Origin of the sequence: Vibrio sp. 10N.261.45.E2 (genome assembly GCF_002875705.1) — a bacterium.
In the GTDB taxonomy this organism is placed as follows: Bacteria; Pseudomonadota; Gammaproteobacteria; order Enterobacterales; family Vibrionaceae; genus Vibrio.
Genome location: NZ_MCZZ01000143.1, coordinates 1 through 57671, shown reverse-complemented (window position 1 = coordinate 57671; position 57671 = coordinate 1). Strand labels below are relative to the sequence as shown.

General features: G+C 43.7%; 53 protein-coding genes (1 of these 53 running past the window's edge). 25 read left to right on the top strand and 28 right to left on the bottom strand.

All coding sequences use genetic code 11. From position 1 onward, the window contains the following. Both BCT34_RS18030 and BCT34_RS18025 read right to left on the bottom strand, forming a co-directional pair. Window positions 1-107, bottom strand: the 5' portion of a protein-coding gene (locus tag BCT34_RS18030; protein WP_004733789.1) for a CPXCG motif-containing cysteine-rich protein. Its footprint begins 97 nt before the window's first position; the window shows 107 of its 204 coding nt (coding positions 1-107); it begins with the start codon at window positions 105-107; its stop codon lies beyond the left edge, outside the window. Window positions 108-224: 117 nt separating this feature from the next. Continuing rightward, window positions 225-1091 carry a fructosamine kinase family protein gene (locus BCT34_RS18025; RefSeq protein ID WP_076651620.1) on the bottom strand — a complete coding sequence of 289 codons (867 nt, stop codon included), beginning with the start codon at window positions 1089-1091 and terminating at the stop codon, window positions 225-227. A gap of 583 nt (window positions 1092-1674) precedes the next feature. Between BCT34_RS18025 and BCT34_RS18020 the strand changes: the two genes are divergently transcribed. Further along, window positions 1675-2019 carry a DUF3802 family protein gene (locus BCT34_RS18020; protein ID WP_010440912.1) on the top strand — a complete coding sequence of 115 codons (345 nt, stop codon included), beginning with the start codon at window positions 1675-1677 and terminating at the stop codon, window positions 2017-2019. 106 nt (window positions 2020-2125) lie between these two features. On the opposite strand, the gene BCT34_RS18015 is transcribed toward BCT34_RS18020, so the two are convergent. Continuing rightward, the gene (locus BCT34_RS18015; RefSeq protein ID WP_076651619.1) at window positions 2126-2611 is read right to left on the bottom strand and encodes an NlpC/P60 family protein; all 486 of its coding nucleotides are present in this window, start codon (window positions 2609-2611) and stop codon (window positions 2126-2128) included. 104 nt (window positions 2612-2715) lie between these two features. Between BCT34_RS18015 and BCT34_RS18010 the strand changes: the two genes are divergently transcribed. After that, window positions 2716-4761, top strand: a complete 2046-nt coding sequence (locus BCT34_RS18010) for a methyl-accepting chemotaxis protein (protein ID WP_076651618.1) — start codon at window positions 2716-2718, stop codon at window positions 4759-4761. A gap of 179 nt (window positions 4762-4940) precedes the next feature. On the opposite strand, the gene BCT34_RS18005 is transcribed toward BCT34_RS18010, so the two are convergent. Further along, on the bottom strand, window positions 4941-5744 hold the full coding sequence (locus BCT34_RS18005) for a sterol desaturase family protein (RefSeq protein ID WP_076651617.1): 804 nt from the start codon (window positions 5742-5744) through the stop codon (window positions 4941-4943). Between the two features lie 68 nt (window positions 5745-5812). Between BCT34_RS18005 and BCT34_RS18000 the strand changes: the two genes are divergently transcribed. Together BCT34_RS18000 and nagK are read left to right on the top strand one after the other, a co-directional pair. Further along, window positions 5813-6559 (top strand): tRNA-uridine aminocarboxypropyltransferase, encoded by a 747-nt coding sequence (locus BCT34_RS18000; protein WP_076651616.1) that lies wholly within the window; start codon window positions 5813-5815, stop codon window positions 6557-6559. Between the two features lie 163 nt (window positions 6560-6722). Further along, window positions 6723-7631, top strand: a complete 909-nt coding sequence (gene nagK, locus BCT34_RS17995) for an N-acetylglucosamine kinase (RefSeq protein WP_050621335.1) — start codon at window positions 6723-6725, stop codon at window positions 7629-7631. Between the two features lie 179 nt (window positions 7632-7810). Here the strand turns inward: nagK and BCT34_RS17990 are convergent, their stop codons facing one another. The 6 genes from BCT34_RS17990 to BCT34_RS17965 form a co-directional block, all read right to left on the bottom strand. Beyond that, window positions 7811-8077 carry a DUF2960 domain-containing protein gene (locus BCT34_RS17990; protein WP_076651615.1) on the bottom strand — a complete coding sequence of 89 codons (267 nt, stop codon included), beginning with the start codon at window positions 8075-8077 and terminating at the stop codon, window positions 7811-7813. A 276-nt stretch (window positions 8078-8353) separates the two neighbouring features. Further along, complete coding sequence (locus BCT34_RS17985; RefSeq protein WP_076651614.1) at window positions 8354-10171, bottom strand: bifunctional molybdopterin-guanine dinucleotide biosynthesis adaptor protein MobB/molybdopterin molybdotransferase MoeA; 1818 nt, start codon at window positions 10169-10171, stop codon at window positions 8354-8356. Further along, window positions 10171-10755, bottom strand: a complete 585-nt coding sequence (gene mobA / locus BCT34_RS17980) for a molybdenum cofactor guanylyltransferase MobA (RefSeq protein WP_004733776.1) — start codon at window positions 10753-10755, stop codon at window positions 10171-10173. Before mobA ends, BCT34_RS17985 begins: the two co-directional genes overlap by 1 nt. Further along, entirely contained in the window at window positions 10733-11452 is a 720-nt protein-coding gene (locus BCT34_RS17975) for an energy-coupling factor ABC transporter ATP-binding protein (RefSeq protein WP_076651613.1), read from the bottom strand. The genes mobA and BCT34_RS17975 overlap by 23 nt, the downstream gene beginning before the upstream one ends. 10 nt (window positions 11453-11462) lie before the next feature. Next, on the bottom strand, window positions 11463-12161 hold the full coding sequence (locus BCT34_RS17970; RefSeq protein ID WP_076651612.1) for an ABC transporter permease: 699 nt from the start codon (window positions 12159-12161) through the stop codon (window positions 11463-11465). A gap of 252 nt (window positions 12162-12413) precedes the next feature. Further along, window positions 12414-13220, bottom strand: a complete 807-nt coding sequence (locus BCT34_RS17965) for a substrate-binding domain-containing protein (RefSeq protein ID WP_076651611.1) — start codon at window positions 13218-13220, stop codon at window positions 12414-12416. A gap of 303 nt (window positions 13221-13523) precedes the next feature. Between BCT34_RS17965 and BCT34_RS17960 the strand changes: the two genes are divergently transcribed. Continuing rightward, the gene (locus BCT34_RS17960) at window positions 13524-14987 is read left to right on the top strand and encodes a sigma-54 dependent transcriptional regulator (RefSeq protein WP_076651610.1); all 1464 of its coding nucleotides are present in this window, start codon (window positions 13524-13526) and stop codon (window positions 14985-14987) included. Continuing rightward, window positions 14977-17004, top strand: a complete 2028-nt coding sequence (locus BCT34_RS17955) for a cache domain-containing protein (protein WP_076651609.1) — start codon at window positions 14977-14979, stop codon at window positions 17002-17004. The genes BCT34_RS17960 and BCT34_RS17955 overlap by 11 nt, the downstream gene beginning before the upstream one ends. Before the next feature lie 114 nt (window positions 17005-17118). On the opposite strand, the gene BCT34_RS17950 is transcribed toward BCT34_RS17955, so the two are convergent. Both BCT34_RS17950 and BCT34_RS17945 read right to left on the bottom strand, forming a co-directional pair. Then, entirely contained in the window at window positions 17119-18006 is an 888-nt protein-coding gene (locus BCT34_RS17950) for a mechanosensitive ion channel domain-containing protein (RefSeq protein WP_076651608.1), read from the bottom strand. A 1-nt stretch (window position 18007) separates the two neighbouring features. After that, window positions 18008-20353: an AAA family ATPase gene (locus BCT34_RS17945; protein WP_076651607.1), complete on the bottom strand. Its 2346-nt coding sequence runs from the start codon at window positions 20351-20353 to the stop codon at window positions 18008-18010. A gap of 452 nt (window positions 20354-20805) precedes the next feature. Between BCT34_RS17945 and BCT34_RS17940 the strand changes: the two genes are divergently transcribed. Then, window positions 20806-22389 (top strand): ABC-F family ATPase, encoded by a 1584-nt coding sequence (locus BCT34_RS17940; protein ID WP_076651606.1) that lies wholly within the window; start codon window positions 20806-20808, stop codon window positions 22387-22389. A 159-nt stretch (window positions 22390-22548) separates the two neighbouring features. Here BCT34_RS17940 and fdhD read toward each other — a convergent pair whose 3' ends face one another. Then, window positions 22549-23394 (bottom strand): formate dehydrogenase accessory sulfurtransferase FdhD, encoded by an 846-nt coding sequence (fdhD, locus tag BCT34_RS17935; RefSeq protein WP_102300562.1) that lies wholly within the window; start codon window positions 23392-23394, stop codon window positions 22549-22551. Between the two features lie 426 nt (window positions 23395-23820). On the opposite strand from fdhD, the gene BCT34_RS17930 reads away from it, so the two are divergent. From BCT34_RS17930 to cobB, 11 genes are all read left to right on the top strand, one after another. Then, window positions 23821-24285: a DUF3305 domain-containing protein gene (locus BCT34_RS17930; protein WP_076651052.1), complete on the top strand. Its 465-nt coding sequence runs from the start codon at window positions 23821-23823 to the stop codon at window positions 24283-24285. Next, window positions 24275-24973 carry a DUF3306 domain-containing protein gene (locus BCT34_RS17925; protein ID WP_076651053.1) on the top strand — a complete coding sequence of 233 codons (699 nt, stop codon included), beginning with the start codon at window positions 24275-24277 and terminating at the stop codon, window positions 24971-24973. The genes BCT34_RS17930 and BCT34_RS17925 overlap by 11 nt, the downstream gene beginning before the upstream one ends. Window positions 24974-25272: 299 nt before the next feature. Then, the gene (locus BCT34_RS17920) at window positions 25273-26934 is read left to right on the top strand and encodes a 4Fe-4S dicluster domain-containing protein (RefSeq protein ID WP_076651054.1); all 1662 of its coding nucleotides are present in this window, start codon (window positions 25273-25275) and stop codon (window positions 26932-26934) included. Between the two features lie 9 nt (window positions 26935-26943). Continuing rightward, on the top strand, window positions 26944-27582 hold the full coding sequence (locus BCT34_RS17915) for a molecular chaperone TorD family protein (protein ID WP_076651055.1): 639 nt from the start codon (window positions 26944-26946) through the stop codon (window positions 27580-27582). A gap of 78 nt (window positions 27583-27660) precedes the next feature. Further along, window positions 27661-27861 (top strand): twin-arginine translocation signal domain-containing protein, encoded by a 201-nt coding sequence (locus tag BCT34_RS17910; protein ID WP_008217926.1) that lies wholly within the window; start codon window positions 27661-27663, stop codon window positions 27859-27861. A gap of 10 nt (window positions 27862-27871) precedes the next feature. Next, window positions 27872-30727: a formate dehydrogenase subunit alpha gene (locus BCT34_RS17905; RefSeq protein WP_076651056.1), complete on the top strand. Its 2856-nt coding sequence runs from the start codon at window positions 27872-27874 to the stop codon at window positions 30725-30727. A gap of 11 nt (window positions 30728-30738) precedes the next feature. Then, window positions 30739-31347 (top strand): formate dehydrogenase FDH3 subunit beta, encoded by a 609-nt coding sequence (gene fdh3B, locus BCT34_RS17900; RefSeq protein ID WP_061017924.1) that lies wholly within the window; start codon window positions 30739-30741, stop codon window positions 31345-31347. Window positions 31348-31360: 13 nt separating this feature from the next. Then, window positions 31361-32434, top strand: coding sequence for a formate dehydrogenase subunit gamma (locus BCT34_RS17895; RefSeq protein WP_076651057.1), 1074 nt, complete (start codon window positions 31361-31363; stop codon window positions 32432-32434). Further along, window positions 32418-32834 carry a hypothetical protein gene (locus tag BCT34_RS17890; protein WP_050645109.1) on the top strand — a complete coding sequence of 139 codons (417 nt, stop codon included), beginning with the start codon at window positions 32418-32420 and terminating at the stop codon, window positions 32832-32834. The genes BCT34_RS17895 and BCT34_RS17890 overlap by 17 nt, the downstream gene beginning before the upstream one ends. A 412-nt stretch (window positions 32835-33246) precedes the next feature. Continuing rightward, the gene (locus tag BCT34_RS17885; RefSeq protein WP_076651058.1) at window positions 33247-34467 is read left to right on the top strand and encodes an ammonium transporter; all 1221 of its coding nucleotides are present in this window, start codon (window positions 33247-33249) and stop codon (window positions 34465-34467) included. 257 nt (window positions 34468-34724) lie between these two features. Beyond that, window positions 34725-35459 (top strand): Sir2 family NAD+-dependent deacetylase, encoded by a 735-nt coding sequence (gene cobB / locus BCT34_RS17880; RefSeq protein ID WP_076651059.1) that lies wholly within the window; start codon window positions 34725-34727, stop codon window positions 35457-35459. A gap of 107 nt (window positions 35460-35566) precedes the next feature. Here cobB and BCT34_RS17875 read toward each other — a convergent pair whose 3' ends face one another. The 5 genes from BCT34_RS17875 to potA all read right to left on the bottom strand — a co-directional run bounded on the left by BCT34_RS17875 (window position 35567) and on the right by potA (window position 40723). Next, window positions 35567-36604 (bottom strand): extracellular solute-binding protein, encoded by a 1038-nt coding sequence (locus tag BCT34_RS17875; RefSeq protein ID WP_076651060.1) that lies wholly within the window; start codon window positions 36602-36604, stop codon window positions 35567-35569. A gap of 210 nt (window positions 36605-36814) precedes the next feature. Then, window positions 36815-37849 carry an extracellular solute-binding protein gene (locus BCT34_RS17870; protein ID WP_076651061.1) on the bottom strand — a complete coding sequence of 345 codons (1035 nt, stop codon included), beginning with the start codon at window positions 37847-37849 and terminating at the stop codon, window positions 36815-36817. Between the two features lie 147 nt (window positions 37850-37996). Next, window positions 37997-38767, bottom strand: coding sequence for a spermidine/putrescine ABC transporter permease PotC (potC, locus tag BCT34_RS17865; protein ID WP_004733706.1), 771 nt, complete (start codon window positions 38765-38767; stop codon window positions 37997-37999). Beyond that, on the bottom strand, window positions 38767-39624 hold the full coding sequence (gene potB / locus BCT34_RS17860; RefSeq protein ID WP_076651062.1) for a spermidine/putrescine ABC transporter permease PotB: 858 nt from the start codon (window positions 39622-39624) through the stop codon (window positions 38767-38769). Before potB ends, potC begins: the two co-directional genes overlap by 1 nt. Beyond that, window positions 39608-40723, bottom strand: a complete 1116-nt coding sequence (gene potA, locus BCT34_RS17855) for a spermidine/putrescine ABC transporter ATP-binding protein PotA (RefSeq protein ID WP_076651063.1) — start codon at window positions 40721-40723, stop codon at window positions 39608-39610. The genes potB and potA overlap by 17 nt, the downstream gene beginning before the upstream one ends. A gap of 329 nt (window positions 40724-41052) precedes the next feature. Between potA and BCT34_RS17850 the strand changes: the two genes are divergently transcribed. The 4 genes from BCT34_RS17850 (at window position 41053) to ttcA (ending at window position 44694) form a co-directional block, all read left to right on the top strand. Beyond that, window positions 41053-41868 (top strand): hypothetical protein, encoded by an 816-nt coding sequence (locus BCT34_RS17850; RefSeq protein WP_076651064.1) that lies wholly within the window; start codon window positions 41053-41055, stop codon window positions 41866-41868. Continuing rightward, window positions 41861-42709, top strand: a complete 849-nt coding sequence (locus BCT34_RS17845; protein ID WP_076651065.1) for a glucosaminidase domain-containing protein — start codon at window positions 41861-41863, stop codon at window positions 42707-42709. The genes BCT34_RS17850 and BCT34_RS17845 overlap by 8 nt, the downstream gene beginning before the upstream one ends. A 122-nt stretch (window positions 42710-42831) precedes the next feature. After that, window positions 42832-43482, top strand: a complete 651-nt coding sequence (locus BCT34_RS17840) for a DUF2987 domain-containing protein (RefSeq protein WP_076651066.1) — start codon at window positions 42832-42834, stop codon at window positions 43480-43482. 318 nt (window positions 43483-43800) lie between these two features. Then, window positions 43801-44694: a tRNA 2-thiocytidine(32) synthetase TtcA gene (gene ttcA / locus BCT34_RS17835; protein WP_076651067.1), complete on the top strand. Its 894-nt coding sequence runs from the start codon at window positions 43801-43803 to the stop codon at window positions 44692-44694. Window positions 44695-44831: 137 nt separating this feature from the next. Here the strand turns inward: ttcA and uspE are convergent, their stop codons facing one another. From uspE to ccoN, 10 genes are all read right to left on the bottom strand, one after another. Further along, window positions 44832-45782 (bottom strand): universal stress protein UspE, encoded by a 951-nt coding sequence (gene uspE / locus BCT34_RS17830; protein WP_076651068.1) that lies wholly within the window; start codon window positions 45780-45782, stop codon window positions 44832-44834. Window positions 45783-45914: 132 nt separating this feature from the next. Continuing rightward, window positions 45915-46661, bottom strand: coding sequence for an FNR family transcription factor (locus BCT34_RS17825; protein WP_017632474.1), 747 nt, complete (start codon window positions 46659-46661; stop codon window positions 45915-45917). Between the two features lie 86 nt (window positions 46662-46747). Beyond that, a complete protein-coding gene (locus BCT34_RS17820) occupies window positions 46748-47422 on the bottom strand; it encodes a sulfite exporter TauE/SafE family protein (RefSeq protein ID WP_076651069.1) in 675 nt (224 codons plus the stop codon). After that, window positions 47412-47648 (bottom strand): cbb3-type cytochrome oxidase assembly protein CcoS, encoded by a 237-nt coding sequence (gene ccoS / locus BCT34_RS17815; RefSeq protein WP_076651070.1) that lies wholly within the window; start codon window positions 47646-47648, stop codon window positions 47412-47414. Before ccoS ends, BCT34_RS17820 begins: the two co-directional genes overlap by 11 nt. Then, entirely contained in the window at window positions 47648-50020 is a 2373-nt protein-coding gene (locus BCT34_RS17810) for a heavy metal translocating P-type ATPase metal-binding domain-containing protein (protein ID WP_076651071.1), read from the bottom strand. Before BCT34_RS17810 ends, ccoS begins: the two co-directional genes overlap by 1 nt. 5 nt (window positions 50021-50025) lie before the next feature. Next, complete coding sequence (locus tag BCT34_RS17805) at window positions 50026-50505, bottom strand: FixH family protein (protein ID WP_076651072.1); 480 nt, start codon at window positions 50503-50505, stop codon at window positions 50026-50028. Between the two features lie 108 nt (window positions 50506-50613). Beyond that, complete coding sequence (gene ccoP / locus BCT34_RS17800; protein ID WP_017063857.1) at window positions 50614-51588, bottom strand: cytochrome-c oxidase, cbb3-type subunit III; 975 nt, start codon at window positions 51586-51588, stop codon at window positions 50614-50616. Further along, the gene (locus tag BCT34_RS17795; RefSeq protein ID WP_004733679.1) at window positions 51588-51761 is read right to left on the bottom strand and encodes a CcoQ/FixQ family Cbb3-type cytochrome c oxidase assembly chaperone; all 174 of its coding nucleotides are present in this window, start codon (window positions 51759-51761) and stop codon (window positions 51588-51590) included. The genes ccoP and BCT34_RS17795 overlap by 1 nt, the downstream gene beginning before the upstream one ends. 9 nt (window positions 51762-51770) lie before the next feature. Then, window positions 51771-52391 carry a cytochrome-c oxidase, cbb3-type subunit II gene (gene ccoO / locus BCT34_RS17790; RefSeq protein ID WP_017059643.1) on the bottom strand — a complete coding sequence of 207 codons (621 nt, stop codon included), beginning with the start codon at window positions 52389-52391 and terminating at the stop codon, window positions 51771-51773. 11 nt (window positions 52392-52402) lie between these two features. Further along, on the bottom strand, window positions 52403-53836 hold the full coding sequence (gene ccoN, locus BCT34_RS17785; RefSeq protein WP_009846707.1) for a cytochrome-c oxidase, cbb3-type subunit I: 1434 nt from the start codon (window positions 53834-53836) through the stop codon (window positions 52403-52405). Between the two features lie 252 nt (window positions 53837-54088). Here ccoN and BCT34_RS17780 point away from each other — a divergent pair, with 252 nt between their 5' ends. The 3 genes from BCT34_RS17780 (at window position 54089) to BCT34_RS17770 (ending at window position 57478) form a co-directional block, all read left to right on the top strand. Further along, a complete protein-coding gene (locus BCT34_RS17780) occupies window positions 54089-54454 on the top strand; it encodes a hypothetical protein (RefSeq protein WP_076651073.1) in 366 nt (121 codons plus the stop codon). A gap of 115 nt (window positions 54455-54569) precedes the next feature. Then, window positions 54570-55754, top strand: coding sequence for an FIST N-terminal domain-containing protein (locus BCT34_RS17775; RefSeq protein ID WP_076651074.1), 1185 nt, complete (start codon window positions 54570-54572; stop codon window positions 55752-55754). Continuing rightward, complete coding sequence (locus BCT34_RS17770; RefSeq protein ID WP_076651075.1) at window positions 55754-57478, top strand: ATP-binding protein; 1725 nt, start codon at window positions 55754-55756, stop codon at window positions 57476-57478. The genes BCT34_RS17775 and BCT34_RS17770 overlap by 1 nt, the downstream gene beginning before the upstream one ends. Window positions 57479-57671 lie beyond the last annotated feature (193 nt).

The following is a 57671-nucleotide window of genomic DNA, read 5'->3' as shown; positions in this document are numbered from 1 at the left end:
GGGCAGTCATCATAAAAATCTTGGCTTCCGTTAGAAGCATCAAGCGTTATGCTAATTGCATGCCCACAGTGGGGGCAGGAGACATGTTTCTCTGTGTACTTATGCATGACGAATTCTCCTCACTGTAACTTGTATCAATCGTAGGTAGTAGCTTGTGCAAATCGCAGTAGCTGGTGTAACTTTTAGAAACTTACGCTGTTGGTTACGACTCGCTGTGATTGGTATTAAACGGCCTGTATCTTCTGAATACATGCTTCAGTTTGAGCTAAATACTCTCCGCCAAATTGATTGCAGTGGTTAAGAAGATGGTACAAGTTGTAAATGTCTTTCCGATCAGTATAACCAACGTCGAGTGGATTGACGCTTTCGTAACCTTCATAAAACTCTTTTGGAAACCCTTCAAACAATTCCGTTAACGCCAAGTCGCATTCGTGATCGCCCCAATAACATGCTGGGTCGTAGCAGATAGGTCCAAAGGCTGAGTTCGCTACATTACCATTCCAAAGATCACCATGAAGCAAAGAAGGGCGGGGGTTATGACCGGCAAGGCGCATATTGACTACATCAACGATGTCATCAATATCACCAAATTCGATGCCTTTCTCTTTTAGCAACTGGAGTTGGAAACCAATACGTTGCTCAGAGAAAAAGCGTCCCCATTTCTTGTGCCAAGGGTTAGGCTGAAGTGTGCTGCCGATATAGTTGTCTTGGTCGCAACCAAACTCTTTTTGCTCGCCCCATAGATGAAGTTGCGCAAGCTGTACACCAAAATCAAAGCTATTGTTGCCTGTATCGAGCGGTTTGGTTGGCAAGTAATTGAGAATAATGAACGAACACTCTTTGGTTTTGCCAATAAGTACCAATTCAGGGACGTAAACGGTGGAGGTTTCTCTTAACAAACGCAGGTTCTCAGCTTCAATTTCAAACTTAGGTAAAAATTCTCGCTGATTCACTTTCACAAAGTAACGTTCATTACCATCGCTGATCATATAGCAATCGTTAATGTCGCCACCAGAGACCTTGGTGCGTTCAGTAATCTGAAAGTTAAAAAGAAGCGTATCGGAAAGTTGTTGAGAAATGGCCTGCCACATAGGAAATCCTCAAAGACTGAAAGTTAAAAGATTGAAGCTTTGGAATACTGTTTGTTTGATAGCAATAGTTTAGGATAAATCTGAGCAATTTATAGACGCACTCGTCAATGTTCTTAGTTCTTCTTTAGCTTATGTTGAGTCAATTGGCCGAAGTGTGAACTCGAACTGATTCAAGCTCGTTGAAATACAAACATAAATTAGAGATCTGACATGGTGACGTAGTTTGGAACTGGTCTCACAATCGAAACGGTTTTGAACACCACAAACTGGAAAAGTAGTTTGAGCTTGTTATTGTCTACCCATAAATTTAAATGAGCTTTTAGAGTAAGTTAAACGGCTATTGTTAACTGGCGCAATACGTTGCTTTAAAGTTTGCCTTACACTTTGTAGCGCGTGCTTTAACCTGTAACTTAAGTCAGCGGGTATACGCACAGAGCTAAATTGATTTAGATTTAAGCTGAAATACTAACTAGGATCATTTTAATGCGGTTTTGGGTAATAAAGTGATGACAAATAGCTGCATTTACATAGTATTAGGCAAATACGTACTAATCTGCTCTCGGGCTTAAAACGGAGAATTATTGTGGTTGTAGAAACCGATGGCTATTTGGCTTTGATCGAGCACCTATCATTTAATCTGGACGTGTTTACCAATAGTAACGGCGATACAGGTAATGAGAGTGTTGAAGACATCGTCACAGACATGATTTCAACGAACATCATGGCTATTTTCGAGCAAAACCCTGAATTGCATTCAAGCGTTCGTTTTCAACTGTTGAAAGAAGCAGATGCCGTAGTAGCGGATCTTGGTGAAGTGTTAGCGGGTGTTTGGGCTAAGAAAGCGACTAACGAACAAATCGTATTCCTTGATGAGTACATCGCGCTAGTTAAGAACCTGTTTGATACTGCTGTTGCTAAGTACGATTAACCGTTTGTTTGGCCATTTATTGTCGTAACGGGTCAGGTTAAAGAACAAAGGGCGTTTGAGTCGTATCTTCTAAAGTTACGTCACCAGCGGTTTATCTTTCAAACCGCTATAAACGCCTGAAATGCCAAAATTTGGATGCCCAATAAGGGTTATCTAATCTCGATATAATGACTCCTTTCGATGTCGAAGCATGTAGGAATTGATTATTCCCTAAATAAACGCCTACGTGCCGTACTGTCATTGAAGTCTTGAAAAATACCAAGTCACCACTCGATGCCTGTTCATACGCTATTTCTTTTCCCTTTTTGCTCTGGTCTTTTGTGGTTCTCGGTAGGGCTTGTTGAGTCGCATTCTGAACGGCGATTTGAACAAAAGCAGAGCAATCTATACCTCTAAATGATGTCCCACCGAAATGGTATGGCACACCTTTCCATTGCTCATACACGCTCATATAAGCATTGGTAGTCAATTGTTCTGACTTGGATAAGGGCTTCTGAGCAGTTTGACTAAGCTGAGAAGGCGATGGTGACGAGCTACAAGCAGCCAATGTTGCTAAAGTTATTGTAACTACAGCCATTTTTCTGATTTTCATATGTAACTCTTCTGACAAAAAACTGAAATAAAAACGTCATCAAGGACTTCTAGTATACGGACTAACTTAAGGATATCTCTTTTCGCAGTCAAACTGGACTTCACATGCCTGACACAAATTTATCAATAAAACCCTCACGTTATACATTCTCGCTCATTCAAACCGTTACTGCTGTATTTATTTCCATTCTTTTACTCGTTAGTTTTTTATCAATGGTGAGCATTCGGGGAGTTGAACGGGTCGGGGGACATTTTGACGCACTATCAGAACAGGCATTGCCCCTTGCTTTACACAACGCCGAATTGACGCAAAGCGTGTTAGAACAGGTAAAGCTCCTTACCTACAGTACCCAATCAACTGACCTAGATACATTAAACGCGACTAGGGGTTCAATTGACCAACTCGCGACAGAGAGTAACACCACGCTAGAGGAACTTCTTTTTATCTCCCAGTCTTTTCCTGATGCGATTTCTTTAGAGCAACAACAAAACCTTATCGATGACATGGCACAGCTGCAAGCCATGACCAACACGGTTCTCATGGCGCAAATTGAGATTCAAAGTAAACAAAATTTAATCGACAGCAAAATGGGCGAGTTCCGTTATGGTGTTGGATCTATTGGGCCAGAAATGAATCGAATCAGTTCATTCTTGGTTGAAGACAATCCGGAAGCGAGCGATGCTGCGAATCGATTCACGTCTAGTGCGTCTGCTATGGCAAATACTTTTTTGATCTTGATGATGCAATCTGACCTTGATAAAGCACGCGATGAATATCGTCAATTGAGAAACCGAATTGCAGGCCTCAACTTGGCTTATAGCGATTTTGCCGACTGGCACCCTGACATCGCTGAGTTCGCGAGTTTAACCGCGCCCTATGAGATGGTGAAAGAAGGCTTTACCGAAGAAGGTGTAATCAAACAGCTTCTTTTGAAGCTGGAACTGGTTCAACAACAAGAGCAAAACCTAGCCCAAGTGATTACATTAGCAAATACGGTTATCAACACGCTAAATCAACTCTCCTCTACAGCTTCCCAACTGATCGATGAAAGCGAGCTCATCGTTAATCAAACTATTTCTAACATCGACCGTGTGTTGTTTATCAGCGGACTAGTGATTGCCGTAATCATCGTGATCTCATGGTTCGTACTACGTCGTTGGATGAATAAAGGGCTTAAAAACATTACTCAACAACTGAGTTTACTCGCAGATCATGACTTCTCTAAACAGAGTGAGCTGCTGGGGCCGCGAGAGCTGCAGGCTATTACTTCGAAGCTAAATACGGTCGTAGATTCAACCGCTGACTCGGTTCGTTTGGTAACGCGCAACTGTGAAACGCTTTATCAAACCGCTGAAGTAAGCCATGACGCTGCCGAGCAAACCAATTCAAGCTTGAACGAGCAAAATGAATCGCTACAGAATATGATCGCTACAATTACAGAACTTGAAGCATCCATTAGTGAGATTGCTCGAATCTCGAATGCATCAAACGACGATGCGCAGATAGCCGAAGATGAATCCGTCAATGGCAGCCAGGTCGTTGGTCTGAATCAGCAACGCTTACACGCTTTAGACCAATCCCTCAGCATGAACGAAGAATCGATGGCTGACTTGGATGCTCGAGTGAAACAGATTCGTGAAATGGTCGACATGATCAGCGGCATCGCAGAAAACACCAACTTATTGGCTCTTAACGCCGCAATAGAGGCAGCGCGCGCAGGTGAACAAGGTCGAGGCTTTGCAGTTGTTGCAGATGAAGTGCGCAAATTAGCGAGTGGCACATCCCAGCAAACGACCAATATTCGAAACATGATGAACGAGCTGGTGGCAGCAGCTGATCGCTCACGCGCTTCTGTAACAGAATCAAGAAGCGAAATGGCAAATGCACTGCAAACCAGTGGTGATGTGAAGCAGGCCTTCGAGAAAATCGAAATCGCGGTTAGCCAGATCAAAGGCCGTGTCGAGCAAATTATGGTGGCGACCGAACAACAAGCTCGTGCCACTGTTGATGTTACGCATTCAATCACCCGAGTATCTGAGCAAGGTGAGAATACTAAACTGCAACTTGAATCTATGATCGAGAGTTCAGAACAAGTCGGAGAAATAGCAGGGCACCAACAAGCTATGCTTCATAAATACGTACTGAAATAAGCGAACGTGTGGAAGTAATCGATCTGCTGATTTAAATCTGAAATTACATTCGTTTAAGCGCTCTCTACACATATATTGTTATCGATACAAAAACGCCCTTAAATTCTCAAAAGAATCTAAGGGCGTTTTTTAGTACCAAGGTAGGTTTGAACTCGATATAAGCTAAAGACAACCGGAGACTAGTCTTTCGTTGTCGGGAATCGTGCAAAGGGCTGACGCAACATCAAGTCTAAACGTTGCTCTTTACCATCTTGAATCTCGGGCACACCAATCTGCACCTTATCGTGACCAAGCTTGGGTTGAGCACGGTAAGTCTTAAACCAAATGTCCCACACCGATAAAAAGAAACCAAAGTTTGAATGCGTTTCCTTGACGATCACAGAGTGATGCACTCGATGCATGTCAGGTGTCACAATCACTTTTCTTAATCGCTTATCAAACCATAGCGGAAGACGTGCATTACTGTGATTAAACATCGCACTGGCATTTAGGACAATTTCAAAGATCACGACCGCAATCATAGGGACGCCAAGTGTGATCACCAAGCTCACTTTGATAATCATTGAAAGAATCATTTCTATAGGGTGAAAGCGCGTTCCAGTTGTGACATCGATATCTAAATCTGCATGGTGGACTCGGTGTAACTTCCACAACCAAGGAACACGGTGAAACACCAAGTGCTGCAGGTAAATGGCGCAATCTAGTAGCAATACACAGATTAAAATGGTCAGTTCTTTCGGAAGTGACAGGATGTTAAACAAACCCCATTGATTTTCTTGTGCAATAACCGCTGCTTGAAATGCGGCGATAGGAATCAGAGTTGCCAATAGCAAGCTGTTCAAACCAACCAGTGCGAAGTTGTTTCCCCATCGAAACCATTTGTTTTGAGTGAGCGTTTTACGCGGAAAACGGTATTCCCAGAGCGCACACAATCCAAAAACGACAATAAAACAAACAAGGCGAAGCAGTGATGGGTCTTGCATGGGAATTCCTTCTATCATTCTAAGGACACTGTAAGTACAATCGTGCCACTTTTCTAGATTTATCGTTATTGTCCATGAGAATCCACGCTTTTCACCGTTTATATCAACACCGTTTGTCTCTTTCTACCAAGCCGTTTAACGCGCGCGGTTGCAAAGTGGTTCGATGTGAGTTCTGTAAAATCAAACAAGACAGCTGTATCTGCGAACATCAACCAGACGTCAATACGAACGTCGCGACCATGTTGATCTTGTCGGATAATGAAATACTCAAGCCAAGTAATACGGGTCGTTTAATCCTAGATACCGTTAAAGACAGCTATGCGTATCTTTGGCACCGAACCGAGCCAAATCAAGAGATGCTTGATGTGTTGAAAAACGATAAGTATCAGCCTGTCGTGGTTTTTCCTGAAGATTATACCGATGACAAATCGCGCGTGGTTGCTGATCTTGGTGAAATGCGTGATCCGAACAAAACGTTACTGCTGATCTTCATTGATGGTAGTTGGCGAGAAGCAAGACGTATCTTTAGACGTTCTGAGTATTTACAGGATTTACCTGTGTTGTCGATAGAACCAGAATCGGTTTCACAATACATGATGCGTAAGTCAGACAATGAACAACACCTTTCGACTGCAGAAGTGGCGAGCTTGGTTCTGAAACAAGCCGGTGAAGAGCAGGGCGCTAAGACTCTACAGCTGTGGTTTGAGACATTTCGCGAAAGCTATATGCTGAGCAAAACGCGTTATAAGTCCGATCCAACTAAACCAAGCCTGAACGCTTTCATAGAGCACACTAAAAGTGAGACGTCACTCTAACCTTTAACCGCTTTGTGCTGACTTGTTGTTCAATCAGATTCAAACACGAGATAAGTTTGTTATCTATCACGGTTTGTAGGGGGAGTGTTATGGATAATGCTCCCTAGATGTTTAATTTGAAAAATTTATTTGCCCGAATTTAGGGAAAAATTGGAGAGATTTCATGTATTACGGCTTCGATGTTGGCGGCACAAAAATTGAATTTGGTGCGTTCAATGAAAAACTTGAGCGAGTAGCAACAGAACGCGTACCAACGCCTACTGAAGATTATCAACTGCTACTTGATACGATTGCCGGTTTGGTTAAGAAGTACGACAACGAATTTTCTTGCGAAGGTAAAATTGGTCTTGGTCTTCCTGGTATGGAAGACGCTGACGACGGCACTATGCTGGTTGTTAACGTACCAGCTTCAACGGGGAAACCACTACGTAAAGACCTAGAAGCACTGATTGGTCGTAGTGTAAAAATTGAAAACGATGCGAACTGTTTTGCGCTTTCTGAAGCGTGGGATGACGAACTGAAAGATGAACCATCAGTAGCGGGCCTAATTCTAGGCACTGGCTTCGGCGGCGGTTTAGTTTACGAAGGTAAAGTGTTCTCTGGTCGTAACCACGTAGCCGGTGAGCTAGGCCATATGCGCCTTCCTATCGATGCATGGTTCCACCTTGGTGACAACGCACCGCTATTAGGTTGTGGTTGTGGCAAGAAAGGTTGTCTAGACAGCTACCTATCTGGTCGTGGTTTTGAACTGATTTACGAGCACTACTTCGGCGAGAAGAAGAAAGCGATCGAGATTATTCAAGCGTACAACGAAGGTGAAGCGAAAGCTGCTGAGCACGTTGACCGTTTCATGGAGCTATTGGCTATCTGTTTCGCGAACTTGTTCACTGGCCTTGACCCACATGTTGTTGCACTGGGTGGTGGTCTTTCAAACTTCGAGCTTATCTACGAAGAGATGCCAAAGCGTATTCCTAAATACCTATTGTCTGTCGCGAAGTGCCCTAAGATCATCAAAGCGAAGCATGGTGATTCAGGCGGCGTTCGTGGCGCAGCATTCCTTAACATTAAGTAATCGCTACTTAACGTTAAGCTAGTTAAAAGCATAAATAAAAATGCCGCAATCTCGAAAGAGGTTGCGGCATTTTTTATATTCAAGCTTTCGTAGTTCAGTGTTTTCGTTTCTTTAGCTCTTAGAGCTTAAGTACAAGCGAAAAGCTAGAAGCTACATATCAAGAAAAAGAGTCAGAGGACTTACTTCTTCTTTTTACCAACACCAAGGTTGTCTTTTTGCTTCAACGTAAGCTTAGTAAAGCCTAGCTTGCGGAAGTAGTTGTCTTGGTAGTTGCGAACCGCTTTAGTATCTGAAATCAACTCAAGCTGCTGCTCAGTTTTTAGATACTCAGTGATGTCGATACCTTCAGCTGCAGCTACAGCTTCTTGGATCGTGCGGTGTTCTTGTTTTGAAAACAGTAACTCTTTGTCTTCATCTTTGTAAGTGTACAGAATGGTACGAGCCATGGTGCTCTCCAATAGAATTATTACTTTGCGCGCACTCTACATAAAAACCGTACGTGGCTCAAGGTAATGGTAAGAAATCTTAAGATTATCGTTCTTTAGGCTTATCGCTATTTAAGCTTTCTGTCTTTTAAGGAACGAACAGGTTGTCCTGTACCAAACGAAAAGAAAGCCCCGTAACATCGAAAGCTCGATAGAAGGGGCTTCATCTATGTTTTGGCAAACAGCTTCTAGTCAATTAAAAAGCTGCTAAGTCAATTTAGGTCATTGAAACTTCAATTAAACACGACCTTGAAGTGGAATGATCGTTACCGTCTCGCCAACTTTTACGGTATCAACCGCTGGCGAGATTTCAATTAAGCAGTTTGCTTCGCTCATTGAGCGTAGAATACCTGAACCTTGTTTACCCGTCGTCTTCACTTCAAGCACACCAGATTCGTTCATTGAGAACACACCACGGCTGAACTCAGTGCGACCTTGGCGAGAACGTAATTGCTCTGTTGCAACCGCGTTTGCTTTCACTGGTGTCCAGTTAGTTTGACCTTGTAGCTTACGAATTGCAGGTTCTACAAAGTTAATGAACGACACCATCACCGCAACTGGGTTACCCGGCAAACCAAAGAAAGGTTTGTTTTCAATTTTACCGTAAGCCAATGGCCGACCTGGGCGCATATTGATACGCCAGAAGTTGATTTCACCCAGCTTATCTAACGCAAGCTTAATGTAATCGGCATCACCAACAGACACACCACCAGAAGTAAGAACCATATCCGTTTCTAAAGAAGCAGCGTGCAGGACATCCATCATTTTTTGCTCATCATCTTCAATGATGCCGTAATCAATGATGTCACAGCCAAGCTTTTGAAGCATACCGATAATAGTAAAACGGTTTGAGTCGTAGATAGAGTTTGGTTTTTGCTCGCAACCCGGAGCTTGAACTTCATCACCCGTCGAGAACACACCTACTTTTACTTTACGTAGAACAGGGCAGGTACCAAAACCTAACGACGCCATCATGCCCATTTCTGGTGCCTCAATGCGTGTGCCACGAGTAAAGACAGGTTGGCCGATTTCTAAATCTTCACCGGCCATACGGACATTTTGTCCAACCGAGATTTTAGCATCAGGGAAGCTAACTTTGTCGCCATCTTGAACGGCTTGTTCACGCATTACGACTACGTCAACGCCTTGAGGCATTGGTGCACCCGTCATGATCTTAACCGCTTCACCTTGTTGAACAGTTTGCTCATAGCTATGACCCGCCATAACTTCAGCAACGATGTTGTAGCTATCAAGATCTAAATCTTCACTACGAATTGCGTAGCCATCCATTGCCGAGTTCGTGTTCTGAGGAACGTTGATTGGTGAAATTACATCTTCAGCCAATACTCGACCGTAGGCTTGCACTAATTCAACACTCTCTGCTAGATCGAGCGCGTCAATGCTATCAACAATCTTTTGTTGGCCTTGAGTAACCGTTAAGCCTGCAGGAGAGAAAGAATCACAACACACAACTGGCGTGTTGTCTTTTGAAGATGCACACGAAGCGACTTTATTTGTTTTCGAAGTAGAGTCGAACGACTGAGCATAATCGATAATGAAATCACGAATCGCTTCTAAGTCGCTGATCGTCATTTGTGGCAAGTCTGATTCAACTTGGCTGTCTGCTGCAATAGCGATAATGTTGTTGTCGTTTGGGTACAACCAAGGTTTGCCTACTTCATCACGGTGAAGCTCGATTTTAGGGAAAGCGATGTTCTTACAGCCTTCAACCAAAATCAGGTCAAGCGTGTTGGTATTAAAACGAGTAAGTAGGTAATCAAAGTCAGCTTCGGCTTCTGGTGTTTCTGTCATCATGACATGACGGTTACGAGATGCGATCAACATTTGGTTCGCGCCCGCTTTACGCAAGCGATAGCTGTCTTTACCCGGCTTATCAACATCAAAATCGTGGTGAGCATGTTTTAACACGCCAACTTTTAAACCCGCGTCAGTCAATAAAGGAAGCAGGGCTTCAAGTACGGTCGTTTTGCCTGTACCGCTATAAGCAGCAAAGCCCAATAAAGGAAGGTTAGGGCGTTGTTTTGAATCTTTCATTATTGAAGCGTTCCGAATTGGGTGAGTTCTTCTGGCGTGTTGAGGTTTACAAAGCAGTTAGGTGAGTCGCTAAAATCGACATATTCCGTGACACACTCTTTGTATAGCAAGATGATTTTACGGTCACCACGTTCCAAAAACGCTTCTAACTTTGGCAGAACACGTTTGTGGAAGAGGGTGAATACAGGTTGCTTGAATTCGCCATCATGCGCGACAAGAATGTCGCTGTCTTCTTTGACTGCAGAACAAAAACGTTCAACAAGGTCATCACTGATTTGTGGGCTGTCGCAAGGGACAAAGCCAACCCAGTCTGTGCTCGCGTTTTTAAGGCCAGCATGAATGCCACCCAGCGGGCCTGGATAGTCAGGGAAAGAATCGGAAACAACCGGAGCAAATGCTTGGTAACTGTCTAAGTTACGATTGGCATTGATAGTGATGCTGACATCTTGTTGTGACAGCTTGTTTATAACGTATTGAATAAGCGGAGAACCGTTGAGCTCAACGAGCCCTTTATCTTTTCCGCCCATACGGCTGGCCTGTCCGCCAGCCAAAATAACCCAACTAGTTTGCGTTGGAAGCAACATAAATATTCTCTTGTGCTTTGTTCTTTTTAATAACTTGAAGAAGCGGTGATTCAGTCAAAGTGTTGTCTTTGATCCACCACTGCTTCTTACATAAATCGGTTAACGCGTTAGTCTGGTGACTGGTGATGACCAAACTCGCGCCTCTCTGAAGAAGATCTTCGGCCATAATCACCAATCTTTCAATAGATTCTTTGTCTAAAGAAGCACTTGGTTCATCCATAAGCAAGATTGAAGGCTTAAGAATCCAAGCTCGTGCCATCGCTACGCGTTGACGCTCACCACCAGATAGCACAGAGATGTGCTCATCTGCCAAGGTTTCTAAACCTACCATTCTCAATGCATTAATTATTTGAGCTCGCTTATCTTTTTGGCTCTCTTTGTTAAAGCGAATGCCATAAGCGACATTTTGGTACACCGAGCCATCAAAAAGATAGGGGGTTTGATGCAGGTAGATAATGTCTTTGAACTTGAGTCGAGGAAACAGTTTTTGCTGCCAGCTCTGGGTTGGCGACTGAATACGCCCAGAGCTCGGCTGAATTAATCCAGACAAGATTTTAAGTAGGGTCGTTTTACCAACACCATTGTCTCCCTTGAGATAAATGGCATCGTTTGGACCGATCGACAATTCGGGAATGTGGAACAAAACACGCTCTTTGTAGCGCATTGAAATTTGCTGCGTTGTTATTTTTATACTCATGACAGCGTTCCTAAGTTCTTAAATAGCCTTTTCCTCTCACACTGGAAAGGAAAAAGTTAAGGGCTAATGCCAATGCTAATAACACCATACCGAGGGCAACACCTTGAGCGAATGCACCTTTGTGGCTTTCCATGGCGATGGCTGTTGGAATGTTTCTTGTCATACCCATAATGTTGCCACCAACCATCATTGAACAACCTACCTCTGTCACGATTCGAGAGAAGGCTGCGATAGCGGCAGCTAAAAGAGGGAAGCGCGTTTCCCAAATCAATGTACAAGCCACGCGTGTTGTTGATACTCCAAGTGTGCGTGCTGTTTCTACTGCACGACGATCACTGGCTTGTAAAGCACCGTGCATCATCGCCACGAGGATAGGGAAACAGATCAGCATCTGGCCTAAAATCATCGCCTTTTGGGTGAACAGCAATTGCCAATCACCTAACGGACCAGAGCGAGAAAGCATCATGTACATCAACAAACCAATAACCACAGTAGGAATCGCTTGAAGGGTGTTGATCACCGAAAGCAGAGCCCATTTCCCGGGGAACTCAGTATAAGCCAATAAAAAAGCCATAAGGATTGCAGGAACAATCACTAATGAGATGGCGGACAAAGATACGCTGAAAGATACCGCGACGATTTGCCACAATTCGTGGTCAAAACTCACCAGTAGGTTCATTGCATCAATCGTTGTTTGCCATAGGGTCATGAAGTATCTCGTGTAAATCGATAATAGGTTTTTATCGGTAATGACTGATGTTAATCATAGCTGACACAAAGAGTTTGAGCCTGTAATGGTCAGCTATTGTTTTTAAGTGTGAACGTTTTAAAGCAAGACGGTTTTAAAAGGAAACAGCTTAGATGTTTCGTTTACTGCTGAGTAACGGTAGCGCTAATTGATTCGGGTTGAACCTTAAGCGCTACTTTTAACGACAGAAGCCGACTCTTTAATTACAACAAACTATTCTGCGCTTGCAACAAACAGCTGTTTACCGTGCAGTTTAAAGTCGTTAATCAGTTTCTGACCTTTAGGGTTAACCAACCAATCACTGAATTCCTTCGCAGCTTGGTAATTGATGCTCGGGTAGCGTTCTGGGTTAACAAGAATTACTTGGTAAGGGTTAAATAGGTTCTTGTCACCTTGGAAAAGGATTTTTAGGTCCAGTTTATTTTGATAAGCCAACCAAGTACCACGGTCTGTCATGGTGTAGCCTTGCATCTCAGACGCCATGTTCAGAGTAGGGCCCATGCCTTGACCAACACTGCGATAACCACCAAAGTTCGGTTCGATTTTAGTTTGTGCCCAAATGCCCATCTCTTTCTTATGAGTACCAGAGTCGTCACCACGAGATACAAACGTCACGTTATTGGTCGCGATCGCTTTAAACACATCGGCTACAGCTTTTTGAGATTCAATTTTCGCAGGGTCGCTTTGTGGACCAACGATAACAAAGTCGTTGTACATCAGTTTACGAGGTAAAACACCGTAGCCTTTTTCTACGAAATTCGCTTCCGCTTTTGGTGCGTGAGTCATCACCAAATCAACGTCACCGTTTTCGCCCATGCGAAGTGACTTACCCGTACCAGCGGCTAAAACATCAACTTTGATACCAGAATCCTTTTCGAACTCAGGCAATAAGTAGTCCAGTAGACCAGAGTGATAAGTACTTGTGGTTGTCGCCAACTTGATATGAGTGGTGTCTTCCGCGCTGCTAGCGGTGTAACTGACGATAGATAGAGCTGCAATAGTTAAGGGAATTGCTTTCATTATTATTATGTCCATTCTGTTATAAATGAATGACATGCCTTCAGTTTTAAAGGGCTCAAAGAAGGTCATGTGCACAAGACGCTAATTGTTGTAATTAGAAATCTACACCTTATAAGCAATCTTGATGCCAATAAATAATGCATCAGATCTCATTAAATTGCTGTTATTTCGGACAAAACTGTGTCAATTACCCCGTTAAAATGAATCAAAACATGAGCTAGGACAAAATGTCGCACATTGTCCCTGTTGGACAAAAGGTTAATTGGTACACTCTGTCCCAACTTTCCTCACCGGCTAATCATTATGTCTTTATCTAGTTCATCTGCATCTAATCTCAATCCGAACACATTGACTCAATATCAAGCGTTTTCCGTTTTGGTTGTCGATGATGAATTAGGTATGCAGGCTATCTTAAAGAAAGCACTAGGTAAGTTCTTCGGCAAGGTGTCGAGCGCAGGGTCAGTTGAAGAAGCTGAAACGCTCCGTTCGAGTGAGCATTTTGATCTGATTGTGCTTGATATCAACCTGCCTGGCCGTTCTGGCATTGAGTGGGAAGAGGCTTTTAACGACAACGACAAACGCGCCGATGTGATCTTCATGACGGGCTATGCCGATCTAGAAATGGCCATATCCGCGCTTAAGCTTGGTGCTTCAGATTTTATTCTTAAGCCTTTCAACTTAGAGCAAATGATACAAGCGGTTCTTCGTTGTATGGACAAGCGCCTTGACCAAAGAATGCAGTACGCGTTGAAGCGTGATGTTAGCCGTCATATCAAGACTGAATTGATCGGTAATTCAGACAAGACCAAACAACTTAAATTGCTGATCAGTCAATTTGCACCGTCTCGAGCGTCCGTTCTTATTGAAGGTGAGTCAGGTACGGGCAAAGAGTTGGTAGCTCGTGGTGTACATGAAGCGAGTAAACGCACTGGTCCATTTGTACCTATCAACTGTGGTGCCATTGCCCCTGAACTTTTAGAAAGTGAATTGTTTGGACATACCTCTGGCGCATTTACGGGTGCGAAGAAAAACCGCGAAGGTCTGTTTAGAGTCGCAAGTGGTGGCACGCTGTTCCTTGATGAGATCGGTGAAATGCCACTGCCAATGCAAGCAGCCTTGTTACGCGTGTTAGAGCAAAGAACGATTCGTCCGGTCGGTAGCGAGAAGGAGATTGCTGTTGACGTACGTGTGGTGGCGGCGACCAACCGAAACCTTCAAGAAGAGGTTGATAAAGGGCACTTCCGCCGAGATTTATTCTACCGACTTAATGTACTAAAGATTGATGTTGTTCCACTAAGAGAGCGACCATCGGATTTGATAGAGCTTGTTCCATACTTCACGCGTCTTTTGTCGAGCGAGCTTGGTATGCCCGTTCCAAATTGGGCACATGAAGATATCTTGGCGATGAATGAATACGAGTGGCCGGGGAATATTCGTGAGCTTAAAAACTTGGTTGAACGATGTATTCTTTTAGACAAGCCACCAGCACACTATTGGCGCGAGATTAACGGAGATCCTGTACCGGCCAACATTTCAGTGACGGTGTCACATGGTGCGGAAATGCCAAACTTGAATAATGCAGACGTCGCCGAGGGTTATCCAAACACTTGGACGCTAAAAGAAGTTGAGAAATCTCATATAGAACAGCTTGTTAAATTTCATGATGGCAATAAATCGGCTGCTGCGAGAGATCTTGGCGTCGCACGTAAAACGTTAGAACGTAAGTACAAAGACTGGAATACAGAAGGTTCTGATTATGCCGATTAGACGTCATTGGTGGTCAAAGTGGACGTTCCGGTTCAAAACCATGGTTCGCTACCGCTTACTATTTCTTACATCCGCTCCGATCATTCTTACTTTGTGTGCACTTGTGGCTATCACACTGTATTGGTCTGTTCATTACACATGGCAGGGCGCACTGATTGATGTCGATGAGCGCTTGGATGTTGCCGATAACAGTATTCACCTGATTCAAAATCAGCAAGCATACAACGTTCGCGCGTTTGCTGAGTCTTACAATTTTAAAATGAAGCTTGCGAGTGAGGTTTCCCAAGACGAGCTCATCCGTTGGGTGTCAGAGAACAAATCTCGTTATGAGCTCGACTTTCTACGTTGGCGTAGTGTTGAGAATATGCCCAAGAAACTCGAGTTTCTAAATTTAACTCATAAATCTTCGTTTTTCAGTGTCTTAAGCCGTGACGAACTCAACTATCTCGATAGTGACCTTGCTAAGAAAGCAGAAGTTCCGATGCTCAATGGGCAAGAAGTCGAGACACGCGGACTGGTCAGCCGAACCGTTGTATCCATAAAAGATGAACACGATCATGTGATTGGTTTTCTGGATGGTGGGATCTTACTGAACAACAGCACTCAACTTGTCGACCAAATCAGCAACCTTATTTATCCGCAAAGAGAAGGCTTTAATCGTCATGTCGGCACAGTCACAGTGTTCCTTGATGATCTTCGTGTCAGCACCAACGTGCCCTTAAGCAGTGAAGACAGTGTTGGGCGCGCCATTGGTACGCGGGTTTCTCATGAAGTGAACTCTAAAGTATTGATTGAAGGTAAAGAGTGGTTAGATCGAGCGTATGTTTACGATGCTTGGTACATCACAGCTTATCAGCCAATTCATGATCAGTTTGATAATGTCATTGGTATGCTTTACACCGGTTATTTGATTTGGCCGCTGGTAGAAACGTATTTAACCAACCTTGGTGAAATCAGTATTACCATTGTGTTGCTATTGTTGGTATCAGGTTTGATCGTTCACCGTGGCGCACGTGATCTTTTCAACCCAATTGAACGCATCCATAAAGTCGTCAAGCTAGTCCAGATGGGGCAAGACAAGCGAATTGGTACGCTAGGTTTGGATGATCAACACGAACTTACGCTACTCGCTAAACAGTTCGACAAGATGTTGGATTTGCTTCACGAGCGCAATCAAGAAATTCAACAAGCGGCTTCTGAGCTTGAGTGTAAGGTTCACTCTCGTACTGCGAGTTTAAAAGAGAAAACTGAAGAACTCGAGCTACACATTAAGCTGCTCAATCAAGCCAGAGATAAGCTGGTGGTCAATGAAAAACTCGCCGCGTTAGGTGAATTAACGGCAGGCATTGCTCATGAGATCAATAACCCAACCGCAGTGATTCTTGGCAACGTAGAGTTGATGAAGTTTGAACTAGGCGATGAAGTGAGCCGTGTAGATGAAGAAGTCCACGCGATCATGGAACAGATTGACCGAATTCGAAATATTACGCGAAGCCTGCTTCAATACAGCCGTCACGGTGGCGTACAAGACGAAATTACATGGCAGCATATCAACCCAATTGTCGATGAAAGCATCACACTCGTAAAAACAGGAGCGAAGAAGAAAGGCATAGTGTACGTATCACAGCTGAACGCTAAAACCTCAGTCGAAGTGAACCGAAACCAATTACTGCAGATTCTGGTTAACCTACAAATGAACGCGATTCATGCAATGGACGGGCAAGGCACGTTAACCATCTCGAGTGAAGATTGGATCGAAAACGGTATTTCTCATGGTGCTATCGTTCATGTTCAAGATGAAGGATGCGGTATCAAGGAAGAGCAACTAAGTCGTATATTCTCGCCTTTCTATACCACCAAACGTGACGGTACTGGTTTGGGATTGTCAGTATCTCAAAGTATCTTGAGCCAAATTGGCGGTGAGATCCGAGTTGAATCAGAGGTAGGAAAGGGAAGTTGCTTTAGTATCTACCTTCAACAGAAAGCGACACCTCAACTGTTGGTGTCAAACCTCTAATCCATTATTCAATAATTTAGAGCACCACGCTTATAAAAACACCTCCGATTTAGATAAGTTCGGAGGTGTTTTTCTATTTATAGCGAGTTACTTTGAGACAGCGAGAAGCCAAGTTTAATGCGCAGCCACTGAAATCTTCGGTGGGTTGATGTTGTGCTTTTTAAACTCTTTCATCACACGCAAGGTTATGTCGGTCTCAAACAGCTTCTCATACGCCGTATCCACAACATAAGCCTTACAGGTTAGTTGTATCGCTAAGTAGTTGTCAGTAATCGTCTGTTTAACCAGAACTGTAACCGGCTTAGGTAAATGGATGTAACGGCTTGAAGACGCTGCCTCTTGAATCAGGTCGCGGGCCAGTGTGATGTCTTCATTCATACCGACATAAAATGGAATCACCACCTGCATGTCTAACGCGCCGTAGTTACCACTGGTCGTCACTTCATTTAGGAACTTGTTGTTCGGAATGGTAATGATGTCATCGTTCAAGGTTCTCATTCGCACTGAACGTAAACCGATGGTAATAATATCGCCGTAGTTACCTTCGAACGTGACGCGGTCACCAACTTGAAAAGGTCTGTCAATCATCACCGTGATACCTGCGATGAATGATGCAGCTAAGTCTTTTAAAGCAAAGCCCACCGACACGGCAAGGGTACCACCAATCAAAGCCAGTATTTGGTCGTTAATTCTAAAGCTCATCATGAACACGATAAGGCCAGTGCTCACGTAGATGAAGAACTGAGTGAACGACTGCAGTTTTTGCAGCAGCATTCGATATTGCACGAATTGACTACCAAAACTGGTCACCATCGAGTTGATGAACTTAAGCAATAACCACATCGCAGCAATAACGATCATAGAGAAGAACACGCCGCTCCATCGTACAAGGCTTGCTATCTTTGAGATGTTTTCTACATTGGCTAACTCTTCCGTCGCAAAGGTCGGGAAACTGACAAGGCTTGCCAAGCCAACAAACAATAGGATAAATAACTTCTTCATTTTACTTCACCAATAGATGTTGACGGTCGAGAACGTTAGTAATGTGGCGGAACCAGTGCTCTGAAATTCGAGCCTTTTCTTCATGCCAACCAATATAACCACGGCTTTCAAAGTAACGCAGAATCCCCGTTATTTCTGCTGTACTTAGCTGCGTACAATCAGACAATACTTCCGGAGACGCGATTTCCAACTGCACAATAGAGCGAAGTACAGCCAACATAGGTTTCGGCATGTTTTCCAGTTCTTGCGCTTCAGGAACATGGAACAAGCGCACCACTGCTTGATCGGTCTCTTTGTTTCGATTTAATGAGAGACGGAAGAAACGCAGGGCAACAGTAGGGTTACCATCAGAGTAGTGCCACAAGATTCGATAGAAGCCTTGGCGTGCACGATCTTCCTCGCTCATGTCATCTTGGTCCCATTGTTTAGGCACCACCAAACCGTCAAACGACAACGGCTTTTCAAGGTCGGTATTGATACGGCTGTTGAGAAGCTCACCGACTTGTTTCTCTGTCCAACGTGGTAGGAAACATACCAAGTCAAACAGCAAACGCTCACCACGGGCTCGATCGACAAATCGCCAGCTCGATTTAGCAATTGAAATTACGATGCGGTGGTTCTTTTTAGAACGACGCAGCAAGTTGGTTAATCGAATCAGGTCAGAAAGGCCGCCAACCATTGGCTTAACCAATCGTTGTGCATTGTCGATCGCAATCAAGTACGTGGTTTTGCTTTTACGAAGGTGTGCCAAGATCTGAATCTCAGTGGCTTCTTCTTCTAAACCGATACTCACAGCTAGATGTGCTAACAGCTCTTGATAACCCGCGTAAGGGCAGCTCACATAAACAGGCTCAGCGTTTGAGACTTTGTGTAGCAAGGTATAAAGCAGCGTTGTTGCGCCCACACCACGCTCACCAGAAACAATGCAGATAGCAGGGCTGTCCGACATCAAGTAGCGAGACAATTGCTTAATTTCGTCACCTGCATAATCAACCAACGTGCTGTCGATGTTCCCCGGCAGAATGTATTCATAGGTTTGATCGCCTTTGATTCGAACCAAGTTTTGTTGGTTTTTATCAAGGTCAGACTGCTTAGCCACTTCGATTCTAAATAGATAAGCCAAAGCTTGACTAAACAGCGTGTAATTCGATAGCAGCGCCATGATGCGGTGCTGGAAGTTGTACACGCTCAGCCAAACGATGCCAATCGCTGTTGCAAGAATATTGAGTAGGAAGGTTTCCTTGCGGTTTACTGCCCAGTTCACCCACACCGGACGATCAGAAATGTGTTGCAGCGTATCGAACACTTTCGCACGCCATAATCTGAGTACCGAAATGGTGACCAGTACAAACCAGAAAAACAGGGCGCTGTAGATCCAGCTATAAATGGTGCCTTTACCTAGCGTAATGCTTGATATTTGCAGAGTCACGCCTGCAACAATGAAACTCCATACATAACGGCGAATCGTCGATAGGCGCAGCGCAATCACTTCTTGATTCGATGTGCGACCCAAGCGATACGCAAATTCAAGAATAAAGCTAATAGCAATCGAACCACCTAAAATCCACCAGGTGAAGATCTCGAGGAAAATCAAGTGTTGTAGGCTAGGGATGCTGGAAAGCACTCTTAATGAAAGCGTAATCGCGATTAACCAAGCGATTGCGCGATCGGCGCGGCTGATATACCAAATCACACGCACCAAGAAAGTAGGGTTCGTTTTCGCTTCAAGAAAGTTAATTCTGAACAACTCGATCAAGCGAGTGCTGTTGGCAAGCCACCACACTAAGCCAAAGTAGATAAAGAGCACTTTTAACGATGCGCCAATCACAGGCACCGGGGAAATGAAGATGTCTTTAACAAGTGCTTTAAAGCTACGGATTTGGAAGTAAACAAGATACTCAATATTGAGCTTAGTTAACTCCCACTCTTGCTTAAATTGAGTTACGCCGTATGGGCCAAAGCCCGTTAGACGCTCTTTATTAGCCGAGTTTGTCTGCTCTAACAGCTGTTGCTTGCTTACATTCAAGCTATTCAGGGTGACATAGCTAGTTTGGACAGCAAACCATTGTTCCGCATCGTTGTCATCTCTGTAAGCTTTCAGCTGTTGTTCGAAGGTTTTGATTTCCTGCTTTTGAACTCGCAGAACTTCAGCGAGCAAGATATTGACTTGGCGTCTGTCCGACGGCTCCATAAAGAGAGGGTCAGGTAATGAATCAATTCGATCATCGAGGTCAACAGCTGTATCAGACACCTGCGGCTGAGATTGTAAGTCATATTCCAAGTTGGCATGACTAGGCCAAGAGAGAATAGCCAAAGTGAGGATTAAGAAGCGCGATAGTGAACGCATAAAAGTCTCTTAGAATTATGAGGTTAGGATTACTATAGTTAGATAATCTTACTTTGTGAAATCCAACCCCGTATCGGGGGCGAGTACTTTGTTCCTGTTTTGACCAATTTTGTCATGAAATTGTCAGGGATTAGGCTAGTCTTGCCTACGTCTGTTGTTGCTTTGATCGGGTTGGTTTTTACTATGACCAAGCAGCATACGATATATTCAATGGTTGGCATGATTTGGGACGTTATATACCCGCGATTATAGAGTGTTGTTCGATATTTTGTTTTCCCTGAAAATCAACGGCTTTTAAGCAATAAACAGAAAATCAAAAATGTGAGTCAGCTCAAACTATGATTTGGTTAGGTTATCACTCACTTAATGGCCAGTAATTGCAATCAATACTTGCAGTTAAAGCCCTGAACAAGTAACGTTGCGGCGTTTTTCACATTAAAAAGGTAACGGCATTGATCTCCACAGCAAATATCACCCAACAATTCGGCGCTAAGCCACTTTTCGAAAATATTTCAGTTAAGTTCGGCGAAGGCAACCGCTACGGTTTAATCGGCGCGAATGGCTGTGGTAAATCGACGTTCATGAAGATCCTATCTGGTGAACTAGAGCCTACTTCTGGTAACGTAAGCTACGATCCAAACGAGCGCGTTGCTAAGCTAAACCAAGACCAATTTGCTTACGAAGAATTCACGGTAATCGACACAGTTATCATGGGTCACAAAGAGCTTTGGGCTATTAAGCAAGAGCGTGACCGTATTTACTCTTTGCCAGAAATGAGCGAAGAAGACGGCATGAAAGTGGCTGACCTTGAAGTTCAGTTCGCTGAAATGGACGGCTACATGGCAGAAGCGAAAGCGGGTGAGCTTCTTCTTGCGGTAGGTATTGAAGAATCTATGCACTTCGGTCTAATGAGCGAAGTAGCACCGGGTTGGAAACTGCGTGTTCTATTGTCTCAAGTACTGTTTGCAGACCCGCATATCATGCTTCTTGACGAACCAACGAACAACCTGGACATGGACACCATCAAGTGGTTGGAAGATACGCTAAACCAACGTAACTGCACAATGATCATCATTTCGCACGACCGTCACTTCCTAAACTCTGTTTGTACACACATGGCTGACCTTGATTACGGCGAACTTCGTCTATTCCCAGGTAACTACGATGAATACATGACGGCAGCGACTCAAGCTCGTGAGCGTCTACTGTCTGACAATGCTAAGAAGAAAGCACAAATTGCTGAGCTTCAAACGTTCGTATCTCGTTTCTCTGCTAACGCATCTAAAGCGAAGCAAGCAACGTCTCGTGCTAAGCAAATCGATAAGATCCAACTAGACGAAGTTAAAGCATCTAGCCGTCAAAACCCATTCATCCGTTTCGAACAGTCTAAAGAGCTATTCCGTAACGCACTTGTGGTTGAAAACCTGTCTCAAGGTTTTGAAGAAGACCTATACAACAAGTTCGACGGTATCTTCGAAGTGGGTGAGCGTGTTGCTATCATCGGTGAGAACGGTGTGGGTAAAACAACACTACTTAACACACTAGCGGGTGTTCTAGAACCTCGCACAGGTGAGTACAAGTGGTCTGAAAACTCAAACATCGGTTATTACGCTCAAGATCATGCACACGATTTCGAAACAGACATGAACCTATTTGATTGGATGAGCCAATGGCGTCAAGAAGGTGAAGACGAGCAAGTTGTTCGTGGTTTCCTAGGTCGTATGCTGTTTGGCCAAGACGACATCAAAAAATCTGTAAAAGTTATCTCTGGTGGTGAGCAAGGTCGTATGCTTCTTGGTAAGATCATGATGCATAAACCAAACATCCTACTTATGGATGAACCAACTAACCACATGGATATGGAATCTATCGAAGCGCTTAACTTGGCTCTTGAGAACTACAAAGGCACATTGTTCTTCGTATCTCACGACCGCGTATTCGTAGACTCTTTAGCAACTCGTATCCTTGAAATCAAAGATGGCAAGATCAACGATTTCCGCGGTACTTACGCTGAGTTCTTAAAAGCTCGTGGCTAAGCATTAAACGAGCCGTAGTTTTAACTACATATGCTTGAATTAATAAAACGCCGTCGTACTTTTAGTATGACGGCGTTTTTGTATCTATATGTTGTGAGCCGCTAACTCTTTACATCAGGATTACACATTAAAAGCAGTTAGCGAATCACCAAATCGAACTCACGCTTTTTGTCCGGCTGCTGATTGTTCACCTTTTACATCAAAATCAATCTTGTCTGCACCTGTGAACACTTGGAAGCGTAAACCTTTTGCGCGTGCAATCGTGGTGATGCCGAACTTCTGAGCCAAGTCCAAGCCCATTTGCGTTACGCCAGAACGTGATAACAGAACAGGGATGCCCATCTGTGCAACCTTAATCACCATCTCAGACGTTAAACGGCCTGTGGTGTAGAAGATCTTGTCTTCACCTGACTCTTTGTTAAGCCACATCTCACCAGCCAATGTATCAACGGCATTGTGTCGGCCAACATCTTCAACAAACGATAGAACCTTGTCGTCTTTACAAACTGCGCAACCGTGCACTGCACCGGCTTTCTTGTAGGTATCGTTATAATGAGTCAGCGCTTCAAGCGCAGTGTAGATTTCAGATTGCTTAATCTTAGTTTGAGGCACTTGGTAATCTTCCAACTGCTTCATCACGTTGCCATACATGGTGCCTTGACCACAGCCAGAGGTGACTGTCTTCTTCTTAAGCGCTTGCTCAAGTTGGCTCGTGTCTTCTTTGGTGATAACCGCTGCAGAGCTGGTTTCCCAATCGATAATGATAGATTCAATGGCTTCTGGATCAGACAGGAAGCTTTGGTTCTTCAAATAACCTAATACCAATGACTCAGGACGAGAACCCAATGTCATTAACGTTACGATCTCTTTCCAGTTCAACATCACGGTAAGAGGGCGCTCACACGCGATTTGTTTCGTTAGCTTTTCGCCATATTCATCAAACACTTCAACTTCGATTGTCTGAAGTGGGTTCTCACTGGTTTTTATTATGTTTGGTTTTACCACAGTCATTTCCTAGTTAATGAGATAGCGATTTTATGAGATAAGAAGTCAACAAGAGCAATAAAGCTCTAATTCATCAATGCGCTAGCTTGTTGGTGTCGCTAAAGCCTTAATTTCGATTACCGCTCTAGAACACACGATAGTGTTGCGAATAGCTAAAGCAAATCTTATTCCAAAATAACGGGGATTCGTTTAAACATGAAGCATTAGATTAAAATAGCGCAAAATATGAGAGTTCACCGGGGGAAGTTGTCTGAAATAACCGGTATCGACTAACGTTATAGTGACAAGTTAATAACGAACGCGATAGGTACGCACGTGAAGTTAACCTGTATTGGCGTGTTTATTGCTTTGTAGGGTGTATATGATTGCGCACAGTACAAAATGTCCTAAGTGCATTCAGAGCAAAGAAAATCAATTGGGTGAAGTATGTCTGAGATAAAAGAATTCAAAGAACAATATGAAAAAACAGAAGCAGCTTGGCCAATCGGTGTCCAAAGAATAGAGAAAGAGATCAAAACAGGTATCTGGGTAACAACGCAGTGGGAATTGACCGGGTTTGAATTATCACCAGAAGACGATACGCAAGACGTTTGTTTGCTGCAGTTACATAAAGACGAACGCACAGACTATCGATTCAACCTAAGCTCTCAGCAACCTAAGCTTTTCTTAGTAATGGATAATGTCGATTCTGATGTAAAGCCAGTTATTCAGTTACTTACGGCATCACAAACCGTTGCAGGACAATACATGGACGGTGACAACCAAGTACTTTCATACGATATTCCATTACCTGTACAAGCTTGGATGGAAGCGTTCATTGGTCGTCATGGCGAATTGTTAGAGACAAGACGTAAGAAACGTAAAGGTGCAGGTCGTTCGAATGGCAACTAACTTTTTTAGCCGTTGGTCTCAACGAAAGCTTGATGAATCGACTGATGAACCATCAAAAGCAGAGCTAACACTTGAGGAAACAGAGCTTACGTCCACAAAGGCTTCGACTGCAGCTTCAACTATAGACGTAGAAGGATCGGAGTCATTAGATCCTGAGACTTTAGAAAATGAGTCTTCTAAAAGTAATCAAGAAACTGATGCTGTCGAATCTCAAGCTATTGACTCTCAGGAGATAGCATCAGGAACGACTGAAGACCTGTCTGTTGCTCAATTATTGGTGTCAGAGGCCTCAGAAAGCGTAAAAAAAGCTGCACTACGCAAATTATTTCTCTCGGAAGAGTTTAACGTTCGTGATGGTTTAGATGATTACGACGACGATTACAGTAATTTGAAGTCTCTTTCTGAAGGGGTTGCGGAAACCTTGCGTGATTGGGTTAAAGATAAAACGGAAGAAGAAACTGCTCCAGAAGAAGAACAAACCATTGATAATCAAGATGAAAGTGAAGTTCTAGGGAATTCTGAAAGCGATCTTGAGATGTCTGATAATGAACTTAAAGCTTCACAAAGTGCCGAAATAACAGAAGAAGAAAAAGAACTGTATAAAAGCACAGTGTTAGATGTTAGCGCTACAGAGTCAGACGAAGCTGACCTGAAAGAGATGGGACAAAATATACCACACAAAAAATAGGTACATTTTGACTAAACACTCAATGAGCCGCTTGCGACAAAATGTCCCAAGCGGTTTTTTTATACGCACAATAAACGCTATAAAGTATTAAATTACTGATATATAAGCCTTATTAAACTGGCATGGCATTTGCTAAATAACGTTCATTATCAATTTTTTTGTAGATAGACGAGTTCACGGTCTGACGAACGGCACACTAGCTAAAGGGTTAGTTGTTAACGGATTACTCAGCAAGTTCTCTATCGCTTACTACAATGAAAGTTGAACAGATTATCCATGTCCAAAGATGGAACTGAGCAATGCTTAAACAATTATTAGAACAAGCAACTTCAAATAACGCTAAAGCAAGACTGTATGCATTTGAAAATACAGTTGAGTTAACAAATCTGATTCCACCTACTGTTAGCTACGAAAGCGGCGGTAATACTCTTGTTATTGGTCCAACTGCGATCATTGAAAGTGCTGCGGCGCAATTACCTCAATTGACGAGCCTAACCTTATTGTCGACAGACGGCGAAAAGGGCACAAACCCAGAACTGTACTTTGCGAATTCGGTTCAAGTATCGGGTTTCCTTGGCACGTTTGAAGTTGTGATCGAAAATAAAGGCACATCAAGTAACCTAGCGAAAGTCGCGATTAATCACGATTGTTTCGATGTTGTTCTAGACCTATGTCTGAATAGCTGCATGACAGAAGAAGTGCCTGTACCTGGTTATTACCCAGTAGGCCGTGGCTATCCAAAACTGGCTGAAGCACTGGAAGAGATTCCAACGCTAATGGGCACGTTCGATAAACCTAAGTTCTTCCGTCTAGACACTGACCTTTGTGCGCACAGTTCTCGTGGCGTAAAAGGTTGTGAGCGTTGTGTTGATGCTTGTCCTGCTGGCGCACTGTCAAGTGAAGGCTCAGATAAAACCGGCCATAAGATTGAGATCAACCCTTACCTATGTCAAGGCGTTGGTACTTGTGCAACGAGCTGTCCGACAGAAGCAATCTCTTACGCGTTGCCTAATCCTGACGATACTCAAAAATTCATAGAACGTACGCTAGCGAATTACGAGCAAGCGGGCGGTCTTGATCCTATCGTGCTTATCTGTAGCTCACGTCATGAAACCTACAATGTGATGGCTCTTAAAGCGCTACCAGATAACGTCATTCCAATCGTTGTTGAAGAACTTCCATCTATTGGTATTGATACTTGGTTTGCAGCTTTAGTAAATGGTGCAACTCAGGTTCTGTTTGCAGCATCTCGTTTTATGCCAGAAACCATCATTCGAGTTCTGAATAACGAAGTAGGGATCGCTCAAGAGCTACTAGACCAAATCGGTATTCCAAAAGAAACCATCGATATTTTGTACTTAGAGTCTCTACGTGAAGGTCCTCCAACATTATGCGTAGATTCATTCGATCTTGTACTTGGCGATCTTCAAGGCAACAAGCGCCAACGTCTATTCACAGCACTTGATGCAATGTCTTCATCTCGTATTCCAGTTGAGAACATTGTAGAGCTTCCTTCAAACGCGCCATATGGCACGGTTTCGTGTGAAAGCAAAGGTTGTACTTTGTGTATGAGTTGTGTGGCGGTTTGTCCGACACGCGCACTTCATACCGACGGTGCTTCTCCATCACTTAAGTTTGTAGAACAAGACTGTATTCAATGTGGCCTGTGTGAAAAAGCGTGTCCTGAAAATGTTCTGACTCTTACGCCTCGCATGAACTGGGTGAAAGAAGAACGTCAGAAAGCAGTTGTGATTCATGAAGAGAAAGCAGCGGAATGTATTCGTTGTCATAAGCCATTCGCACCTCAATCCATGATTGATATGTTACAGAACAAGTTACGTGGTCACTCTCATTTCTCAGATGAAGCAGCGATTAATCGTATTGCTATGTGTGAAGACTGTCGTGTAGTGGATATGTTCGATTCAATGGCTCAAGACCCATTGAAACAATTGAAATACTAGGAGTTAGCCTTGGAAACGAATTTGGATCAGGCACAAGAACAGACACTAAGAACTGAGATTTATTTGGTTCTATCTGCACTGTTTCGTAGCGCACCTTCTGAAGAGGTGATCGACTTTCTAAAAACACTAGACATTGAAGCGTCTGAAAGCGCGATGCAAAAAGCTTGGATTGCGATTCAACAAGCGGCAACAGAATCAAACCGTGAAGCTCTTGAAGACGAATATCAAGATTTGTTCATCGGCATTGGTCGCGGAGAGGTCGTTCCATTTGGTTCTTGGCATCGCACTGGCGCGATGATGGAAAAACCATTGGCAGAGATTCGTCGTGACTTAGAGCTTTTAGGCATTGAGCGTGACGATAAAGTGAAAGAACCAGAAGATCATATCGCTGCATTGTGTGAAGTGATGGCCATGCTAACTGCTGAGGAAGAAGCACTGCAACAAGCGGTATTCAATAAGCATCTTGGCCCTTGGTTCAACTCTTTCACTAGTCAGCTTGAAGGGGCCGAAAGCGCGAACTTCTACAAATCGGCCGCTCAGCTATGTGAAGCATTCTTAACGTTAGAACAAGTACGTTTTAGCGTGAATACAAAAAGCAGTAAGCACAAATTAAAGATTGATGTGAAAAACGTCACTGATTACGAGTAATCGAGCAGTACGCGATTATATCGATAGAGGGGCATTAAGCCTCCAAAAAAAGATCTACCGTAAGGTAAGGAAGCAATGATGAAAGATAATAAAGATATAAATACAAGCCGTAGGGACTTACTCAAAGGCTTGACGACTGCAGCCGTTGCTGGTGCCGTTGTCGCTGGTACAACTAAAGTGGCAACCGCTTCAGAAACTGTTGAAATTTCGAAAGAAGACGTGAAGAAGACTGGGTATCGTGAAACGCAACATATTCGCGATTACTACGACACACTTTAGGAGATAACGGATGAAACTTGTCAAACGCTCCGATAGTGTGAGCAAAGAAACCAATCAGTTAGGCGTGTCTCGACGTGCCTTCATGAGAAACACTTCATTGGCTGCTGGTGGCGCAGTAGTAGGCGCAAGTCTATTCGCTCCAGGCATGATGAAAAAGGCGCAAGCTAAATCAGTCGATCCAGAAGCGAAAACAGAAGTGAAACGTACTATCTGTTCTCACTGTTCTGTGGGTTGTGGTATCTACGCTGAAGTTCAAAACGGTGTTTGGACAGGTCAAGAGCCTGCATTCGACCACCCATTCAACGCTGGTGGACACTGTGCGAAAGGTGCAGCTCTGCGTGAGCACGGCCACGGTGAACGTCGTCTTAAGTACCCAATGAAATTGGAAGGCGGTAAGTGGAAGAAGCTATCTTGGGAACAAGCGATTGAAGAGATCGGTAACAAAGCGCTAGAACTGCGTAAAGAGTCTGGCCCTGATTCGGTTTACTTCCTAGGTAGTGCAAAACACAGTAACGAGCAAGCTTACGCATTCCGTAAGATGGCGTCGCTTTGGGGCACGAACAACGTTGACCACCAAGCGCGTATTTGTCACTCAACCACAGTAGCCGGTGTTGCAAACACTTGGGGCTACGGTGCGATGACAAACTCGTTTAATGACATGCACAACTGTAAGTCGATGCTGTTCATTGGCTCAAACCCAGCAGAAGCTCACCCAGTTGCGATGCAACACATCTTAATCGCGAAAGAGAAGAACAACTGTAAGATCGTTGTTGCGGATCCTCGTCGTACGCGTACTGCTGCGAAATCTGATCACTACGTTTCTCTTCGTCCAGGTTCTGACGTCGCGTTTATCTGGGGTGTGTTATGGCATGTCTTTGCTAATAAATGGGAAGACAAAGAATTCATCCGCCAACGTGTATTCGGCATGGATGAGATCCGTGAAGAAGTTGCGAAATGGAACCCAGCAGAAGTTGAACGCGTAACTGGTGTTAGTGAACAAGACGTATACCACACAGCGAAACTGCTTTCTGAAAACCGTCCGGGTTGTATCGTTTGGTGTATGGGTGGTACTCAACACACGACTGGTAACAACAACACACGTGCTTACTGTGTACTTGAGCTTGCGCTAGGTAACATTGGTAAATCAGGCGGCGGTGCAAACATCTTCCGTGGTCACGATAACGTACAGGGCGCAACTGACCTTGGCGTACTTTCTGACACACTTCCAGGCTACTACGGCTTGTCTGAAGGTTCTTGGCGTCACTGGTCAAAAGTTTGGGACATCGACTTTGACTGGGTGAAAGGACGCTTCGACGACAACGCATACGGTGGTCAAAAACCAATGAACAGTGCAGGTATTCCTGTATCTCGTTGGGTAGATGGCGTACTTGAAGACAAAGACAAGATTCGTCAACGCGAGAACATCCGTGCCATGTTCTACTGGGGTCACGCAGTGAACTCTCAGACTCGTGGTCCAGAGATGAAGAAGGCGATGCAGAAGCTGGATATGATGGTTATTGTTGACCCATACCCAACAGTCGCGGCAGTAATGAACGATCGCACCGACGGTGTTTACTTGCTTCCAGCAACCACTCAATTTGAAACCTATGGTAGTGTAACGGCGTCAAACCGTTCTCTACAGTGGCGTGACAAGGTTGTTGAACCTCTGTTCGAATCTAAGCCTGACCACGAAATTATGTACCTTCTTACTAAGAAGCTTGGTTTCTCTGATCAACTGTTCAAAAACATCCGTGTTGAGAACAACCAACCATTGATTGAAGACATCACACGTGAATTCAACAAAGGTATGTGGACAATCGGTTACACAGGTCAAAGCCCTGAGCGTTTGAAAGAGCATCAACAGAACTGGCACACATTCCACAAAACGTCTCTGGAAGCAGAAGGCGGGCCTGCAAATGGTGAGACTTACGGTCTTCCTTGGCCATGTTGGGGTACACCAGAAATGAAACACCCAGGTACACATATCCTTTACGATACGTCGAAGCCTGTTGCACAAGGTGGCGGTAACTTCCGTACTCGTTTCGGTGTGGAGTTTGAAGGTCAAAGCCTATTGGCTGAAGACAGCTACTCGAAAGGCAGCGAAATCAAAGACGGTTACCCGGAGTTCAGTGACAAGCTACTGAAACAACTGGGGTGGTGGGATGACCTAACAGCAGAAGAGAAAGCCTCTGCTGAAGGTAAAAACTGGAAGACTGACGTTTCTGGCGGTATTCAACGCGTGGCTATCAAGCACGGTTGTATCCCGTTTGGTAATGCAAAAGCGCGTGCGATTGTTTGGACATTCCCAGACCGTGTACCACTGCACCGTGAGCCGCTTTACACGCCACGTCGCGACCTAGTTGCTGATTACCCAACGTGGGACGACAAAGAAGCTATCTTCCGTGTACCTACGCTTTACAAGTCGATTCAAGAGCAAGACAAATCTGGCGAATACCCGATTATCCTGACCTCTGGTCGTTTGGTTGAGTACGAAGGTGGTGGTGAAGAAACCCGTTCTAACCCTTGGCTAGCAGAACTACAGCAAGAGATGTTTGTTGAAGTGAACCCGAAAGATGCAAACGACATCGGCTTTAAAGACGGTGACGATGTTTGGGTTGAGGGTGCAGAGAAGGGCCGAATTAAGGTAAAAGCGATGGTTACACGTCGTGTGAAACCGGGTCTGGCATTCATCCCATTCCACTTCGGTGGTAAGTTCCAAGGCGAAGATTTGCGTTCTAAATACCCAGAAGGCACTGATCCTTACGTTATTGGTGAAGCTGCTAACACAGCAACCACATACGGTTACGACCCTGTCACGTTGATGCAGGAAACGAAAGTAACCCTTTGTAATATTCGTAAAGCGTAAGGAGTCTTAAAATGGCTAGAATGAAATTTCTTTGTGACACCAAGCGTTGTATCGAATGTAACGGTTGTGTCACTGCATGTAAGAATGAAAACGATGATGCTCTGGAATGGGGTATTCAGCGTCGTCGCGTTGTGACATTGAACGATGGCGAACCTGGTGAAAACTCTATCTCAGTAGCGTGTATGCACTGTACAGATGCGCCTTGTATGGCAGTTTGTCCCGCAGACTGTTTTGAACATACAGAAGACGGCATTGTACTTCACAATAAAGATCTATGTATCGGTTGTGGTTACTGCTTGTTTGCTTGTCCGTTTGGTGCACCTCAATTCCCTAAACAGGAAGCGTTTGGTGAGCGCGGTAAGATGGACAAATGTACCTTCTGTGCTGGCGGTCCTGAAACAGAACCTGGTTCTGTTGAAGAGCGTCAAAAGTACGGTGCGAACCGTATTGCCGAAGGCAAACTACCAATGTGTGCTTCTTTGTGTTCAACCAAAGCACTGCTAGCGGGTGACGCCGAGAAGGTTTCTGATGTTTTCCGTCAACGTGTTGTTGAACGTGGTGCGAAAGGCGCAGGTTGGACAAACGGCAATGACCTGTCTTACGACGCAACTAAGAGCTAAGTAGGAGAGACATATGCTTACAATGTTTAAGCGTCTCTTCCTTGTTGTGCTGCCAATGTTGGCAGCACTAACAATGCTTTCTCCTATGAGTCATGCATCTGAGACGAATTCATCACAAACTCAAGCAAGCTCAGCTGAAAGAGAAGTGGTTCAACTTGCTGGTGCGGATTACTGGCGACAAGTTAGAGATGGACAATCAGGTTACACCACATCTCAGTCTCCTGAGCATGGCGTTCTCATCAGTACTCCAGGTCAAACGTGGTACATATTGAAAGAGAAGTGGATGTCACCAGCCGGTGCCGTCGCTATCTTTGGCAGTATTGCTTTCGTAACACTGATGTATGTTGTGATTGGCCCATTGATGTTAAGTGCACCAAGAACAGGCCGGAAGATCAAACGTTGGTCTCGACTGGATCGTGCGTTGCACTGGAGCATGGCGTTTACTTTCTTAACGCTCGCGTTCAGTGGTTTGATGTTGGTTTACGGCAAGCACTTTTTAAAGCCGTACATTCCAACTGACCTTTGGGGCTTTATCGTTCTATTGGCAAAGCAATACCACAACTACATCGGCCCGATTTTCTATGTGCTGTTGATGGCTGTTCTTATCAAGTGGTGGCGCAAGTCAATCTTCAAGATGGTCGATATCCAGTGGTTCATGAAACTGGGTGGTATGGTAGGGAAACACAAAGGTTCTCATCCATCTGCAGAGTTTTCGAACGCGGGTGAAAAAGCGCTATTTTGGCTGCTTATCGTTATGGGCAGTGTCGCTGCGATCAGTGGCTTGGTGTTAGATTTCCCAATCTTTGGCCAAACACGACGTGATATGGAGCTTTCGAATTTAGTTCACATGCTTGCTGCTTTGATCCTTATCTGTGGTTTTGTGTTCCACATTTATATTGGCTTGTTCGGTATGGAAGGCGCACTAGAAGGTATGGTAACAGGCGAAGTCGATGAAACCTGGGCTAAAGAACACCATGACCTTTGGTACAAAGAAGTGATGGAACAAGAGAAAAACGGCGTTGAACGAAGCGCTAACGTAGCAACAGAGAAAACGGAAGGGGTGAATAAGAATGAACAAACCTCATAAGGGTATTTGGGTTGCTTACATCCTAAGCTGCTTTACACCATTTACTTGTCTTCTCTCTGGTGTGATTGCCATTATCTACGCGGGCTATCGTTTAGATAAAGGCGAAGACGGCGAAGTAGTGGATACCCATTACTACGGCTTGATTCGCTCGTTCTTCTTGAACCTGACGTTCTTTGTTGTGCTTATCGTCACGGTAGCGACCTCTAACGGCGTGTTAATCGGCGTGAACGATTACTGGTATCAAAACCATATTATCGATGACATCGCTTACTACATTCCATATATAGGCATGTTATTTGGTGGTGTGGCGATTGTGGTTTGGTTTATTCGTATGTATCAAGGCATGCAGCGTTTAAGTCAAAACCTACCGCAAAACCCGACAACAGGTCCAAACCTTTAAGCGTTTATATGTAAGTCGTTTGGGTTACCAAACTCGATAATAGCTCCTTTGTCGATGAGTTAACTCTAATCAGCGAAAGACATTAAAAGCCCAGTGATTCATTTCACTGGGCTTTTTGTCGTATGGTCGCTAGGTAACTGATCTAATGCCCTACATTGACCGCATCAATATGGTGCAACTCCCTCAATTGGTGCAATCAATTATCGAATATTTTCTCTCTCTGAGAACCAATAAAGTGCACCTAAGAAATTAACCAATAAATATCAACAACTTAAAATAACACCTTGTTGCACGTTTTTTGCGTAACCGAGTTGGAACGCATCTTGCGTTTACTGTTGAGTCTTTAATTAATTACGACATCAATTCGCACGGTTCTAGTGCAATTGAGACAAAGCTAAGGGAGAGAGCTTTAATGAGTCAAACGGTTAACCAAGTTCATAGCGCAGTACAGAGCTTGACGCAGAGTTCGGATACTCTGTTTTTATTACTAGGCGCGATCATGGTCTTCTTAATGCATGCTGGTTTTGCATTTTTGGAAGTCGGTACAGTTAGAAAGAAGAACCAAGTTAATGCGTTGGTTAAGATCCTCTCTGACTTTGGAGTCTCCGCCATTGCTTACTTCTTTATCGGTTATTGGGTCGCTTACGGCGCGCACTTTTTTGCCGATGCAGAAACGCTATCGCAAGCGAATGGATACGAGCTGGTTAAGTTTTTCTTCCTAATGACCTTTGCCGCAGCAATCCCTGCGATTGTATCCGGTGGTATTGCAGAACGTGCACGTTTCTACCCAATCTTGATTGCAACACTGTTTACTGTTGGATTCATCTACCCGTTTTTTGAAGGCATCATCTGGAATGGTAATTTTGGCTTTCAAGCATGGCTAGAAAGTCAGTTTGGTTACGGATTTCATGACTTCGCGGGTTCTGTTGTGGTTCATGGCGTTGGCGGCTGGATTGCATTGGTCGCGGTTTACTTCCTTGGTATGCGTAAAGGCCGTATCCGCGCAGGTAAACACACTAACTTCGCGCCATCGAACATTCCATTCTTAGCGTTAGGTTCTTGGATCTTATGTGTGGGTTGGTTTGGCTTTAACGTGATGTCTGCACAAGCAATCAACGGCATCAGCGGCCTAGTGGCGATGAACTCACTCATGGCAATGGTTGGCGGCATTCTTGCAGCGCTTGTTGCAGGTAAGAATGACCCGGGCTTTATTCATAATGGTCCTTTGGCTGGCTTAGTAGCAATTTGTGCCGGTTCAGACTTAATGCACCCATTAGGCGCATTAGTGACTGGCGGCGTGGCAGGCGCACTGTTTGTTTACCTATTTACTTACATGCAAAACAAAACACAGATTGATGACGTATTAGGTGTGTGGCCTCTACACGGCGTGTGTGGCGCTTGGGGTGGCATTGCGGCTGGTATCTTTGGTTCGCAAACATTCTGGGGCTTAGGTGGCGTAAGCTTCGCTTCTCAAGTTATCGGCACACTAGCGGGCATTGCAGTCGCATTAGTTGGCGCACTGATTGTTTATGGCGTGTTGAGCAAACTAACAGGCCTACGTTTAAGTGAAGAAGATGAATTCAACGGCGCAGATCTATCAATCCATAAGATCTCCTCAATCAACGAAGACTAATTTTGTTTACCTTGATGAGTTTAGGCTTATCAGTTAGACATCAGTAAAACAGAAACAAGCGGCTTCGGTCGCTTTTTTGTTTCTGCGAAATGTAAAACGGAGAGTTTGAGTAAGTACAACGACAACTATCAAGCGAGTTATGTCACAAATAGCCAATGAATTCAGTTGGCTAAGACTATGGTCTAATCCCTAAAACTATTGTTGGAATTTGAACAGTGCTAAGCTGTTACAAAGTGACATATTGAAAAGGACGTTGTATGCATTTCCCATATCGAAATATCGTAATTCTTACTGGCGCTGGTATCTCTGCGGAGTCGGGGATTCAAACATTCCGAGCTCAAGACGGGCTATGGGAAAACCATAAAATCGAAGATGTCGCGACTCCAGAAGGGTTTGTAAAAGATCCCGACTTGGTGCAAGCATTCTACAACAAACGTCGTCACGGCTTGCAAGGTGAGAGCATTCAACCAAACTCCGCCCACAAGGCACTCGGTGAGCTTGAGGACAAACTTGATGGCAAAGTAACAATCATCACTCAGAACATCGACAACCTGCACGAGAGAGGCGGTAGCAACAATATTATTCACATGCATGGCGAACTTCTGAAAGCACGTTGCAGTGAATCGAATCAAGTTATCGAACATAAAGGTGATATCGAAACCGGTGAGCTTTGTCACTGCTGCCAAATTCCAGCGCAAATGCGTCCTCATATTGTGTGGTTTGGCGAAATGCCGTTAAGAATGGGCGATATCTATTCAGCACTCGAAGAAGCGGACCTGTTTATCTCTATCGGTACTTCAGGTGTTGTTTATCCAGCTGCGGGATTTGTGCATGATGCCAAAATGCATGGCGCACACACAATAGAGATCAATCTAGAACCAAGTGCAGTAGAGAGTGAGTTTGAAGAGAAGCGTTACGGCAAAGCGAGTATCGAGGTGCCTAAACTGGTTGGCGAGTTATTATGTACAGAGAGAGGTTCTTTAACGGCCTAAGCCTTGTCTTTAATAAAGCACATCAGTTTCTGAACCTGAATCTAAATCGGAAAAAAATAAAGCGGCTTACGCCGCTTTATTTACTTAACTGATTAACTAACAGCAACTTAGTTGTTCACTTTAAGTTTTTGGAAATACTCGTCATAGATAACGCTCGCTTCACCAACTTCATCTTGCCATACGCCGTTATCCATCACTGACTGTGGTGGGAAAACGTTCTTGTCTTCAGCAAATTCTTTAGGAAGAAGAGGGTAAGCTGTTTTAACTGGTGTCGGGTAACCGATCTCTAGAGCAATCTTAGCTGCGTTCTCAGGGCGAAGAAGGAAGTCGATCATCTTGTGAGCCGCTTCTGTGTTTTTAGCACCTGCTGGAATCGCTAGGCTGTCCATCCAGAAGATAGCGCCTTTTTCTGGCCAGATAATATCAATCGTTGCGCCTTCTTGGCGTGCCATGTAAGCAGAACCATTCCAAAGCATACCAAGAGACACTTCACCTGCTAGGTAAGGATTCGCTGGGAAATCTGAGTTAAATACCAATACGTTTGGCATTAGCTTACGAAGTTCTTCGTAGGCTTCTTTGATCTCTTCTGGGTTAGTCGTGTTTGGAGAGTAACCTAGTTTAGATAGAGCGATATGGAAAACCTCACGAGAGTCATCCATCATCATCAGTTGACCTTCCCATTGCGTATCCCACAGATCACCCCAGTTTTTAACTGAAGATTTGTCTAGCATATCTGAGTTGATACCAATACCCGTCGCACCCCAGATGTATGGGATAGAGTAGTTGTTGTTTGGGTCAAATGGCTTATCTAAGTAATTTGGATCCAAATCTGCAAAGTGGCTTAGCTTGGTTTTATCAAGCTCTTGAAGCATGCCTTCTTTACGCATTTTAGAAACGAAGTAAGTAGAAGGAACCACTAAGTCGTAACCCGTGCCTTGAGTTTTTAACTTAGCGTACATGCTTTCGTTAGACTCATAAGTTGAGTAGTAAACTTTGATGCCAGTCTCTTCTGTGAAGTCTTCTAGTACTTCATTTGGAATATATTCAGACCAGTTGTAAAAATACAGTTCTTGGTCAGCTGCGAAAGAGGATGTAGAAAGTAAAGTAGCAGCACACAATGCGCCGGTATACAGTGTTTTTTTCATTACTGTTCCGTTCATTTGTTTGATTTGGAGCTGGGTAGAGAACCCAAGGTAAAAGGATTTCGAAAAATCGCGCTATATTATAGCAGTGATAAAATAAAATAGGCAGCCTAAGCTGCCTATTCATTGATATTCTTATTTTTAACTTGTTGATTATCTAGGTCGCTTGTTAAGTAGTCCTGCTACTTACTCGCCATTAGATTATAAGCTAAGTTACTGGCCTGCTTTAAGTTTCATGAAGTAATCTTCGTACTTCACTGTCTTATCGCCAACCGCTGCTTGCCACTCAACACGATCAAGATCTTCTTGTGATGGGAATAGTGGCTCAACGTCTTTGAATTTCGCATTAGACGCTTTAACTGCTGTTAGATAACCCGTGTCGCGAGAAATTTGCTCTGCGATTTCAGGGCGAAGTAGGAAGTCGATCATCTTATGAGCCGCTTCTACGTTTACCGCGCCAGAACTGATTGCAAAGTTATCAACCCAACCGATACCGCCTTCTTTAGGGAAAACCAGTTTGATTGGCAGACCTTCGTTTTGCGCCGCAGCAGCAGAACCGTTCCACAGCATACCAAGACCCACTTCACCAGACATGTAAGGCGCGCCTGGGTTATCTGAGTTAAATACTAGAACGTTTGGCATTAGCTTTTGTAGCTCAGCGTAGGCTTCATCGATCTCTTTTTCGTTTGTTGTGTTACCAGAGTAACCTAACTTACGAAGTGCAATGTGGAACACTTCACGAGTGTCGTCCATCATCATCAGTTGACCTTCAAGCTCAGGCTTCCATAGGTCAGCCCAGCTTTGGAAATCTTCTGGATCGTACATGTCAGTGTTAACAGCAAGACCTGTGATCGCAACTACATGTGGAATAGAGTAGTCGTTGTTTGGGTCGTACGGCTTATCTAGGTAGTTAGTATCTAGATTCTTGAAGTTATTCAGCTTAGTTTTGTCGATCTTTTGTAGCATACCTTCGTCGCGCATCTTAGATACGAAGTAAGTCGACGGCACAACTAGGTCGTAGCCTTTGTTGTGTGTTTTTAGCTTTGCGTACAAAGTTTCGTTCGACTCGTAAGTCGAGTAGATAACCTTGATACCAGTTTCATCAGTGAACTGTTCTAGAATCTCACTGTTGATGTAAGGTCCCCAGTTCATGAATACCAATTCTTTGTTATCTTTTGCAAAAGATGGTGCAGATAACATTGAAAGCGCACATGCACTACCAGCTAATAGAGTAGCCCATTTTTTCATTGACGTTAGCTCCAAACTAAACGTTGCCCGAAGGCAGTAGATAGAAAAACAGAATGGCAATTTACCATTCTGTTTATGATTAACACTTTGTAGAACTTGAAGTTTGTTAACTTCTTATCAAGCCTGTCTCTGTACAGAGTAGGAGACTTACTTAATTTTTTCTCTCGCTAATAACTGAGAAATAATCACCAGTATTAACGACACCACTAACATTACTGTTGCTAGGGCGTTTACCTCAGGAGAGATACCCACTTTAACCATTGAGTAAATCTTCAGTGGTAAGATTTCATAGGTTGGGCCAGTTACGAAAGAGCTGATGATCACATCGTCCAAAGACAGAGTGAAGCTCAATAACCAACCTGCAGCAACCGCTGGCTTCGCAAGAGGAAGGATGATCTGTTTTAGAATCGTCCATTCACTTGCACCTAAGTCTTTTGCTGCTTCTAACATCTTCACATCAAAGCCATTCAAGCGACTGTAGACCGTTACCACAACGAACGGTAGACAGAAGGTAATGTGAGCAGCAAGTAGGGTAAAGAACCCAAGTTGCACACCCATTACCAAGAATAGCGCAAGAAGCGAAATCGCCATTACGATATCTGGAGACATCATTACGATGAACAGCATGCCATTGACGATGCCTTTACCTTTGAACTGGTAACGGAATAGGGCTACTGCTGTCAGGCTACCGACAATCGTTGCGGCTGTTGCTGAGAACACTGCTACGTTAATCGAGTGCCAAGCAGCCTGCATTAGGCTGTCGTTGTTAATAAGCGCGTCATACCATTTAGTCGTGAAGCCACCCCATTTCATACCAAACTTATTGGCATTAAACGAGTTCGCGATCAATACGATAATAGGTAGGTATAGGAAGGCGTATACCAGCGCCATAAAGCTGAACTTAACTGTGCGACCCATTAGTCTAGCTCCACTTTCTTGTTCAATAGCTTACCTGCTCGGTAGTAGGCATACAGCATCACAGCCATTGCCATGGTCAGTGCGATACTCGTTGCGGCACCAAACGGCCAGTCTCGAGCGTTGAGCACCTGGCTCTTAATCACGTTACCAATCAATAGGTTCTTAGCACCGCCTAATAGGTCAGAGATGTAGAACATACCTAACGCAGGCAGTAGTACTAACAAACAGCCGCCGATAATGCCTGGCATTGTTAGTGGCAATACCACTTTTAATAGCGTTTGCAGTTTATTGGCACCTAAATCTTTAGCCGCTTCTAAGTACGTATCGTCCAGTTTTTCAATCGCTGAATACAGCGGCAGAATCATAAACGGAAGTAGGATGTACACTAAGCCAATCATTACTGCGGTTTCTGTGTACATGATACGTAACGGTTTATCGATGATATCTAGCGCTAACAGGCTTTTGTTCAAGACACCTTGAGTACCCAACACAATCTTCAACCCGTAAGTACGAATCAAAGAGTTCGTCCAAAATGGCACAATCACTAAGAACAACATGATAGGGCGCCACTTCACTGGCATTTTCGCCACGATGTAGGCGAACGGGTAACCAATAACTAAACAAAGTAGGGTTGCGACAATGGCCATATAGAAAGAGTGCATCAACACTTTAAAATACAGCGGGTCAGCCAAACGCACGTAGTTATCGAGAGTGAAGGTCATCTCGATCAAGTTCGCTTCATCACGAGTTAAGAAACTAGTACCGATGATCATGATGTTTGGAATCATCACGAACAACACTAGCCAACCTGTGATTAAAGCAACAATCGCGTTTTGTAAATTAAACTTCTTGCTCATCTTCTAATACCACTTCCCAGCTCTCAACCCAAGTTACTGCAACTTTTTGGCCCAGTGAGTGATCAACATCAGGGTCATCTTCGTTGAAGAATTCGCTAACCATGACACGCATACCAGATTCAAGTTCTACAACTGAATCTAATGTCATGCCTTTATAGGTTCGCTCGACAATGTGGCCAACAATACCGCGTTGCTCAGACTCTTTGATTTCTTCAATACGAAGATCTTCAGGGCGAAGCAATACTTGCAGTTTTTGACCCGGTGTAACGTCTTTATCGTGATAGATAATCGACTCTTCACCTTCGATTGTCGCAACGATGCGTTTTTCATCTTGACGAGATTTCGCTGTCGCTTCGAATACGTTAATTTCACCAATGAAACGCGCTACAAACAGGTTCTTAGGCTCTTCGTAGATTTCTCTCGGTGTTCCATCTTGTTCAATCACGCCATCACGCATAACAATAATGCGGTCAGACATAGATAGCGCTTCTTCTTGGTCATGCGTTACAAAAATGAACGTGATACCAAGTTGACGTTGTAATTGTTTTAGCTCGATTTGCATCTGTTTACGTAGTTTGTAATCCAGAGCAGATAGAGATTCATCCAACAAAAGAACTTTAGGCTTGTTAACGACAGCACGAGCGATTGCGATACGTTGCTGTTGACCACCAGATAGCTGGTGTGGCTTTCGTTGTGCCATTGGTTCTAGGCGCACCATTTTTAAAGCATCCATTACACGAGGTTCAATCTCGCTGTTTGGAACTTTCTGCATGCGTAAGCCAAATGCCACATTCTCGAAAACGGTCATATGTGGGAATAGGGCATAGCTTTGGAATACAGTGTTTACATGCCTTTGTTCAGCAGGAACTTGGGTTACGTTTTGTTCAGCTAATAGTATTTGACCACTATCTGCCGTTTCAAAACCCGCAATCATTCTTAGCACGGTTGTTTTACCACAACCTGATGGGCCTAAAATCGTGAGAAACTCACCATGATTTACGTTTAAATCCAGATTGCCGATGACTTCCTTACCATCGAAACTTTTACTGATGCCAGTTAGCTGTACTACTGGCTTTCCTACTGATTTTTTAGCGTTCAACGTCTGTTTTTCTCCACCTTGGTTCTATTTGAGACCTGTTGCTATACACCTTTAAGGCGCGCATCATAATCACCAAAAACGTGAATTCAAAGCATTTTTTACCTTTCGAAGATAAAAAATTTCGCAGGTAAAAGTAAACATCCTTTACCATACTATTATTTACTGGGTTTACACCTTAACAAGTGTCTAATTATTAACCATAAAGACACAAAAGCAAGCCTTGTTACAGATTCATATTTTAGTTTGTATCTGACATATGAGTATAATGAAGGTAATTTTTTATCAATAAGTTAGGTGGCTTCGCTTATTTGGCGCACCTAGGTATCAATATGAACAACGACATCGAAAAAGATTTTAATTTGGGCGGTAGTATCAACCGTGCACTTTCAGGCGATTATGAGCTCAAAGCAACGGCTGTATTCCAAGAAGCTTGGAAACATACGATAAGTCACTTTCTTTCGTTTTCCCCTGCGATTGTTGCTCTAATGTTTGTGCAACTCGCTATCTTTTATATCGCACTTAAACTACAGCTTGGTGATCCAGCGGTTATCTTGGATGCGGTTATCGACCCTGAATCGTTTACGCCTCAAATCGTTGAATCGATTTTTATTGCGAACTTTAGTTATGAAGTGATCAGCGCGCCTATCTATGCTGGTATCTGTTTAATGGCAATGAGTCATGCAGCTGGCCTACAAACCAAAGTACGCCACATCGGTAAAGGTTTACAGTTTACGGTTCCGGTTATTCTAGTAACTTTGTTTAGTCTAATGCTCCAAGGCATCGCAGGTATGATTCTGCCGTTCTTGTCTATTTACTTCTCTCTTGCATTCAGCCATTCGATTCTGTTGATTTGTGATAAGAAAGTACCACCAATGCAGTCGCTGTTACTTTCATTAAGAGCGGTAAACAAGAAGATCTTCGTGGTCGCGTCTATTTATCTAATGGTTATGTTGATGTTCATTGTCGCTGCGATGATGTACGGCATTGGTTTAATCTTCGTTCTTCCGTTCTTCTTCCACGTGAAAGGTATTCTTTACCGTGAGATGTTTGGCATCAAGCTAAAAGTGATTGCTTCAGAACGTCCAAAGAGCGATGACGATAACAACAACGACAATAACAAAAACCCACAGGTGTTCGATGCATAAACACATTCAGGCAAGCGCAAGCAAATCACTTGCGCTTAAAGTGACGGCACTGGCTCTTGTTGGCTCTATTTCGCTGATTGGTCCTTATATTTACCAAGAAGAAGAACGTCGACGCACCACAGAGCAGAGTTCTAATTCAACTGACCAATTTGGTGACTTGACGGTTTCTTCGAGCACACCAAATTTTGCAGCTATCGAAGATGTGAACGAAAAAAAGGACACATTCTTTTCGTTCTTACGTCCAAGCATCAATATTGAAAACAAACGTATCACTAAAGAGCGTGCCTTTTTAACCAAACTCGACGAGTCTGGTTTAAGTAACATTGATTCGGAAGACAGCTCTTATGCGAAAAGGTTAGGGAAGTTATACAGCTTACCTGTGCCGAGTGAAGGCATAGATCAAGCATGGCTGACAGAGATGCTTAACCGCGTCAATGTACTGCCAGAGGCACTGGTACTAACGCAGGCTGCGAATGAGTCTGCTTGGGGAACGTCGCGTTTTGCTACTAAAGCGAACAACTATTTCGGACACTGGTGCTACACCAAAGGTTGTGGCCTTGTTCCACTGCAACGCAACGAGGGTAGCTCGCATGAAGTAGCTACATTCTCTTCAAGCCAAGAATCCGTGCACCGTTACTTCATGAACCTTAACCGCAACCGTGCTTATTCCGATTTAAGAGCGATTCGTGCAAAACTTGCTGCGCAAGGTGATGATATTTTAACAACCGAAACAGCAACAGAGCTCACCAATGGTTTATTAAAATATTCTGAGCGAGGTTCAGACTATGTGACTGATTTACAAGCTATGATCCGTCACAACAAGGTATACTGGCAAAAGTAACTTGATTTGATAGTAGTTTGGTTAGCTTAAACATTAAGTCTGACCAAATAACATCGCAAAAAGAGCAGCTCATTGGCTGGTCTTTCTATTTATAAACGCTCAACTTCGACAAGATTATAATAATGAAAAAGACAGCACTCGCTTTATTAGCCTCATTAAGCCTTGGGGTTTCTCTTCCTGCTTCAGCGCAAGAATACATGTTCACGTATTCTAAGCTTTATACTCAGCTGAAAAACAACACCAAAGAAGGGCACGATGATGTCAAAGTTGCGGTCTTCTTTGTTGATCAACAAGCTCAGCAAACCTGTCACATCAGCAAGGCTTGGATGGAGAAAGAAGAGCACTACGAAGAACTAAAAGTCTCTTCTGCGAATGAACTGCTTCTCCCAGTCGATCAAAACCTACGTTCCGCAAATCCGCTTATCTTTGTACAAACACAAGAACAAGAGTGTGCATATTCGTTGGTTGTGATGACTCAAGAGCCCCTGACTGGCACGGTAGATGTGGCTCAAATTGAAAGCCTTTTACCACAGATGCAGGCAATGCTAGAAGACGTTAGTGGCATGTTTTCTGGATGGTTTACGCCAGATATCCAAGGGCTAACGCTGGAATTCGCTAATAAGCTTGATGGCAACATTGAACTTTCAAACGGCAATCAACTACCAATCAAAGAAGGGCGAGCGAAGTTCACTCTAGAAGAGCTGAATGGAAGTGACAGCATCACGTTACCAGAATCAACAGTTCGTGTAATGCCGTACATTCCCGCGCAATAATTTTTAACGGAATAATTACTCGCAGAGTAATTGTTGGCGGAGTCACTCCCCAAGCGTTAATAAGGTACCTTTAAGCAGCCCCATCGTATAAGAGAAGGCTGCTTTTCTTTATCTATCATCAAGGCTAGCTCTTCCTAAGACATGTATCTCTAACCATTTAGAGAGCTTATCGAACAATAAAAACCGAATCTTTCTATTACTCGCCTTGTTTATCCTACCGTTACTATTTCAACATGAAATAAAAATCCGTATAATCCACGCCCTAAAACAGTCCCACTAGCAATCTACAGTCGGTAATACGACGGTGTGAGAGTCGCAATGAACCAAAACGATAATAGAAAAGAAATACTTGAATTCAACAAACTTCAGAAACGCCTGAGAAGAAATGTTGGAAATGCCATCATCGACTACAACATGATCGAAGAGAATGACGTAGTAATGGCATGTATTAGTGGTGGTAAAGATTCATTTGCGATGCTAGATATTTTGCTACGTTTACGTGAAGCAGCACCTATCAAGTTTGATGTTGTGGCAGTAAACCTAGATCAAAAACAACCTGGGTTCCCTGAGCACATTCTTCCTGAATACTTTGAAACGCTGAACATTCCTTACTACATCGTAGATAAAGATACGTACTCAGTCGTTAAAGAAAAAGTGCCAGAAGGCAAAACAACATGTGGCCTATGTTCTCGTCTTCGTCGTGGTACTTTGTACTCATTCGCAGAGAAGATTGGCGCGACTAAGATCGCACTTGGTCATCACCTAGACGACATCGTAGAGACTATGTTCCTAAACATGTTCCACGGCGCGCGCCTTAAGGCTATGCCACCAAAGCTTCGCTCTGATGATGGTCGTAACGTTGTTATTCGTCCACTGACTTACTGTCGTGAAACGGACCTAATCAAATACGCTGAGCACAAAGAGTTCCCAATCATTCCTTGTAATCTATGTGGTTCTCAAGAGAACCTGCAGCGTCAGAACATTAAAGCGATGCTAATTGATTGGGATAAGAAAACGCCAGGCCGTGTTGAGAAGATCTTCAAGTCAATTCAGAACGTAAGCCCAAGCCAATTGGCGGACCGCGAGCTGTTTGATTTTGTGAACCTTCCATTAGACCGTAGCGAAGACCGCAAAGAATACGAATTCGAAGAAGCTGAAATCTCATCTTCAAACATTGATGAGTCAATGTTCATCGACGTGACGAACGTTTAGTCATTTAAATAGATAAAAGTGATTTAGCCATACTATATTTGGAATGGCATTACTCAAGATAAACAAAAACGCCTCAAGCAATGCTTGAGGCGTTTTTTATGAGTTGAACTCGTAGTGACATTCGATGTTTAAACGACTTAACCTTTCGAAAGGTTAGGGTCTAATGGGCTCACATAGCCAGACGGTTTAAGGGCCAACACGTCACAGTTAATTTTGTCGATAACATGTTCCGCTGTATTACCAATAAACACGGCAGACAAACCTGTTCTACCCGTTGTTCCGAGAATCACCATCGCGGCGTTATTTTCAGACGCGACACGAGGAATAACATCTTCAGGTAAGCCTTGCTCAACTACTGTCTGCTCTTCACACATACAGTGTTTCTGGCGCAGTGCCTTCATCGCGGTTAGGTGATGGCCACGAACAGCGTCAGTATAAGACGTTGGGTCAAACTCTGGCAGTTCAATGGTAATATTCGCAGGTGTCACCGGATAAGCATTCACCAAGAACGGGTCTGCATCCAAACGACCGGTGATCTCTAGCAATCTGTCGACCATCGTATCGTTAAGCTCTAAGTGAGCTTCTGTTTCAGAACCTACGTGAACTGAAGCAAAAATCTTCGCGTGCTCTGGCCAGAAATCATTTTTAACCAATAGTACTGGGCTAGGGCACTTTCTTAATAGATGCCAATCAGTAGGAGTGAAGATGACCGATTCTAAGGTATCGTGCTTACGCGTACCCTTGATCAAGATGTCGTGCTCGCCACTGTAAACCTCGGCAATGATCGCTTCATACGGGCGGTTATGCCAAACCACTTGTACATTAAATTCAATCGAATCATCTAGGTAAGGCTCGGCGACTTTGTTCATCCAGATTTCGCGTTGGTGAATTACACCTTTACGCATTGCGTCTCTTTCATCAATAGAAAGCATAGATGTCATTTCATACGAGAAATCGTATATCGACAAAAAGAAAGTGATGTGGCTTGTTGAGGTGCTTTTCTTAGCAAGTTGGATAGCACGAACTAGAGCAGGTTGCTCATCGTGATTAATGTCTGCGACAACTAAAATTTTGTTATAGATACTCATAACTAAGCCTATTTTTCAGACCGAACATATAAATAATGTAGCGTAGTTATGGAGAGATTAAGAGAAATATAAGAGGTTTTAAGAGAGAAACATGATGTAGCTCATTATTGAACTACATCATTGATATCTAGACTATTCTTTTGAAACGCCAGCAAGTTCCATCAACGCATCGTGATCTTCGATAGTGATGTATTTGCCTTTAACGCTCAAGATGTCTGCTTTTTGGAAACGACCTAAAAGACGGCTGATTGTTTCAACAGTCAAGCCAAGGTAGTTACCAATATCGCCACGAGTCATCGTTAGACGGAACTCACGCGGGCTGAAGCCACGTTGAGAGAAGCGAGTAGAAAGGTTGTAAAGGAATGCAGCAAGACGCTCTTCCGCGTTCTTCTTTGAAAGAAGCAGAATCATTTCTTGGTCACCTTTAATCTCGTTGCTCATCAGGCGCATGATTTGCTGACGCAATTTAGGCATTTTTCCTGATAGGTCATCAAGAATCTCATATGGAATCTCACATACCATAGAAGTTTCCAGCGCTTGTGCGAAACTAGGGTGTAGGTCACCAGTAATCGCATCGAAGCCAACAAGATCGCCCGCTAGGTGGAATGCAGTAATCTGCTCATCACCTTGCTCGGTAATCGTGTAGCTCTTGATCGTTCCAGAGCGAATAGCATATAGAGATTTAAGCTCGTCACCGGCTTTAAATAACTCTTGGCCTTTTTGAATAGGCTTTTTTCTCTCAATGATCTGATCAAGTTGATCGAGTTCAGATTCATTCAAAGTAAACGGAATACAGAGCTGGCTAATACTACAATCCTGGCAATGGATCGCACAGCCACCAGACTGAACACGTTTCGTCACAGGCTTTTCAGAAATCATAACAATCTTTCACTATTTGATATACGTCAATATTTTAGCATTCCTTAATCCTAAAGGGTAGTAAAAAAACCGGATTAAAGACGCCGCTATACGGTATAAATGATAAGCTGTAGCGCCATATAACCGGTATACAAGCCGTAAATGAGGATTAAAATTGCACCAAACTGGCGAAATAAGTCAGCTTGTTGCAGTTTTTTGAGGAAATTTGCACCCATTCCAACGGTCAACATTGCTGGAAGCGTACCTAAACCAAACGCAAGCATGATCCCAGCTCCGTTGTACCAGCTTCCTGATACAGCGGCCCACGTAAGCATAGAGTAAACCAAGCCGCATGGAAGCCAACCCCAAATAAAACCAAACGGCAAAGCGTGGCTAGGGTGTTTCAAGGGTAGAAATGATTTGCCTAAAGGAGAGATATAGCGCCATAGCTTCTGGCCGACTTTCTCAAAGAACAACAAGCCGAACCACCATTTACCGATATACAGACCTAAGACGATCATAAAACCGGCAGCAAACAGACGCAGCCAGCCGAGTAGCGCGTTAAAATCGCTTAGCTGACCTATTGAAGAGATTGCACCACCGATGACACCACCAATCACGGCATAGCTGAGTAAGCGCCCTAAGTTATAAAGTAGAGGAGTAACAGGGGAAGGTTTTGCATTGCCGATAGAAAGAAGCGACGCAATACCACCACACATTCCCATGCAGTGGCCCGCGCCGATCAATCCAACAACAAAGGCTCCGATCCAATTAGGCGTCATTGTTTTTCTTGTCTACGTTAGTTTGACTTTCGTTGTTAGCTTTCTCATTCTTGACAGGCTTGCTATCAGAATGGTTGTGAGCCTTTTCGTCTTCATCAAACAAAATGTTGTGGCCTTGGCGCTCAAGGTCTTCAAACTGTTCGCTCTTAACGGCCCATAGAAAGATACCGACAGCGATACATACGAGTACGATCGCGATTGGAATGAGTATGTATAAACTTTCCATTATTTACCTTGCTCTTTTAAAAGCCTTAACGAGTTAGACACAACAATAATAGAGCTAGCAGACATACCAACAACGGCAATGTAAGGAGCAACCAAACCAGCAACAGCCAATGGAAGAATCAGTAAGTTATATCCCAATGACCAGGCTAGGTTTTCACGGATTATCTTACGCGTTTTTAACGCCAAAGTACGTGACTTAAGTAATCTATCGAGTTTATCACCCAACAACACCATATCCGCAGAGGCTTTCGCTACATCCGTACCACCGCCCATAGCAACTGAAAGGTGGGCACCTGCAAGAATAGGGGCATCGTTAATACCGTCGCCGACCATCATGGTGATATCTTTTTCATCACGAGAGTTAAGGTAAGCAAGCTTATCTTCAGGTTTCGCATTGGCGACAATATCAGTAATACCGATCTCTTCAGCAACAGGCTTCGCATTGATTAACGAGTCACCAGTCAGAAGAGTGGTTTTAATTCCCGCTTCTTTAAACTGCTTGATGAACTCGATGCTTTCTTTGCGAATTGGGTCTTCATAAGTGAAGGTGGCGATATGACACCCTGCCAACGACAAGTAAATACCGTTGCTCTCTGATGGCTGAGCTTCACCGAGGATGAACTCACTACTACCAATAGCCACTTCCTTCCCATTCCACTCACCAGTGATGCCTGAACCAATCACGTTATTGACAGACTCTACTTCGATATCATCAGAAAGATGAGCCTTAAACGCTTTTGCAATAGGGTGGTTGGCGTGTTGCTCTAGGCTAGCGGCAACTTGGAGACAAGTATCTTTATCAAGTTCGGCAAAGGTTTCAACTTGACTGATACGAATGTCACCCTCAGTCAATGTGCCTGTTTTATCGATGATCAAGTGATTCACTTTACACAAGGTTTCAAATACATGGCCTTTACGTAGCAAGATGCCAAAGTTACCCATACGAGAAGTGGAACAGGTAATCGCCGTTGGTGTTGCGAGCGAGAGAGCACAAGGACACGTTGCTACCAATACCGAAAGCATGATCCAGAAAGCGTCTTCTGGTCGTGTTTGGTGCCAGTAAAACCAAGTGCCAAATGAAATAATCAAGATTACCGCTACAAAGTAACGAGCAACAACATCAGCGATTTCGGCGATACGAGGTTTAGACAATTGCGCTTCATCTTGCAGACGAACGATGTTGGAAATCACCGAGTCCGCTTTTGATGTCATCACTTCCAATTCAAACGATTCATCACCATTCAATGTACCAGCGAAGACGGTATCACCTTCGTTTTTGACTACATGGATAGATTCGCCCGTCAGCATCGATTCGTCGATATGAATTCTACCAGACAATACTTTGCCATCGGCAGGAATGTGTTCACCCGGAAGAACGCGAATTTTGTCGCCAACTTTTAAAGTTTTTACCGGAACTTGTTCGCCATCTAACGTTGTTGCCATAGCGGGAACGAGCTTAAGCAGGTTACCACTCGCAGCCGCAGCTTTACGACGAGCGCGCATTTCAAGGAAACGACCAAGCAGTAGGAAGAAGGTGAACATCGAGATAGATTCGAAGAAGACTTCACCTTTCTCTGTCACCGTTGCAACCAAACTTGCAACATAGGCAAACAACAGAGCAATCGACACAGGTACATCCATACCCAATGTTCGACCTTTGATGCTACGCCACGCATTAATATAGAAAGGCAATGCAGAGTAGAGCAGAACCGGTGTGGCGAAGATCAAGCTCACCCAACGGAAATAATTTTTGAATTCAGGCTCAAGGTTACCAAAGACTTCAAGATACAGTGCCACAGCCAGCATCATGACCTGCATGGTTGCTAAACCAGCAATACCAAGGCGATACAAGTAGTTTTTCATCGAGCGATGGTAAGCCGCCTCTTGTTGGTCAGCTTCGAATGGTGCGGCTTTGTAGCCTAGGGTATGGATTGCAGACAACAGCTCACTCAGTTTAGCCTGAGTGTTGTCCCAACTGAGCAGGGCGCGGTTTGTCGTGGTATTAACACGAATACTCACAACCCCTAACTTTGAAGAGACTTGCTTCTCAATAAGCCATGCACAAGCAGCACAAGAGACACCTTCTAGTGACAATGTCACTTCAGAGGTGTTTTCGGAGTTACGGACGAACTCCAATTGAACATCTTCGTTGTCGTAATGACTGAGTGCCAGAAGTTGCTCTGGAACTAGATCTGCTTTTTCAGCTGGAGCGGTACGATATTGGTAATAAGAGACCAAACCGCTGTCAACGATTGTCTGGGCTACGGTTTCGCAACCCGGACAACACATAGGTCGCACCGATCCTAAGATTTCTACTTTAAAATCCGTTTCCGCTGGTACATCTTCACCGCAGTGATAACAGGATTCACACATAAGCTTTAGTTCGTTAGTTGAGTAGGGGTTTCAATAGGGAAGTTCATGCGACCTTGCACTAACCATTCAGAATCATGCGGAGAAAGCTCGATAAACCATGGACCTTGCATTTCGTGGTCCAGAGTCAACGTGTAGTTGCCTCTCGCATCAGCGGTCAGTAGCTGAGTAAAATCACGGTCAGGCAGCGTTCGGTGCACGAACATTGCGTTAATAGCAGGGAAGTGGTCTAGCTTGCCTTTGTCGAGAGTAATGATAACAGAGTTACCTTTCTCGCTAACTGAAGCTGATAAGCCAAGCTCTTTAGCAACATTTACTTTTGAAATGTCGACATTAATACCTTTACCTTTTTTATAGTAATCTTCAGTGACAACGTTAACTGAATGGTTGGTAAGTATCGCGACTCGAACCAATGTTAGCATAGAGACGCCAACGGTTAGGAAGATCAAAAACCACGGCCAAAACTGCTTATACCAAGGTTGTTCCATATTATTATTCTCAATATATACAATGAAATAAAACTAATTTTTACAAACACTTAAGGTTATAACTGTAAAAGAAAGACAGCCCCTTAAGAAGGGGCTGTTATTATTATGTTACTCTTTATCTGAGTTGCTGAGGCTCCAGACGTAGGCTGAGACGAGCTGAACCTTATCCTCACCGAGGATGTCCTTCCAAGCCGGCATTACACCAGAACGTCCGTACATGACTGTTTCCGTCACATCAGCACGAGAATCGCCGAATAACCAGTCACGGTCAGTCAGGTCAGGAGCGCCAACAGCAGGGTTACCCTTACCATCAGTACCGTGACACGCTGCACACACTACAAAGCGAGCTTTACCAGCCTCTGCTTCACGTGCGTTTACGCTACGACCAGAAAGGCTAAGCGTGTAGCTAACTACTTCTTTTACGCCTTCTTCGCCAAGAGCGTCTTTCCAACCTGGCATTTGACCTACACGACCATGCATGATGGTAGTAACGATAGCTTGTGGTTCACCACCATATAGCCATGCATCATCAGTTAGGTTCGGGAAACCTTTCTGACCACGTGCATCAGAGCCGTGACACTGAGAACAGTTTTGTAGGAACAAGCGTTGGCCCACTTTGATTGCATCAGCATCTGATGCAATGTCAGGGACAGAACGTAGACCATTTTCGTCGTGAGCTAGCTTTCTGAATGCTTCACCAAAGTAGGTGTCTGCATCATCAAGCTCTTTCGCGTATGCGTCTAATTGTTTGTTTGCTTGCGCAGCAGCGATTGCAGAGCGAGACTCTTCTACGCTACGAACTGTTTGGTTTGAACTCGTCCAACCTAGTAGACCTTTAAAGTTGCCAAGGCCTGGGTATAGAGCTAGATAAACAGCTGCAAACACAATTGTGCTAACGAAAAGGTATGTCCACCATTTAGGTAGCGGGTTATTAAGCTCACGAATACCATCGTATTCATGGCCCATATCCTGACCTTCTTCTACACCTGTTTTATCGTTGGAACACCAACGAAGTAAGGCTGCACAGCCAATCAATGTACCGATTGTGATTACTGTTACCCAAATACTCCAGAATGTACTCATTACTTCGTCACTCCTTGATTTTTATCTTTCGCAGGTGCTTCATCAGCGAACACTAGGTTTGCATCTTCGTCGAAGCGCGACTTACGATTTTTACCGAAAGCCCACCAAACGATGCCGATGAAACAAGCAAAAACAGTAACAGTCCAAACACTTTGAAATGTAATAATGTCCATAATTATTCCTTATTTCATTGCGTGGCCAAGCGATTGAAGGTAAGCGATGATTGCATCCATCTCTGTTTTTCCTTCAACATCTTGTTTAGCGTTAGCAATTTGTTCGTCTGTGTAAGGAACACCAAATTGATTACGGAAGATTTCAAGCTTCTGTTTAGTCAATTTGCCATCAAGTACATTCTCAGCAAGCCATGGGAAACCAGGCATGTTTGATTCAGGAACAAGTTCACGAGGGTCGATAAGGTGAACGCGATGCCACTCATCAGAGTAACGATCACCAACACGCGCTAGATCTGGCCCCGTACGCTTTGAGCCCCATAGGAATGGGTGTTCCCAAACACTTTCGCCAGCTACAGAGTAGTGGCCGTAACGTTCAGTTTCAGAGCGGAAAGGACGAATCATTTGGCTGTGACATACGTTACAACCTTCGCGAATGTAGATATCACGACCTTCCATTTCCAGAGCAGAGTAAACACGTAGATTTTCTACCGGTTCAGTAGTCTGCTTTTGGAAAATAAGTGGGGTAATTTCTACTAAAGCACCAAAACTGATAGCAATAACGATAAGAATCGCTAGTAGGCCAACGTTCTTCTCTACCAACTCATGGCGATTATTTGAATTTGAGCTCATTCTAAATCTCCTTAAGCCGGTTGAGGGATAGCTTTAAGGCTATCTTTAGGTGCAGACACAGTTTTGTACGTGTTGTATGCCATTAAGAACATACCAGATAGGAAGATGAAACCACCTAGGAAACGTACAAAGTAGAACGGGTAAGACGCTTCTACAGATTCAACAAAGCTGTAAGTTAATGTACCGTCAGAGTTAACTGCACGCCACATCAGACCTTGCATCACGCCAGAGATCCACATTGCAACAATGTAGAAAACCGTACCAATCGTTGCTAACCAGAAGTGAACATTGATTAGAGATACAGAGTACATACGCTCTTGACCAAATAGTTTAGGAACTAAGTGGTAAACCGAACCGATAGAAACCATTGCAACCCAACCTAACGCACCAGAGTGAACGTGACCGATAGTCCAGTCCGTGTAATGAGATAGTGCGTTAACCGTTTTGATTGCCATCATTGGGCCTTCGAAAGTCGACATGCCGTAGAATGATAGAGAAACGATTAGGAAACGTAGGATTGGGTCGTAGCGAAGCTTATGCCACGCACCAGATAGAGTCATAATACCGTTGATCATGCCACCCCAAGATGGAGCAAACAGAACCAAAGACATAACCATACCTAGAGATTGAGTCCAGTCAGGAAGTGCAGTGTAGTGTAGGTGGTGAGGACCAGCCCAGATATACAGAGACACGAGAGCCCAGAAGTGAACAATCGACAAACGGTAAGAGTAAACAGGGCGACCAGCTTGTTTAGGAACGAAGTAATACATCATACCTAGGAAACCAGCTGTCAATAGGAAGCCTACCGCATTGTGTCCGTACCACCATTGCACCATTGCATCAATTGCACCTGAGTAAATCGAGTACGATTTAAACGCAGATACAGGAACAGCTAGGCTGTTAACGATGTGCAACACGGCAACCGTGATGATGAAGGCTCCGAAGAACCAGTTTGCTACGTAAATGTGCGATGTTTTACGCTTAATCATAGTTCCGAAGAACACGACCGCATAAGCTACCCACACAAGAGTAATAGCAATATCGATTGGCCATTCAAGTTCTGCGTATTCTTTACCAGAGGTTAAACCTAACGGTAAAGTAATTGCAGCGGACAGGATAATCGCTTGCCAACCCCAAAAGGTAAAGGCTACGAGAGGGCCACCAAAGAGACGCGTTTGACAGGTACGTTGCACAACATAATATGATGTTGCAAACAGCGCACTTGTACCGAACGCAAAAATAACCGCATTAGTATGCAGGGGACGTAAACGACTGTACGTCAACCACGGCGTATCAAAGTTTAGCTGTGGCCAAACTAATTGAGCGGCAATCAAAACACCAACGCCCATACCGACAATACCCCACAAAATTGTAACTAGGGTAAATTGACGGACGACCGTATAGTTGTAGTTTTGTTCAAGCTGCTTTTCTTGGCTCATTTGCATGCTTCCAATTTCTTATTTACTACACTTTACTTCCAACACGACTCACGTCGTAATGCCACCCAAATTAGAAAAGGAAATTCAGCCTATTCAGGGCTTTATTTCCACTTGCTGATTTTAAAAAAAAGTGGCATTTTCAACGCGACACTATACTTGAATTAACAAATCAATGACAGAGTAGTAACCTTACGCTTGGTCTGGAATTGGATTTTTATTTAAAAACTTTGAACTTTGTAACAAGGAGTAAAGATTATAATGGCGGCACAAAAGCTAACAAAAGGCAGGCTTGTTCAAATTATCGTCATGTTGGTTATTTTAATAGCTGCATTTACTTGGAGAACAGTGACATACGATAATAACGAAACAGTAAACTGTATCGTTTCAAAACCTTGTGAATTTAGTATTGATAATCATAATGTTTTAATTTCGGACGATAACCTAGGGTATTCGATCGAAACATCTAAAACTGGCAAATTTATCATTAGCCACAGTGGAAGCGGAATTCTAGAAGAAAAAGGGTCATCAAATTGGCTGTTACAAACTAATGATAAGACCTCCTCAATAACGGTTACATTTCCACAACAGGCGAGCACGTTCTCTGTAAACCTTTCTAAAGAGTAACAATGAAAAAACTGAGTCACGGCTCGGTTCTTTTGATAGAAATATGTACCAAATCAGTGAAACACAATGCATTAAAGTGTTATAAAGAGGGCATTAATAAAGTTTCCCAGAATCTATGAAATTTCTATCAAAAGTCTCTTACTCCCTAGACGATAAAATCGCAGTAGATGAGTTGCTCAGTGGGGTGGAAAACCCTGACGATATTGCTTGTCTTATTTGCTACTGCACAGAAGAGTACTCAACACTCGCTGTGCAGAGATATTTCGTAGACGCTCTCCCTAACACCCCAATACATGGTTGTACTACTTGTCACGGCATTATGACCGAAACTGGGTTTCATTCAGGTCCGGTGATTGGCGTTCTCATCATTTATGACTCGGGGATCAACGCATACGGCACAGGCATCGAGCACTTCGGTGACTCTGTAGACCTCAGCACCTTCACCGCGATCGATAAAGCACTCAAGAACGCTAACCGAGAAGGTGAAATTCCTGATCTGATCTTGCTGCATTCCACACCAGGTAACGAAGAGAAGGTGATGGCGGCTATCGACAAAAAGTTCGGTACTGAGGTTCCAATTATTGGTGGCAGTGCTGCAGACAATCAGGTTTCTGGAAATTGGAGCATCTTTACTGAAGAGTCTCTGTCTATCAATGGTGTGTCTTTAACCGTCGTATTTGCATCCCAGTCTATCTATTCCTCATTCAGTGCTGGCCACACACCAACGCGCTATTCAGGCACCGTGACCAAGGTAAGAAACCGAATCTTATTGGAGATAGACCACAGGCCAGCCGTCACTGTTTATAACGAATGGACTAATTTCCACTTGGGTGGCAGTGATGATGGCTACATATTTGAAAAGTCCTCTGTCTATCCACTGGGCAGGAAAGTCGGCTCATCATACGACTATCCATATTTCAAATTGTCTCATTCGATCAGAGAGACAGAGTGTAATGGAATTGAGCTATTCACAGACATAAGTGAAGGTGACACCATCTATTTGATGCAGGGCTCTAAGCAACAGTTAATCAGCCGTGCCGCAAATATCATTCATTCCTCATACTATAATGACATGGATCTTGAAGAGAAATTAGGGGCGATCAATATCTTTTGTGCCGGCCCCATGTTGAACCTTAAGCAAGATATGGATGAGGTTTGTGAGCAAATAAATCAAGCACTTAATGGGCTTCCTTACATATGTCCTTTTACGTTTGGTGAACAAGGTAGGCTCTCTGGTGGTGAGAATGCGCACGGGAATTTAATGGTATCGTCTGCAACGTTTTATAGGTTGAAAAAATAATGGGTTCTGAAGGTCGAGAAGCGCTGCAAGAAGCGCGTATTGAACTGCAAAAAGTAAAAGCCCGTGAGCGAAAACTGGCTGAAGAGAACAGGGTGATATTATCGACCATCTCTGCGATCAGTAAGGCAAGCAACATATCTGAGATATTCTCCAGCCTTGAATTCGTACTCAAAAAATACATTAAATTTGATGACTTTATCGTGGTATCAAGGGTAGGGAACGAAGGCAGTTTCAAGACCTTGCTGACCAATAATAAAGTCTTCGAACAGATGAATTGGAACGATTGCGGCAAGCTATCTCGAGTCATCAATGGTGAATGCGCCATCCTTTTCGAACCCAAGTCTCTTGGGGAGTTCAACTCTCTGCATCCTATTGTTCTCGACCAAATAAACTCCGTTCTGATTACCGGTATAGATAGCGGATTAACGCAATCCGTCATCATCTTTGTTCACTCAAATACCAAGCACTTTAGTATTGAAACCAAGGCAACACTAAACCGTTTTCGCCCGTTGATAGAGCGTGCAGTTTTCGATATTGAGAACAAAGAGAAGCTTGAAGCAACGGTTAGAGAGCGAACCGCCGAGCTTGTCACAGCAAGAAAAGACGCAGAACGAGCCAACAAAGCCAAGTCTGAATTCCTAGCGATGATGAGTCACGAGCTCAGAACACCTTTAAATGCAATCATTGGCTTAATTGATACACTAAAATCCACATCACTGAACGAAGAACAACAATCTATACTGCTCAATATGAGCACATCATCTGAGCTTTTATTAGCAATTCTCAGTGATGTATTGGACTTCTCTAAGATTGAATCTGGGTGTTTCTCGTTGGCACCTCAATGGAGCAATGTAAGAGACACTGTAACTTTTGTATTTTCCGAACAAAAGAAGACAGCAGACGATAAAGGCTTGGCGCTAACCGTAACCAGCGATATTCCTGAGGGTGAACTTCATTACATCGACCCGAGTCGCCTGGCACAGATCTTATTTAATCTGATCGGCAACGCGATTAAGTTTACTGAACAAGGACATGTTCATGTGTCTATCAAATACCAGCAGAGTTCGTTCTATATAACCGTCGAAGACACTGGGATTGGCATCAGTTCACAGCAACTTGCTTCTTTATTCAGTCCATTCGTGCAAGCCGATAGCACAATTACGCGCAGATTTGGTGGCACAGGTTTAGGGTTGGCGATCACCAAAAGACTTGTTGAGTTGATGCGCGGACGCATATCGGTAGAGAGCGAGCCAGGAAAAGGCTCCAAATTCGAAGTACAGTTACCGGTGCTTACTAGAGTGACGAACAATCTTGCTAACAATGAAGATAATGAGACCTCAAGAGAGTTAAGAAGCCGTTATTCAGTGTTAGTTGTCGAAGACAATCCAACGAATCAAATGGTGATCAAATTAATCTTAACGCGACAAGGCCACGAAGTTTTCATTGCAAGCAACGGTGAGGAAGCTATTGGCTTTGTTGAAAGAGCCAATGACACAATAGACATTATCTTGATGGATGTGTCGATGCCAGTCATGGATGGATTAACCACAACCAAATACATGAGAGACGCGAACATCACAACGCCAATCGTCGCGCTAACGGCACACACGTCAGTAGAAGACAAATGTTCGTGCTTGGATGTCGGAATGAATGACTTCGTGACTAAACCAGTAAGAACTAAAGAGATCACAGAAGCAATTGATCGATTAATGCTTGAAGTCTAATAAACGTATTCTTAATCGAAGATTAGGAAATATGTTTATTAGGTATTTTATGGTAAATAACCATTATGGTTAAATACACAGTATAAATTAGAGAATATTGACACAATACCAAGGCAGGGCATCACACAAAGAGTCTTGCCTTATAAACAGCAAAACCAATTTAACATAATATACATAATACGCACTTGTGGGT

What these genes read in the sequence shown, in the direction of transcription:
- BCT34_RS18025 (WP_076651620.1), bottom strand. Translation starts at nt 1,091, where the DNA reads ATGTGGCAGGCCATTTCTCAACAACTTTCCGATACGCTTCTTTTTAAC.
- BCT34_RS18015 (WP_076651619.1), bottom strand. Translation starts at nt 2,611, where the DNA reads ATGAAAATCAGAAAAATGGCTGTAGTTACAATAACTTTAGCAACATTG.
- BCT34_RS18010 (WP_076651618.1), top strand. Translation starts at nt 2,716, where the DNA reads ATGCCTGACACAAATTTATCAATAAAACCCTCACGTTATACATTCTCG.
- BCT34_RS18005 (WP_076651617.1), bottom strand. Translation starts at nt 5,744, where the DNA reads ATGCAAGACCCATCACTGCTTCGCCTTGTTTGTTTTATTGTCGTTTTT.
- nagK (WP_050621335.1), top strand. Translation starts at nt 6,723, where the DNA reads ATGTATTACGGCTTCGATGTTGGCGGCACAAAAATTGAATTTGGTGCG.
- BCT34_RS17990 (WP_076651615.1), bottom strand. Translation starts at nt 8,077, where the DNA reads ATGGCTCGTACCATTCTGTACACTTACAAAGATGAAGACAAAGAGTTA.
- BCT34_RS17985 (WP_076651614.1), bottom strand. Translation starts at nt 10,171, where the DNA reads ATGAAAGATTCAAAACAACGCCCTAACCTTCCTTTATTGGGCTTTGCT.
- mobA (WP_004733776.1), bottom strand. Translation starts at nt 10,755, where the DNA reads ATGTTGCTTCCAACGCAAACTAGTTGGGTTATTTTGGCTGGCGGACAG.
- BCT34_RS17975 (WP_076651613.1), bottom strand. Translation starts at nt 11,452, where the DNA reads ATGAGTATAAAAATAACAACGCAGCAAATTTCAATGCGCTACAAAGAG.
- BCT34_RS17970 (WP_076651612.1), bottom strand. Translation starts at nt 12,161, where the DNA reads ATGACCCTATGGCAAACAACGATTGATGCAATGAACCTACTGGTGAGT.
- BCT34_RS17965 (WP_076651611.1), bottom strand. Translation starts at nt 13,220, where the DNA reads ATGAAAGCAATTCCCTTAACTATTGCAGCTCTATCTATCGTCAGTTAC.
- BCT34_RS17960 (WP_076651610.1), top strand. Translation starts at nt 13,524, where the DNA reads ATGTCTTTATCTAGTTCATCTGCATCTAATCTCAATCCGAACACATTG.
- BCT34_RS17955 (WP_076651609.1), top strand. Translation starts at nt 14,977, where the DNA reads ATGCCGATTAGACGTCATTGGTGGTCAAAGTGGACGTTCCGGTTCAAA.
- BCT34_RS17950 (WP_076651608.1), bottom strand. Translation starts at nt 18,006, where the DNA reads ATGAAGAAGTTATTTATCCTATTGTTTGTTGGCTTGGCAAGCCTTGTC.
- BCT34_RS17945 (WP_076651607.1), bottom strand. Translation starts at nt 20,353, where the DNA reads ATGCGTTCACTATCGCGCTTCTTAATCCTCACTTTGGCTATTCTCTCT.
- BCT34_RS17930 (WP_076651052.1), top strand. Translation starts at nt 23,821, where the DNA reads ATGTCTGAGATAAAAGAATTCAAAGAACAATATGAAAAAACAGAAGCA.
- BCT34_RS17925 (WP_076651053.1), top strand. Translation starts at nt 24,275, where the DNA reads ATGGCAACTAACTTTTTTAGCCGTTGGTCTCAACGAAAGCTTGATGAA.
- BCT34_RS17920 (WP_076651054.1), top strand. Translation starts at nt 25,273, where the DNA reads ATGCTTAAACAATTATTAGAACAAGCAACTTCAAATAACGCTAAAGCA.
- BCT34_RS17910 (WP_008217926.1), top strand. Translation starts at nt 27,661, where the DNA reads ATGAAAGATAATAAAGATATAAATACAAGCCGTAGGGACTTACTCAAA.
- BCT34_RS17905 (WP_076651056.1), top strand. Translation starts at nt 27,872, where the DNA reads ATGAAACTTGTCAAACGCTCCGATAGTGTGAGCAAAGAAACCAATCAG.
- fdh3B (WP_061017924.1), top strand. Translation starts at nt 30,739, where the DNA reads ATGGCTAGAATGAAATTTCTTTGTGACACCAAGCGTTGTATCGAATGT.
- BCT34_RS17895 (WP_076651057.1), top strand. Translation starts at nt 31,361, where the DNA reads ATGCTTACAATGTTTAAGCGTCTCTTCCTTGTTGTGCTGCCAATGTTG.
- BCT34_RS17890 (WP_050645109.1), top strand. Translation starts at nt 32,418, where the DNA reads ATGAACAAACCTCATAAGGGTATTTGGGTTGCTTACATCCTAAGCTGC.
- BCT34_RS17885 (WP_076651058.1), top strand. Translation starts at nt 33,247, where the DNA reads ATGAGTCAAACGGTTAACCAAGTTCATAGCGCAGTACAGAGCTTGACG.
- cobB (WP_076651059.1), top strand. Translation starts at nt 34,725, where the DNA reads ATGCATTTCCCATATCGAAATATCGTAATTCTTACTGGCGCTGGTATC.
- BCT34_RS17875 (WP_076651060.1), bottom strand. Translation starts at nt 36,604, where the DNA reads ATGAAAAAAACACTGTATACCGGCGCATTGTGTGCTGCTACTTTACTT.
- BCT34_RS17870 (WP_076651061.1), bottom strand. Translation starts at nt 37,849, where the DNA reads ATGAAAAAATGGGCTACTCTATTAGCTGGTAGTGCATGTGCGCTTTCA.
- potC (WP_004733706.1), bottom strand. Translation starts at nt 38,767, where the DNA reads ATGGGTCGCACAGTTAAGTTCAGCTTTATGGCGCTGGTATACGCCTTC.
- potB (WP_076651062.1), bottom strand. Translation starts at nt 39,624, where the DNA reads ATGAGCAAGAAGTTTAATTTACAAAACGCGATTGTTGCTTTAATCACA.
- BCT34_RS17850 (WP_076651064.1), top strand. Translation starts at nt 41,053, where the DNA reads ATGAACAACGACATCGAAAAAGATTTTAATTTGGGCGGTAGTATCAAC.
- BCT34_RS17845 (WP_076651065.1), top strand. Translation starts at nt 41,861, where the DNA reads ATGCATAAACACATTCAGGCAAGCGCAAGCAAATCACTTGCGCTTAAA.
- BCT34_RS17840 (WP_076651066.1), top strand. Translation starts at nt 42,832, where the DNA reads ATGAAAAAGACAGCACTCGCTTTATTAGCCTCATTAAGCCTTGGGGTT.
- ttcA (WP_076651067.1), top strand. Translation starts at nt 43,801, where the DNA reads ATGAACCAAAACGATAATAGAAAAGAAATACTTGAATTCAACAAACTT.
- uspE (WP_076651068.1), bottom strand. Translation starts at nt 45,782, where the DNA reads ATGAGTATCTATAACAAAATTTTAGTTGTCGCAGACATTAATCACGAT.
- BCT34_RS17825 (WP_017632474.1), bottom strand. Translation starts at nt 46,661, where the DNA reads ATGATTTCTGAAAAGCCTGTGACGAAACGTGTTCAGTCTGGTGGCTGT.
- BCT34_RS17820 (WP_076651069.1), bottom strand. Translation starts at nt 47,422, where the DNA reads ATGACGCCTAATTGGATCGGAGCCTTTGTTGTTGGATTGATCGGCGCG.
- ccoS (WP_076651070.1), bottom strand. Translation starts at nt 47,648, where the DNA reads ATGGAAAGTTTATACATACTCATTCCAATCGCGATCGTACTCGTATGT.
- BCT34_RS17810 (WP_076651071.1), bottom strand. Translation starts at nt 50,020, where the DNA reads ATGTGTGAATCCTGTTATCACTGCGGTGAAGATGTACCAGCGGAAACG.
- BCT34_RS17805 (WP_076651072.1), bottom strand. Translation starts at nt 50,505, where the DNA reads ATGGAACAACCTTGGTATAAGCAGTTTTGGCCGTGGTTTTTGATCTTC.
- ccoP (WP_017063857.1), bottom strand. Translation starts at nt 51,588, where the DNA reads ATGAGTACATTCTGGAGTATTTGGGTAACAGTAATCACAATCGGTACA.
- BCT34_RS17795 (WP_004733679.1), bottom strand. Translation starts at nt 51,761, where the DNA reads ATGGACATTATTACATTTCAAAGTGTTTGGACTGTTACTGTTTTTGCT.
- ccoO (WP_017059643.1), bottom strand. Translation starts at nt 52,391, where the DNA reads ATGAGCTCAAATTCAAATAATCGCCATGAGTTGGTAGAGAAGAACGTT.
- ccoN (WP_009846707.1), bottom strand. Translation starts at nt 53,836, where the DNA reads ATGCAAATGAGCCAAGAAAAGCAGCTTGAACAAAACTACAACTATACG.
- BCT34_RS17780 (WP_076651073.1), top strand. Translation starts at nt 54,089, where the DNA reads ATGGCGGCACAAAAGCTAACAAAAGGCAGGCTTGTTCAAATTATCGTC.
- BCT34_RS17775 (WP_076651074.1), top strand. Translation starts at nt 54,570, where the DNA reads ATGAAATTTCTATCAAAAGTCTCTTACTCCCTAGACGATAAAATCGCA.
- BCT34_RS17770 (WP_076651075.1), top strand. Translation starts at nt 55,754, where the DNA reads ATGGGTTCTGAAGGTCGAGAAGCGCTGCAAGAAGCGCGTATTGAACTG.